This window comes from Pantoea wallisii (genome assembly GCF_002095485.1).
GTDB lineage: Bacteria > Pseudomonadota > Gammaproteobacteria > Enterobacterales > Enterobacteriaceae > Pantoea > Pantoea wallisii.
In genome coordinates this window covers 1-45,075 of the sequence record NZ_MLFS01000042.1, presented here as the reverse complement: position 1 = coordinate 45,075, position 45,075 = coordinate 1, and the positions used below count along the sequence as shown (strand labels likewise).

At 51.2% G+C, this 45,075-nt stretch carries 62 protein-coding genes and 4 pseudogenes; 46 read left to right on the top strand and 20 right to left on the bottom strand.

Going from position 1 to position 45,075, the window contains the following annotated elements; genetic code table 11:
* Positions 1–84: 84 nt before the first annotated feature.
* The 18 genes and pseudogenes from HA48_RS15005 to HA48_RS14925 form a co-directional block, all read right to left on the bottom strand.
* Positions 85–279, bottom strand: coding sequence for a helix-turn-helix transcriptional regulator (locus HA48_RS15005; protein ID WP_039379359.1), 195 nt, complete (start codon positions 277–279; stop codon positions 85–87).
* Positions 280–395: 116 nt separating this feature from the next.
* Positions 396–875 carry a class I SAM-dependent methyltransferase gene (locus HA48_RS15000; protein ID WP_128602042.1) on the bottom strand — a complete coding sequence of 160 codons (480 nt, stop codon included), beginning with the start codon at positions 873–875 and terminating at the stop codon, positions 396–398.
* 66 nt (positions 876–941) lie between these two features.
* On the bottom strand, positions 942–1,220 hold the full coding sequence (locus HA48_RS14995; protein ID WP_128602041.1) for a hypothetical protein: 279 nt from the start codon (positions 1,218–1,220) through the stop codon (positions 942–944).
* A gap of 395 nt (positions 1,221–1,615) precedes the next feature.
* Positions 1,616–1,852 (bottom strand): hypothetical protein, encoded by a 237-nt coding sequence (locus HA48_RS14990; RefSeq protein ID WP_128602040.1) that lies wholly within the window; start codon positions 1,850–1,852, stop codon positions 1,616–1,618.
* A 4-nt stretch (positions 1,853–1,856) separates the two neighbouring features.
* A pseudogene (locus HA48_RS22960) lies at positions 1,857–2,599 on the bottom strand (hypothetical protein).
* Positions 2,596–2,799, bottom strand: a complete 204-nt coding sequence (locus HA48_RS22955; protein ID WP_128602039.1) for a Lar family restriction alleviation protein — start codon at positions 2,797–2,799, stop codon at positions 2,596–2,598. Before HA48_RS22955 ends, HA48_RS22960 begins: the two are co-directional and overlap by 4 nt.
* Positions 2,800–2,830: 31 nt before the next feature.
* The gene (locus HA48_RS14975) at positions 2,831–3,079 is read right to left on the bottom strand and encodes a hypothetical protein (protein WP_128602038.1); all 249 of its coding nucleotides are present in this window, start codon (positions 3,077–3,079) and stop codon (positions 2,831–2,833) included.
* The gene (locus tag HA48_RS14970; protein ID WP_128602037.1) at positions 3,076–3,675 is read right to left on the bottom strand and encodes a hypothetical protein; all 600 of its coding nucleotides are present in this window, start codon (positions 3,673–3,675) and stop codon (positions 3,076–3,078) included. Before HA48_RS14970 ends, HA48_RS14975 begins: the two co-directional genes overlap by 4 nt.
* 85 nt (positions 3,676–3,760) lie before the next feature.
* Positions 3,761–4,162 carry a hypothetical protein gene (locus HA48_RS14965; protein WP_128602036.1) on the bottom strand — a complete coding sequence of 134 codons (402 nt, stop codon included), beginning with the start codon at positions 4,160–4,162 and terminating at the stop codon, positions 3,761–3,763.
* Positions 4,163–4,164: 2 nt separating this feature from the next.
* Positions 4,165–4,977: a recombination protein RecT gene (recT, locus tag HA48_RS14960; protein ID WP_128602035.1), complete on the bottom strand. Its 813-nt coding sequence runs from the start codon at positions 4,975–4,977 to the stop codon at positions 4,165–4,167.
* Positions 4,970–5,787 (bottom strand): annotated as a pseudogene (locus HA48_RS14955) (PD-(D/E)XK nuclease-like domain-containing protein); the annotation flags it as partial. The gene recT and the pseudogene HA48_RS14955, both read right to left, overlap by 8 nt.
* Complete coding sequence (locus tag HA48_RS14950) at positions 5,787–6,089, bottom strand: hypothetical protein (protein WP_128602034.1); 303 nt, start codon at positions 6,087–6,089, stop codon at positions 5,787–5,789. The pseudogene HA48_RS14955 and the gene HA48_RS14950, both read right to left, overlap by 1 nt.
* Positions 6,086–6,223 (bottom strand): hypothetical protein, encoded by a 138-nt coding sequence (locus HA48_RS22075; protein WP_158086971.1) that lies wholly within the window; start codon positions 6,221–6,223, stop codon positions 6,086–6,088. Before HA48_RS22075 ends, HA48_RS14950 begins: the two co-directional genes overlap by 4 nt.
* A complete protein-coding gene (locus HA48_RS14945; RefSeq protein ID WP_128602033.1) occupies positions 6,220–6,399 on the bottom strand; it encodes a hypothetical protein in 180 nt (59 codons plus the stop codon). Before HA48_RS14945 ends, HA48_RS22075 begins: the two co-directional genes overlap by 4 nt.
* Positions 6,400–6,555: 156 nt before the next feature.
* Entirely contained in the window at positions 6,556–7,098 is a 543-nt protein-coding gene (locus HA48_RS14940) for a DUF551 domain-containing protein (protein WP_128602032.1), read from the bottom strand.
* A 513-nt stretch (positions 7,099–7,611) separates the two neighbouring features.
* A complete protein-coding gene (locus tag HA48_RS14935; RefSeq protein WP_128602031.1) occupies positions 7,612–8,436 on the bottom strand; it encodes a DUF1281 family ferredoxin-like fold protein in 825 nt (274 codons plus the stop codon).
* Between the two features lie 7 nt (positions 8,437–8,443).
* A complete protein-coding gene (locus tag HA48_RS14930; RefSeq protein ID WP_128602030.1) occupies positions 8,444–8,743 on the bottom strand; it encodes a transcriptional antitermination N peptide in 300 nt (99 codons plus the stop codon).
* Between the two features lie 445 nt (positions 8,744–9,188).
* Positions 9,189–9,878: an XRE family transcriptional regulator gene (locus tag HA48_RS14925; protein WP_128602029.1), complete on the bottom strand. Its 690-nt coding sequence runs from the start codon at positions 9,876–9,878 to the stop codon at positions 9,189–9,191.
* 99 nt (positions 9,879–9,977) lie between these two features.
* On the opposite strand from HA48_RS14925, the gene HA48_RS14920 reads away from it, so the two are divergent.
* From HA48_RS14920 to HA48_RS22065, 46 genes and pseudogenes are all read left to right on the top strand, one after another.
* Positions 9,978–10,205, top strand: coding sequence for a helix-turn-helix domain-containing protein (locus tag HA48_RS14920; protein WP_128602028.1), 228 nt, complete (start codon positions 9,978–9,980; stop codon positions 10,203–10,205).
* Between the two features lie 114 nt (positions 10,206–10,319).
* Complete coding sequence (locus HA48_RS14915) at positions 10,320–10,655, top strand: hypothetical protein (protein ID WP_128602027.1); 336 nt, start codon at positions 10,320–10,322, stop codon at positions 10,653–10,655.
* A gap of 34 nt (positions 10,656–10,689) precedes the next feature.
* Complete coding sequence (locus tag HA48_RS22210; protein ID WP_167377156.1) at positions 10,690–10,833, top strand: hypothetical protein; 144 nt, start codon at positions 10,690–10,692, stop codon at positions 10,831–10,833.
* Between the two features lie 53 nt (positions 10,834–10,886).
* Positions 10,887–11,795, top strand: a complete 909-nt coding sequence (locus HA48_RS14910) for a replication protein (RefSeq protein WP_244182863.1) — start codon at positions 10,887–10,889, stop codon at positions 11,793–11,795.
* A gap of 1 nt (position 11,796) precedes the next feature.
* Positions 11,797–13,152 carry a replicative DNA helicase gene (locus HA48_RS14905; RefSeq protein ID WP_128602025.1) on the top strand — a complete coding sequence of 452 codons (1,356 nt, stop codon included), beginning with the start codon at positions 11,797–11,799 and terminating at the stop codon, positions 13,150–13,152.
* Positions 13,145–13,408 carry a hypothetical protein gene (locus tag HA48_RS14900; protein ID WP_128602024.1) on the top strand — a complete coding sequence of 88 codons (264 nt, stop codon included), beginning with the start codon at positions 13,145–13,147 and terminating at the stop codon, positions 13,406–13,408. The genes HA48_RS14905 and HA48_RS14900 overlap by 8 nt, the downstream gene beginning before the upstream one ends.
* Positions 13,409–13,461: 53 nt before the next feature.
* Positions 13,462–13,659, top strand: a complete 198-nt coding sequence (locus HA48_RS14895) for a hypothetical protein (protein ID WP_128602023.1) — start codon at positions 13,462–13,464, stop codon at positions 13,657–13,659.
* Entirely contained in the window at positions 13,656–13,844 is a 189-nt protein-coding gene (locus HA48_RS14890; protein ID WP_128602022.1) for a hypothetical protein, read from the top strand. The genes HA48_RS14895 and HA48_RS14890 overlap by 4 nt, the downstream gene beginning before the upstream one ends.
* A complete protein-coding gene (locus HA48_RS14885; protein WP_113655434.1) occupies positions 13,841–14,149 on the top strand; it encodes a hypothetical protein in 309 nt (102 codons plus the stop codon). Before HA48_RS14890 ends, HA48_RS14885 begins: the two co-directional genes overlap by 4 nt.
* Positions 14,146–14,325: a hypothetical protein gene (locus tag HA48_RS14880; RefSeq protein ID WP_128602021.1), complete on the top strand. Its 180-nt coding sequence runs from the start codon at positions 14,146–14,148 to the stop codon at positions 14,323–14,325. The genes HA48_RS14885 and HA48_RS14880 overlap by 4 nt, the downstream gene beginning before the upstream one ends.
* A 2-nt stretch (positions 14,326–14,327) precedes the next feature.
* Positions 14,328–14,765: a recombination protein NinB gene (locus HA48_RS14875; protein ID WP_128602020.1), complete on the top strand. Its 438-nt coding sequence runs from the start codon at positions 14,328–14,330 to the stop codon at positions 14,763–14,765.
* On the top strand, positions 14,762–15,058 hold the full coding sequence (locus tag HA48_RS14870) for an RNA polymerase sigma factor sigma-70 region 4 domain-containing protein (RefSeq protein ID WP_128602019.1): 297 nt from the start codon (positions 14,762–14,764) through the stop codon (positions 15,056–15,058). Before HA48_RS14875 ends, HA48_RS14870 begins: the two co-directional genes overlap by 4 nt.
* A complete protein-coding gene (locus HA48_RS14865; RefSeq protein WP_128602018.1) occupies positions 15,049–15,255 on the top strand; it encodes a hypothetical protein in 207 nt (68 codons plus the stop codon). The genes HA48_RS14870 and HA48_RS14865 overlap by 10 nt, the downstream gene beginning before the upstream one ends.
* Before the next feature lie 96 nt (positions 15,256–15,351).
* A complete protein-coding gene (locus HA48_RS23045; RefSeq protein ID WP_128602017.1) occupies positions 15,352–15,543 on the top strand; it encodes a protein NinF in 192 nt (63 codons plus the stop codon).
* A gap of 219 nt (positions 15,544–15,762) precedes the next feature.
* Entirely contained in the window at positions 15,763–16,353 is a 591-nt protein-coding gene (locus HA48_RS14850) for a recombination protein NinG (protein ID WP_128602015.1), read from the top strand.
* Positions 16,350–17,186 (top strand): phosphoadenosine phosphosulfate reductase domain-containing protein, encoded by an 837-nt coding sequence (locus HA48_RS14845; protein ID WP_128602014.1) that lies wholly within the window; start codon positions 16,350–16,352, stop codon positions 17,184–17,186. Before HA48_RS14850 ends, HA48_RS14845 begins: the two co-directional genes overlap by 4 nt.
* Entirely contained in the window at positions 17,183–17,419 is a 237-nt protein-coding gene (locus HA48_RS14840; protein ID WP_128602013.1) for a hypothetical protein, read from the top strand. Before HA48_RS14845 ends, HA48_RS14840 begins: the two co-directional genes overlap by 4 nt.
* Entirely contained in the window at positions 17,400–17,888 is a 489-nt protein-coding gene (locus HA48_RS14835) for an antiterminator Q family protein (RefSeq protein WP_128602012.1), read from the top strand. Before HA48_RS14840 ends, HA48_RS14835 begins: the two co-directional genes overlap by 20 nt.
* Positions 17,889–18,333: 445 nt before the next feature.
* The gene (locus HA48_RS14830; RefSeq protein WP_128602011.1) at positions 18,334–18,576 is read left to right on the top strand and encodes a phage holin; all 243 of its coding nucleotides are present in this window, start codon (positions 18,334–18,336) and stop codon (positions 18,574–18,576) included.
* Between the two features lie 2 nt (positions 18,577–18,578).
* A complete protein-coding gene (locus HA48_RS14825) occupies positions 18,579–19,088 on the top strand; it encodes a lysozyme (protein ID WP_128602010.1) in 510 nt (169 codons plus the stop codon).
* The gene (locus HA48_RS14820) at positions 19,072–19,536 is read left to right on the top strand and encodes a lysis protein (RefSeq protein ID WP_128602009.1); all 465 of its coding nucleotides are present in this window, start codon (positions 19,072–19,074) and stop codon (positions 19,534–19,536) included. The genes HA48_RS14825 and HA48_RS14820 overlap by 17 nt, the downstream gene beginning before the upstream one ends.
* 578 nt (positions 19,537–20,114) lie before the next feature.
* Entirely contained in the window at positions 20,115–20,660 is a 546-nt protein-coding gene (locus tag HA48_RS14815; protein WP_128602008.1) for a KilA-N domain-containing protein, read from the top strand.
* Positions 20,661–20,757: 97 nt separating this feature from the next.
* A complete protein-coding gene (locus tag HA48_RS14810; protein ID WP_128602007.1) occupies positions 20,758–21,285 on the top strand; it encodes a hypothetical protein in 528 nt (175 codons plus the stop codon).
* A 139-nt stretch (positions 21,286–21,424) separates the two neighbouring features.
* Positions 21,425–21,721 (top strand): hypothetical protein, encoded by a 297-nt coding sequence (locus tag HA48_RS14805; protein WP_128602006.1) that lies wholly within the window; start codon positions 21,425–21,427, stop codon positions 21,719–21,721.
* A gap of 41 nt (positions 21,722–21,762) precedes the next feature.
* A complete protein-coding gene (locus tag HA48_RS14800; protein WP_128602005.1) occupies positions 21,763–21,963 on the top strand; it encodes a hypothetical protein in 201 nt (66 codons plus the stop codon).
* A gap of 3 nt (positions 21,964–21,966) precedes the next feature.
* Positions 21,967–22,482, top strand: coding sequence for a hypothetical protein (locus tag HA48_RS14795; RefSeq protein WP_128602004.1), 516 nt, complete (start codon positions 21,967–21,969; stop codon positions 22,480–22,482).
* Positions 22,482–23,952 (top strand): annotated as a pseudogene (locus HA48_RS22575) (terminase). Before HA48_RS14795 ends, HA48_RS22575 begins: the two are co-directional and overlap by 1 nt.
* 11 nt (positions 23,953–23,963) lie before the next feature.
* Positions 23,964–25,397: a DUF1073 domain-containing protein gene (locus HA48_RS14785; protein ID WP_128602003.1), complete on the top strand. Its 1,434-nt coding sequence runs from the start codon at positions 23,964–23,966 to the stop codon at positions 25,395–25,397.
* A 37-nt stretch (positions 25,398–25,434) separates the two neighbouring features.
* A complete protein-coding gene (locus tag HA48_RS14780) occupies positions 25,435–26,313 on the top strand; it encodes a phage minor head protein (RefSeq protein WP_128602044.1) in 879 nt (292 codons plus the stop codon).
* Between the two features lie 23 nt (positions 26,314–26,336).
* Entirely contained in the window at positions 26,337–27,728 is a 1,392-nt protein-coding gene (locus tag HA48_RS14775; RefSeq protein WP_128602002.1) for a DUF2213 domain-containing protein, read from the top strand.
* Positions 27,729–27,731: 3 nt separating this feature from the next.
* The gene (locus tag HA48_RS14770) at positions 27,732–28,163 is read left to right on the top strand and encodes a hypothetical protein (RefSeq protein ID WP_128602001.1); all 432 of its coding nucleotides are present in this window, start codon (positions 27,732–27,734) and stop codon (positions 28,161–28,163) included.
* Positions 28,164–28,174: 11 nt separating this feature from the next.
* Entirely contained in the window at positions 28,175–29,242 is a 1,068-nt protein-coding gene (locus HA48_RS14765) for a major capsid protein (RefSeq protein ID WP_128602000.1), read from the top strand.
* Positions 29,243–29,252: 10 nt separating this feature from the next.
* The gene (locus HA48_RS14760; RefSeq protein WP_128601999.1) at positions 29,253–29,621 is read left to right on the top strand and encodes a hypothetical protein; all 369 of its coding nucleotides are present in this window, start codon (positions 29,253–29,255) and stop codon (positions 29,619–29,621) included.
* A gap of 2 nt (positions 29,622–29,623) precedes the next feature.
* Positions 29,624–30,001, top strand: coding sequence for a DUF7370 family protein (locus HA48_RS14755; protein ID WP_128601998.1), 378 nt, complete (start codon positions 29,624–29,626; stop codon positions 29,999–30,001).
* 169 nt (positions 30,002–30,170) lie between these two features.
* A pseudogene (locus tag HA48_RS22570) lies at positions 30,171–30,520 on the top strand (hypothetical protein).
* A 2-nt stretch (positions 30,521–30,522) separates the two neighbouring features.
* Positions 30,523–30,891, top strand: a complete 369-nt coding sequence (locus HA48_RS14740; RefSeq protein WP_128601996.1) for an HK97 gp10 family phage protein — start codon at positions 30,523–30,525, stop codon at positions 30,889–30,891.
* Positions 30,888–31,271 (top strand): phage tail termination protein, encoded by a 384-nt coding sequence (locus tag HA48_RS14735; protein WP_128601995.1) that lies wholly within the window; start codon positions 30,888–30,890, stop codon positions 31,269–31,271. The genes HA48_RS14740 and HA48_RS14735 overlap by 4 nt, the downstream gene beginning before the upstream one ends.
* Before the next feature lie 67 nt (positions 31,272–31,338).
* A complete protein-coding gene (locus HA48_RS14730) occupies positions 31,339–32,088 on the top strand; it encodes a phage tail tube protein (RefSeq protein ID WP_128601994.1) in 750 nt (249 codons plus the stop codon).
* Between the two features lie 51 nt (positions 32,089–32,139).
* Entirely contained in the window at positions 32,140–32,814 is a 675-nt protein-coding gene (locus HA48_RS14725; protein WP_128601993.1) for a DUF6246 family protein, read from the top strand.
* A gap of 66 nt (positions 32,815–32,880) precedes the next feature.
* A complete protein-coding gene (locus tag HA48_RS14720; RefSeq protein ID WP_128601992.1) occupies positions 32,881–33,285 on the top strand; it encodes a hypothetical protein in 405 nt (134 codons plus the stop codon).
* 58 nt (positions 33,286–33,343) lie between these two features.
* A complete protein-coding gene (locus tag HA48_RS14715) occupies positions 33,344–36,343 on the top strand; it encodes a phage tail length tape measure family protein (protein WP_128601991.1) in 3,000 nt (999 codons plus the stop codon).
* Positions 36,343–36,840: a hypothetical protein gene (locus tag HA48_RS14710; RefSeq protein ID WP_128601990.1), complete on the top strand. Its 498-nt coding sequence runs from the start codon at positions 36,343–36,345 to the stop codon at positions 36,838–36,840. The genes HA48_RS14715 and HA48_RS14710 overlap by 1 nt, the downstream gene beginning before the upstream one ends.
* Positions 36,840–37,310: a hypothetical protein gene (locus HA48_RS14705; protein ID WP_128601989.1), complete on the top strand. Its 471-nt coding sequence runs from the start codon at positions 36,840–36,842 to the stop codon at positions 37,308–37,310. The genes HA48_RS14710 and HA48_RS14705 overlap by 1 nt, the downstream gene beginning before the upstream one ends.
* A 13-nt stretch (positions 37,311–37,323) precedes the next feature.
* The gene (locus HA48_RS14700) at positions 37,324–37,689 is read left to right on the top strand and encodes an NlpC/P60 family protein (RefSeq protein WP_128602043.1); all 366 of its coding nucleotides are present in this window, start codon (positions 37,324–37,326) and stop codon (positions 37,687–37,689) included.
* The gene (locus HA48_RS14695) at positions 37,676–40,156 is read left to right on the top strand and encodes a host specificity factor TipJ family phage tail protein (RefSeq protein ID WP_128601988.1); all 2,481 of its coding nucleotides are present in this window, start codon (positions 37,676–37,678) and stop codon (positions 40,154–40,156) included. The genes HA48_RS14700 and HA48_RS14695 overlap by 14 nt, the downstream gene beginning before the upstream one ends.
* Before the next feature lie 57 nt (positions 40,157–40,213).
* Positions 40,214–42,157 carry a tail fiber/spike domain-containing protein gene (locus HA48_RS22065; protein WP_158086969.1) on the top strand — a complete coding sequence of 648 codons (1,944 nt, stop codon included), beginning with the start codon at positions 40,214–40,216 and terminating at the stop codon, positions 42,155–42,157.
* Between the two features lie 22 nt (positions 42,158–42,179).
* Here the strand turns inward: HA48_RS22065 and HA48_RS14685 are convergent, their stop codons facing one another.
* Together HA48_RS14685 and HA48_RS14680 are read right to left on the bottom strand one after the other, a co-directional pair.
* The gene (locus tag HA48_RS14685; protein ID WP_128601987.1) at positions 42,180–43,211 is read right to left on the bottom strand and encodes an acyltransferase family protein; all 1,032 of its coding nucleotides are present in this window, start codon (positions 43,209–43,211) and stop codon (positions 42,180–42,182) included.
* Between the two features lie 546 nt (positions 43,212–43,757).
* Complete coding sequence (locus HA48_RS14680; protein ID WP_128601986.1) at positions 43,758–44,909, bottom strand: tyrosine-type recombinase/integrase; 1,152 nt, start codon at positions 44,907–44,909, stop codon at positions 43,758–43,760.
* Positions 44,910–45,075 lie beyond the last annotated feature (166 nt).

The following is a 45,075-nucleotide window of genomic DNA, read 5'->3' as shown; positions in this document are numbered from 1 at the left end:
GTCCCCTGCAGACGTCTAACGCGTCATTCAAGTTGTTGCACCATATAGCTTTTATGAGATTGGGTTAAATTTTTACCCAGCAATTTACCCATTGCAGCCGGAAATCAGCTTGTTTTTGAATTCGAGGTGGTCACGATATTTCCAGCGGGAACGTCCACTGATTTTGATGGGCTGGCAGAGGGTGCCGTCTTTAATGCGGTCGTAGATGTAGGTCTTGCCGAAACCAGTATCGGCCATGATGAACTTCAGGTCAACGAGCGTATCCTCGCGAATTTCCATGATTGCCTCCGGGCGATGGTTTACCTGTGACATGACGCTGTCACTTCACAGGTAGCTGAAGATAATTTTGATTACGATGATTGCTGCGATGGTGATGATGAGGTGGAGAGGGGTGATCATGCGGCTGGCTTCAGGAAGAGAATCCAGTGTGTTTTGTCGCTCTTTCCGGTGCGCTGCCAGATTGTTGGCTTGTGGTCGGTGAGGACGATGACCTTCTTTACGGGAATCTGAGTTTCATTCCATTTAAATACCAAGGTGCCGTGTGGCCGCAATACTCTGAACGCCTCCGCAAACCCAGCGCGGATATCGTCTGGCCACGTCTTTCTATCGAGTGCGCCATACTTCTTTTTCATCCATGCTTCGGCGCCAACTCGCTCTAGGTGAGGCGGGTCAAACACTACTTGGGCGAAAGTGTTATCAGCGAAAGGAAGTGCACGGAAATCTGCGATGATGTCCGGGCTGATTTGCAATGTGCGTCCATCACACAGGGCATGCTGCTCTTCACGGCGATCAGTGAACACCGCTCGGCTATCCTGCTTATCCATCCAGAACATGCGAGAACCGCAGCACATATCCAATATGCTTACTTCAGACATAACAACTCCTCACGCAGAGCGAGATAAAGGTTAATAGGGGTGGGGGATTACTTTGTTGTAATGGGGTTATGCTGGCTGGGTTGCTCTTTCGTATTGCTCTCTACTAACAAAAACATCCTTGCAGTCATCGGTTACCCTCACCCATCTGAGTATTTCCTCTCCATATCCGGAGTGGTCGTTTTCATCAGCGTTAAGCCAGTAATAAGCACACTTATCTGGTTCTTGCACGTAACCATAAACCTTTCCTTTCGATAGTCCGCCCGCATCCTGGGCTATGTAATTCACATGCTCAGGCCATCCACCGTGCTTTGGCAGCTCCTGAACTAACAAATCAATCAGCTTCATGCCGCCCCCTTAAACTGCTTAGCCCGTTCTACCTTCTGATAATCCTCACCACACTCCTTGCTGCAGAAGCTTCCCTTACTGATAGCCTCCTCGCAGTAGTGGCACTTGCCGGTAAACTCAATGGCAGGGCGCTGGCGGTTCTGTAGCGCTACATCCAATGTTCTCTGTATTAACTCTGAGGCTTCGTCTGCTATGTCGCACATAGTGATTCTCCAGATTTTGGTCACAAAAAAACCGCTCTCGCGGCTATCGGTAAACAGGTGAGCACTCAAGCTGCGCCATTGGCCGGCGCTGCAGTATTCGCTCTTTGATGGATTCGCAGGCTGCCTTGTCGGGATAAATGCGTTCGGAAACAGGAAGGGGCAGGCCTGATGCAATGATGAGGGCAAAGCCGATTAGCATGGTTGCTCCGTCTTGCGGTAAAGAGGTATGTCTTTATTGCCAAATTTAACCGGGCTGCATTCGAAATTACTGTGATGGCTTCGCAAGGCAACTCCGGCATCATCAGTGAAGCAAAATGGCGCACTAAACGCCTTGCGCAGCGCCAGCAGCTCCTTTGCCATAGCTGAAGCATCACCACACTGTACGTGGTCATCTTCAGAAATTTTCTCCAGCCTCTCATCGCTAATCATGATTTCACCTCCCCTCCACGCGCTTAAACTCAATGACCCACACCCACGGGTTAGCCTGCCAGCTTTCCTCACCGCTTATGGACTCCCACAACCCACAAAAAGAATCAACGGCAGACATATTGCAGCGGAGACCATTTTTAGTGCCGAGCGGGAAATATTCGTGATACATCTGCGGCATTTCAGGTTCATGCGGGTACGGCTCAATCCCTTCTGCTACTGCATCCTGTTCGCTGATATCCTTCAACCGCTCCACACGAACGCCGGTAATCTCCAGCGTTATGCGGGAAGCCCAGCGCGGCATGTGGATGGATGGGTGCCAGCGGAAAGGCACGTGTACATCGCTTTCAGGGCTATAAATACCGCGCACACCATCCACGACTTCGATGTCCAATCGCCGATCATCATCGCTGCGTACCAGACACGGTCATTTGGGTAGTAATTCGCAAAGTCTTCACTCCACGTCTCACGCACCCACAGGCGATCACCTACTGCACCGAACGGGCTGGTGTAGCCTTCATCCTCGCTGGCCACACCAAACACCTGCTTCTTAGCTGGCTGAAGGTAGCCATCTTTATCGACCACGCCGGGCGTATACCAGCGCGCGGTAAAGTCCGTTTCCAGCTCCATATTCATCGGGGAGAAATCAGCCGAGGGCTGCACCTTCATAATCCGGCGCGTCTGCGTCTTGCTGCCGTTCAGGACGGCGCGCACCATGTCGCCGTTTAAGAGAATTGGGCGCTCTTTCATGGCTTCACCTCTGTACGCATATTCCATGCTCTGGCGGCCATATTCAGCTTGTCACGGCCAACCATCTGCGCTGATTGAGCGTCACAGCTGTGGCAGCGAACGATTGCTGAGCGGTCAGGACAGTCTTCTTCGTACTGGGCGAATACCTCTACGCTCTTAGAGCCGCAGAATGGGCAGGGTTTAAGCTCAATATCAGCCATCACGCACCATCCTTCTTGCTGATCGTGATCGTCATTGCAGCCACAAATCGATCACTGCCTCTAATCGTGCCCAGGCTTTTGAAAAACCATCATGAATTCGTCCATCGAAGTCATTGAGAAGTGTTGTACAGGCCCCAATGCCCAGCTCCGCATCGTTTTCAAAAGCAAATGAGCACACCATCGGCATTTTGTGTTCTTTACAGATATCGATGATTTGCTTCATCAGCGGGCTTATCTGCTCGTCGTAAACACTTTCCAGGTTATATAATTCTTCCATCACACACCATCCTTAGCTGCATCGGCGCGGAGTTGGCCGGCGAAATGAACAGCGGCAGCAGCTATCGCAGCATGCCTACGCTCTCCATCACCAAAAAGCGAGTCGCCATCCAGCGTATCGACAATGCGCTGATGGTTTTCTGCCAGCATCTCCACACCCTCAGCACGCACAGTGTTGAGGATGGCGTCAGCAGCTGGGGTTTCAACGTTAGGCAGTAGGGTGTAATCACACCACTCAGTGAAACCTTCAGCGCAGTTATCACCCTCTTCAACGGCTCGCAATCCCGTCATTGTTGCGCGCTGCATGACGATACCCCATACCACACCCCCAACTTCATCGGACCAGCCATCACAAGCCTGCTCGCGATAGTATGCGATCTCTTCATTGGCAAATTTCCGAGCTTCATCTGCCGTTTTGAACTCTTCATATCCGCAATCCCCGCCATAAGCGAAGAAGCCCTGCGGCCCGGCTTTCAGCGCCGCATTCTCCGCCGCCAGCGCATCCCGATTTTGCTGCAGGGCGGCAATCTGCATGTCACGCCAGCCAAGCTCAGCGGCGATATCTGACTTACTGTGCAGCTGTTCCGCTGTCATAGCCATGACATGGTTTCCATAGAAATTCCCCGCGCGGTCCATTTCCAGCAAATCACGTTCTGCATAATGCTTCTTCATCTCTTTCCCCTTATTAGCCAACCGGGTACAGGCCGGCTTTCATTAACCTTTCGCGGCGCTGCGCGGCTTCTGTGCACTGCCGCCTCTTCTCTTCGCTGCGGTTGACTAACTGCTTTCTGCTTACACAGCAGTCGTTGCGTGTGGTGGGTAAAACGCGGCGCGGCTTCCTTGCGAGCGTGTAGGTACGGTCGATTGCCCGGCCAACCTTCACAGGGTCAGATGCCTCAACTTTCATTGTTTCTCCCGGGCGGCGGAGAAGGTCTTGAATGTTGCTGTTGAACTCCGCGAGGGACATATTAAAAAGGGCGCATAATTCGCGCCCGGTCTTCGGTCCTTTACTGAGTTGCCACGCCAGTCTTTCCTTAAACCCGCTGTTGGGGTGGTTGTTGCGGCGGTAGTGGGCAATCTTGCGCATGATTATTCTCCCGGGGCGTTGTCCAGTACGCTGTATTCGGCGCTGAGAACTGACGCGTTATCCTGGTCAATGTCGCTTTCGGCTTTCTCATCGAGTACAACAGCCTTCTGCATTTCGATACTGACCGGCAGGTATTTGAACAGGCGACGGATGACAGTTTTCTTTGCCATCTCCTCCCAGTGCGTTACCCACGGGCCATTGCCTGATGCTTTGCTCTGCGCCTTAACCTTGTTGACCTGTCCTGTGGTCATCACCTCGAACTGTGTGCCGCCATCCTTGAGGCGTGCTACGGCGTAAACGTGGGTAATCTCAGCATCTTCATTTTCGCCCGGGCGGTGAATCAGGTTCTCTTCCAGTCCGTACTCGAAGCTGAATTCATCACCTGCGCGCACGACACGGGCTGACAGGCTGACTATCTGGCCGGAACGGCGGGCAAGGTCAATCATGCCGCGGTAACCAATAATCAGCTGTACGTTTGACTGGCCTGATTTAGCGCGTCCGTTGCCGAAAGGCAGGAGGTAAGCATGGCCTAGCGCGCCGCCGGGCTCCAGTCCGAGCTGTGAGCACTGTACGACGGCACCGATAAAGCTGCTCTGGTCACACTGCGCCAATGCTGGCGTTTTGCGAATCTCGGTCGTGACAATTCGAATCATGCGGTCGGCCGTCATGTGACGTGGTAGCGCCGCGGCAAGCTGGCTTTTCATTGCTGGCTGGTTCATGAAGCCGACAAGCGTCTGCTCCGGAGTTCTTGCTACCTGATTGCCCTGTTGCGTTTTCTGCAGGTCAGCAGCTGCCAGTGGTGGCTGGTTAGACATTTCGGATTTCCTTAGCCCAAGGTGGAAGCGATAAAGTTGCGATGCCCGGCCATTCATTCCGTGACAGGCATTCTGAATAGGTGATGAGGTTTGACTGATACTCGGCGCGCCCGGCGGCTTTGGTCTCTTCGTCCAGGAAGAAAACCTCTGTCGGATATCTGCCGCAATCAATGGTGGTGCTGGTGACGACAAACACGAAAGTAGGGCGCTCGCCAAATTGGGCGGCATACCCGTCTGTGTAAAACGCGTCCTGAACGTGATAGCGCAGGTCGTAGAATTCCCGCCTGAACTTCTTCATATCCGCGGTGGTTTTCACGTCGACAATCCAGTGCCAGTCAGGGATAAATTTATCCGGCCTGCAGCGGCACAGGTTGCCCGTGCTTTCGTCATTCCAGTAAATCGAGGCCTCAGCATGGCCCTGCGCTGCAATCATCTGCTTAGCGATAGGGTGGGCCATTACCGAGCCTCGCATCAGCTCAACCTTGCGTGCGTCGTCGTGCGTTATGGGTACCGCACCGTCCTTTTCGCACTGTTCAAAGAACTCCTTTTCCTCGGCTTTCCCTGCGTGGTGCGCCGGTTTACTTCCGGGCCTACGCGATACATATCAGCAAATCGCTCCGGCTCCAGAACTGCGCAGTGGAAGTCCGTTCCGAGGTCAAGCGCTTTCGTTTTTTCGTTGTCTACCGGCGCATCCTTACGCCACTGGAAAATTGCAGGGCTGCGGGCAATGTCGTCCAGCTGCGACTTACTGATGCCGGGCCCGGAGTGATACGCCTCGTTGCTGATGTCGTAGTAAATTCCCGGCTCCATCACGCCACCTTATGTATCAGTGCATTTACGCCGCGCTCACGTTTGCCGGTATCTATCATCAGCTCCCGCAGCACCTCACCCAGCTTTATGTGCCAGTCGTCGTCATGGTCCAGCATGGCAACAGCGTTGCGGTCATAGTGCTGGCTCAGGAATGCGATAGCAGCCATTGTCAGCGGGTTAACCTGGTGCCGTGCCTGCCAGTCATCCACATAGCCGGCAACCTCCTGCAGGTCATCATCCGGCAGAGAGTCGGCAATGCTTTGCACCTCTGCGCGGTCTCTCTGCGTCAGTCGAATGTTCATTTGCGCTCCTGCATGCCGAGCATTTTCAGCATCTGGTTGATGAACGGATAATCCTGAGTGCGATCAATCTGGCGCTGACGCTCAAGCTCTTCCTGCTGCTTGCGGTACTGTTCCGCTGGTGTTGGCGCGCTCATGGCTGGCCTTCTTGTGTGATGACCTGAACCAGACGCTCCCAAAGCTGCTGCAAGCGACTCTTTGGCTGCCAGTGCATAACTTCTGCGCCGGTCAATTTGAAAGCGAATTGGCTTGATACAGATGTGTTGATAGAGGAGCTACCCAGATGGGCAGCCCCAGCAGTTGCAAATTGCATGGGTAACTCCTGATTAAATTCGGTGATTGGTGTTGAAAAAAGAAGCCAGCATTGCGCTGGCTAAGGGATGATAATTTGTTAATTACGCCCGCTGTCTCAAAGCTAAAGCGTGGTGCGTAGCACCTCAAAGCCGTCTAAGCAGACAGCTTTACGGTGTTACTCAGCAGGTGGTTCGGGCAGCGGCATCCAGTGAGTTACCTGAAACGCTAAATCATCCCAATCGGTCATCCCTTCGTTATTGTTAGTGTCGCAGTCCTGAAAAACCCTCCTCCCGAAAGCAGTGTGATACCATGAGGTTCCAATTCCATATGAGCCGAAAGTTAAGTATTTCCCGTCCAGCTCAGGCTTCATTTCACTGCACTTAATCCACTCCATACCCTCTCTCCTGTAGTGGTTACTGGCCAAGCGCCTTAAATATTGCGGCTCTCGCTTGGTGATTGCGTGGTCAGGCCCATATTCCTCATCATCTGCCACTCTTATCAGAAGGCCCTGAAGCGCCTCTAAGAGCTCAGGTGCCGCTGCTATCAGGTTGGCGTTTGCCAATGTCTGCTCTCTGTTCGGCAGGAACTCTTCGCTACTTTGTAAATAACAAATATCAGAACACCCATCAGCCATGACGTTGATGCAAAATATGTCTTTATCGGAAACGCAATTATGCTCAAAACTCCACTTACCCGGCGTACCCTTAAATCCTTCCATCACTCCTCCCACTTACCGCACAAAAATAAACCCGCTCGGGGCGGGTTATTTACCATTCGTAATCGTGACTTGGCGGTACAGTTGCTTGCGTGTGTCCGATATTGATAGCCTTATCGGGCGCTCTGCCATCGCTACCAAGCCAGTCAACACAACGCTGTGCTACCTGCCGGTTTCTTTCGGCGTGCTGTAGTCTCATTTCCTGTCGGCGCTTAAATGAGAACAGAGCATCATCCTTGTTGTGCGATATAGCGCGACACCGTCCTGCATACTTCGGAACACGCCGCTCGCGTCCATACAGGCATTCAAACCCATACTGATTTACCGTATGAGCCCTGACCATGAAATAACACTTGGTTTCACGTATCGCTTTGAACGTTTTCAGTGTTATCTCAATTCCATGCTGAGTGATGACTGCGTCATATCGATAGAAAAAGCGCTCCTCCATACTCACCTCTCTTAATCTCTGCTGCGTCCACGATGGGTGGACAAAAAAAGGCTGCGGGTTAGGCAGCCTTATTCTTCGATGTATTCCCAGTTTTCGTTGTAGCCATACTCTTTCGGGTCAACGTCTGGGCGGGTTAGCTTGAAAGCGAATTCTGTCCATTTGCGCTTTTCATCCGGCGATTGGTCTCCCCATCTCGGCGCGATGTCGCTGGAGTGGATGAGGTCGCCCTTGATGTGGTACTGACCACAATTAGAGCCGGTATCTTCATCCGCGTATCGGATCTGAAACTCAAGATGAGGGAAGCTCTTTGCCATTTCTTCGAAAATTGGGTCGGGACTAGCCCATGCAGTATCGAAGCGGATCTGCAATTCGGCGCCTGATTCAGCGTGGCGATTGAGTCGCTTTTTAAACAGTCGCTTGGCGTAAGCTGTGACATGCGTCTTGCGGTGACGATAACCGAGCTTAACGCGTTCTTTTACCTCAGGAATCGGCATCTCAACGTCATATGCATTCCACTTGGTTCCCCACTTCATTCGTGACCAATCGTACCAGGAATAAAATCCGTAACGACTTTTGTTGTCTACCCGAAGGTGTGCTTGCTGAATCACCTTTTTGATGTAACTTGATTTCGAACCTCGCAGTCGAAGCTTTTCAGTAACTTCAGCAATATCCATGACATCGCCAAAGTAGAAGTCAGCCATGGGCTTCCCAGCAATAGCCGAAGCCATCATTTCAACATCACTACTTTCATCGATATGCATGCTCTTTGGCATGCGAGTGATGTTATTGAAGTCGATGCGGCCGTACTTATTGGTGACAGAGCGAATGAATGCGGCGCGCTCTTTGTTGGTGCCGCCAATGACAGTGACCTCATTGGTAATGTGATTTGGCATTATTCCCTCACTTAATGATGTGCGTTGCGTCTTTGCGAATCTTGCGATGCCCCGCCTGATACAAGGCAACATCCGGTAAGCACATCGCTGTGCTCTCATGCTTCTCACGCAGACTCGGTGAGGTAGTGGCGCGCTCAACTCGCGTCATGTGCTTCGGTGCTACTGCTACAGCTTCAGGCTCAATGCCAAACGCTGCGTCGATGATCGAACAAATGGTGTCACGCTCTATAGCCACCGCACGGCGGCGAGCATGGCGACGAGTCTTTGCGTTCTCAGTTACTGATTTGCCGTAAGTGATTACTGTCATGGTGGCCTCCTGAAATGGTTTTGGTGGTGTGGTGATCGCGGCACTGAGTCGCCACTCTCACTTATTTCCTGAGCGCCCTGTTTCTGTATTGGCAAAAAACTATCTGCCCAGCCGGTTTTCAGGTCTTATCACACTGCTAGCGTTGCGCCTCGCTTGAGGACACCGCCACCACACCCCAAACCCATCTCGTTTGGTTGTTCGCGCTTTGTCAGCGCACCTGTTCTGTTAAAGAGCTAACTTCCTGTTCCTACTGCCTCAGCGTCCTGCTGATGGACTTAGAATATGCGCATCACGCATATGCGTCAAGCGCATAAAATAATAAATTGGTAGTTGTCGGGGTAAAATTAGATGATGCGTTTGAATTTAAAGGAAAAATAATTTTGCGGGGTATAATGCGGCAGGCACAAAAAAGCCCGCATATAGCGGGCTGTGAAGTAGGGGAGTCTTACCCGTGGCGTCTGAACTGCTGCGACTGGCTGAGCATGACCCGGCCAGAGACGTGCAGCATCGGCATTTCTTCTTCAGAAATTGACCACTCACGGTAACGAGGGTTGTCTGATATGACGATCAGCTCGCTTTTAACTTTCTGCAGGCGCTTAACAAACATGTCGCCATTGAAGTTGAATACGTAGATGCCATCGCCATCGAAGTTGCTTACAGCAACGTCTACAAAGATAAGGTCGCCAGGCTCGATCGTTCCTTCCATGCTGTCTCCGCGCACGTTGATCAGCTTCACAGATGACTCTGGACGATTGCCAAAGATTACCCGCGCCTGGTCCGGAACATATTCAATCGACCTTATGACTTCGACAACATCTTTGGATGGCGAGCCATCTCCGGCGCTCGCTGAAACATCAAGTACATCAATCCTGTACACATCTTTTCTCCCCTTTTTTATAATGGAACTTACACTGTATGAATCTACAGTATCATCAGGTTCATTAGAAGAGAATAGCTCAGATACAGGAACTGAAAGCGCACCCGCAATTTTTTCTATCAGGTCAGAACTGTAACCCTGCTTGCCGCGCTCAAGGCGTGACAGGTTGCCCACGTCGCTATCAACACGCAGGGCCAGCTCATTGAGTGTCATCTTATTCGCTTTGCGAATATGTCTAATCTTGTCGCCTATTTTCATGGCGGTTATTTAACCCTTTTTTATGCGTGACACGCAAAGCGCCTTGCGCATATTTTCTATTTCGCATATTATGCGTATAGCGCATTACGGAGGTGCATTATGACAACGCCATTACGGAAAATGCGTGTAGAGAAAAAGCTAACAATTTCCGAAGTTGCCATCGCCACAAAGTTAGACGTTGGCAACCTCAGCCGGATTGAGCGGGGGATTCAGGTCCCATCACTCGAAACGGCAGAGAAATTATCTCAGTTCTTCAAAGGCAAGATTACTGAGATGCAAATCCTCTATCCGCAGCGATACATGAAAGCAGCTGATACCGCAGCTTAAGAACTGCCGCTCTTTACCAATCTGATCCGCCGACAACGCGGGAACTAATTTAAGTGGCAATCCCCCACGGATTGCTCACGCAACTACCTATTTAAGCTAAGGAAATAGTAAACAATGGAACAGGCAAATTCACGCAAATCTACCATTGCGTTTATCGGTCGCCACTTACTGGCAACCGCACACCAGGCTTTAACGAATACCCGCCAGACAGTTGTAGCGAAGATGCTCAACGTAGCTGACTCCACCGTGCTTCGTCGGACGGAGAAATACCCGGAACTGATGGAAACTCTCGCCGCTAGCGGTGTAGAGGATTTTGTCATGCAAGGGGAAAAGAAGATGCCGCTTGAGCAGTATCGCTGGCTGATGACGGTAGCGATGGAATTCGCGAAGTTGCAGTTGGAAATGACCAAAGAAAAAGCCCCGAGCTGCGCTAACAGCTTCGAGGCCTGATGCGAAATGACTGGATCAATTCACAGGAGTCATTATGTCAAAGAAACACGTTGTGTACCAGGCAGAAATGCACAAAAACCTTGCCCGAGTCGAGTTCTGCAAAGCGTTCAACCCGAAGGTGGCTGAGAAGCTGAAGCACATTCTGGAAGAGCACAGAGCGAAGGAGAAAGGGCAATGAGTACAGCCAGATTATACGATTTCAGCGCTGCTCATGAGCGCAGGAGTTCGCGGATGGAAAACCAAAAGCAGGGGCACTTCGCACTGTTCAGGAGCCTTCTGTCCAAGGAATGGGCCAGTGATACGGCGAAGTTTGCTCTGTGGGTGAGGATAATTGGCCAGGCACAATACAAGTCACGCACTGTCGAGTTCGATGGTGTTTCATGGGATTTGCAGGCTGGCCAGCTCGTTACGAAAGTTTCAATTCTCGCCCGGAAATTAAAGGACTCCCAAGGTAACGAGAAGTCACCAAAGCAAGTTCGTGACATGCTCGAATTCTTCACCAAAGAGAAGATGATCACCTTCTCCGGGAACCGGCACGGAACGGTAATTACCATCATAAATTACACCGATTATCAGGGTGATTTTGAGGTAACAAACGAAGTAGGTAACGAAGTAACAAACAAACGCAGTGCTGGCGCGGCTTCGGGAGTGGTAGGGGTAACAAAGCAGGTAACAAACGAGGTCGAACAGAGTAAGAAGTTATTAGAACAAGAATATAAAAACATTACCCAAACCCGCGAGGCGGGATTGAGTGGTGAGAAAAAATTAACATCCCGTCAGGCAGGTACAAATCCCCGAGCCAGAGGAACCAATCCGAGGGCTGCCTTGCCAGACTTTGACAGGCCGCTTTTTGTTCAAACATGGAATCGAAAAGCCGAAGCGTTTGGCCTGCCAAGAATCAAAGGCATCACAACCACCACAGAGAACGGCATCAAGCGGCTCTGGAAGTCCTACCTGAAGCACTGCAAAGACACCGGCAATCAGCCAACCAGCGCTGATGCATTTCTCACTGGTTACATCACTCACGGCTATAAGCCTACGCGTTGGGCGTGTGGCGAGAATCCTGATGGAACCAAGTACGGCATCGACACTGCGTTAACCCAAAAGATGATCGACAAAGTCATCAGCGAGGAGGTATGACATGGACAGTTTAGATTTCGAGCAGCAGCTGATTGGTTCGATGCTTCTCAAGGGTGATCACGTTGACTGCAGAGACATCGCCAGCAAGCTTCCTGTTGAGTCGTTTGCCAATCACCACCTGCGCAGCATGTATCAGGCAATCGTGAAGCTGCTGGACAAGGCTGAGCCAATCGACCCGTTCAGCGTGCGCGACTCCATCCCGGAGGAAAGCCGTGATTACGTCCTGCAAATCGCTAAGCAGTGCAACTCTGCAGCGAACATCAAGGCGTGGGCTAAGCGGGTTCGCCAGTGCTGGATGCTGCGAAAAGGTGTGGAAGAGCTGAGCAAAGCGGCACAGCTGCTGGCCAGCGCAAACACGCAGAACATCAACGAGAGCATTGCCACCGCAACCGGCCTTCTGGCCAAGCTGCAGTTTGAAACCAACGATAAACTTCCGCGCCGCATCGGTGACATGATCCCCGATTACTTCAACATTCTGGAAGAGCGCATGAAGGGCACGGATTCCGGTCTGTACCTGCAAACCGGCATTGAGGCACTGGATAACGAGTACGGCGGCTTTGACCGAACCGACTTGATTGTCATCGCTGGACGTCCTGGCATGGGTAAGACGGAGTTGGCCATCAACATCTCAAACTCAATCGGCCGGCAGAAGGGAACGGGACTGCTTATCTCGATGGAAATGTCGGAGACACAGGTTGTCGAGCGTCACATCGCTGACCGTGGCGGTATATCAATCGGCACACTTCGCAACCCGTTAGGCATGAGCCAGGAGGATTACACGAAGCTTACCGGCGCCACCGGCACCTTGCTGGATGAAAAGAACTTTGTTCTTGTTGGTTCGTTCACCATCGACGAAATCATTGCTCAGGCGGAGCGCATGAATATGGACGGCGGCTTAAGCTTCCTGGCCATCGATTACCTCGGGCTGATCCCGATGCCGAAAGCAGAGCGTGCCGACCTGGCCATCGCTGAGGTCACCCGCAAGCTTAAGCAGTTCTGTCTGCGCAACAAGGTTCCGGTGATTCTGCTGGCCCAGCTCAATCGTAACGTTGACGGCCGCGCCGATAAGCGCCCGAACATGGGCGATCTCGCAGGCTCCAGCTCTATCGAGAAAGACGCTGACGTTATCGTGTTCCCTTACCGTGATGAGATTTACAACGAGAACACGGACATGAAAGGCCTGGCAGAAATCATCATCGGAAAGTACCGCTCTGGCCAGCCAAAGACGTTCTACATGGGCTGGAAGAATGGACACTTCGTTAACGTCGATCAGCAGGCCGCTGCGCAGCAGTATTCCGACAACAAAACCAAAGAGCAGCCGGCCAATGACTGGCGCTATGGGGGCAGTAATGGATGAAATGACAAACGAAATCAGGCTTGAGCTTCGCGGCAACGAGGCATTCAGGCATGTGATCGAAAGGTGCCTCGATGAGACAGAGCTAATTATAGGCTTCTGCCGGATCTATGAGGTGGAGCTTCCTCGCCAGCCACGTAACGGCTTAGAAGCGATGATTAATGAGGCTACAGGGTACCGTCAGGACACTTACTTCAAGTTCTTCGCCGCATTCATACCGTTCGTCTACCGCGTGGTATATCTGCCGATTAGAGCGTAGTTCGAGCGCGATTCCCGTTCCGATAAAGGCGGCAAGAGAAAGGGTGGGTTCTGATGGAAAAGTTAACAGCACCTCAGCAAAAGTTTCTAGACGAAATGGCGAAAACTAAAAGCCGCGAGCGCAGCCCCTATCACCGCGTAGCTAACGCACTGCATAAAAAAGGATTAGTAGCATTCGCGTTTCCTGTTGGCTGGTTTGTAACACCCAAAGGTATGCCATATGTGACCCCGGGAAAAGGAAATACCAAATGACCAATCTAACTCCCAGTGAAGCCAGAAGACTAATCGACAAGCTACACCACAACCAAACCAAAGAGCACGGCATATCGATACTGGAAGAAAAGTATCTGGCTGCCCTTGAGATTGCGCTGCCCATACTGGAGCAGCAGGAGAAGGAAGCCGCCACTCAGATTGAGAATGATGGGAGGGAAGGATGAGCGTAAAAGGCGATGCATATTACATCTCAGCAGTGCAGGGAGCAGCTGACGAAATCAGTTTTAAGGGAAGCTTCGACTGCCAGATTAGCTCAATGAATGGCAGGTTCGGCATCACGCTCTTTGATGAGCATTACGATGCAGGTGAAGGTGATATATCCGATGCGGCAAATCTCGCCCTTGCAACACTGCATGAGATTGCCAGTGTGAACGGCAAGCACCTCGCCATGTATCGAATGCAGGCAGATGTGAGCACTATCGACCTTAGCGGCGTCATGTCCATAAGAATGGTCGAGGAGAAGCCATGAACAACGTAATCCCCCTCAGACCTAAGCATCAACCACTCAAAGACACACACTCAGCCATCATCACAGCACTCAAGATGATTCGCGAGGGTGGCCACAGCACTCAATCAATCGATCTGCTTCTCAGCGCAGCAGCAGACAACCTCTATGACTACGTGGAGACAATTGAAGGAAGGTAGCAGTGGATAAACAAACTTTCTTCCTGCGTAACGAGCAGGTGCGACGAAACCTGATAGAGCAAATCAACAAACTCCCCCTGAACGACCACCATCCCCTCACTGTACGCATCACCGACTTCGACCGCTCACTACTCCAGAACAGCATGTTCCACGCGCTATGCGGCGATGTGGCGCGTCAGGCTGTCTGGATGAATGAGCAACGAACAGCGGTGCAGTGGAAAACGCTCTTCGTGTCAGGCCACTCAGTGGCGACAGGATTGGGTGCGGAAGTAGTTCCGGGGCTGGAAGGTGAGTTCTGCAACATCAGGGAATCAACCGCAAAAATGGGCATAAAGCGCATGACCAGTTTAATCGAGTACTCAACAGCGTGGGCAGTCGGCAACGGCGTTAACCTGCGCGAGGTGCGTTACTCAGGCGACTATTTTGGGAGGGCAGCATGAAGAGAAGACCATTTACAGAGCACGAGATAAAAACCATTAAAAGCCTGGCAAAGAAATGCCCCCCGGCGCAAATAGCAAAACGACTCAACCGGCCGGCATCAAGCATCCACTCCTTCATCAAAACTCACAATCTTCCGGCCGCTATCCAGACCTATAAAAAGGTTATGTCCAGTGACGTCAGGAAGGTTGTAGAGATGCGCCAGTCTGGCCTGAAGTACAGGGAGATAGCTGAGCGGACAGGAATTAACGTAGATATGTGCGGATATATATACAGGAGCTACGGATGCGCATGACCTGGTTTTCTCACCCTGAGCCCCTCGACACCAAAACCGCTGATGAACTCCTCTCCCGATACGCCGCCCGGCACGTAGAAGCAAAAAAGACACTGGCATTTGACCCGCGATTCTGGACGGTCAGCGCACTGCTGCCTGAAAGCAAATACGGGCCAATACCCAGCAAGCAGTTTGAACAGCCGATATGGAGCAGATGATGAAAGAGCGCTGCATCCGCTGCCACACCATCCTCACCAGCGAGGATAAGCACTTCCACGGCATCAGATGCCATACATGTGAAGAGGACTATTGGTATGCAGAACACTTCGACTACTTCCCACTCCGATGCGCCTGGCGATACATCTGCTATCAGGTGCGCTGGCTGTGGTGCGCCTCTTCCGCCGGATTGGGTATATGCCTGCGACCAGTGCTGCGCTGGCTGGATGGAAAACGAGAACAATCGAATGCACGGAGGGAGCGCTAAATCATCCCAAAATGCTTCATAGCGCTTTCAATCATCACTCTCTTATCGTCTGGACACTCATACACTCTCGATTCTTCCGAGCGCCTATTAGGTGCTGGCTTCATGTCGAAGCCATTTAAGTGTTTTACGTGAGCTATATGACAGGTTTTGACTACGACACCAAAGGTCGTTTTCACATAATCGTGAATCTGTTTGTAAGTCGCCATGAGTAGTCTCCAGAAATTGAACAGGAGGATAATAAATGGCTAAAGGCAATATGCCAAAGCCGAAGCAATGCCCAATCTGCACCACCGAATACATCCCTCGAAGTTCTCTCCAGAAAGTCTGCCACAACTACAAATGCGCCATGGAATTCAACAGACAGGTTGATGAGCGTAATGCTGCGCGTGAACAGCGCAAGCAGGACAAAGCAGACAGGGCGGAATGGAACAAACGCAAGGCAGATGCGAAGCCGTTAAGCCACTGGATAAACATGACCCAGCGGGCATTCAACGACTACATCAGGGCGCGGGACGGGGATATTTGCATCAGCTGCGGCAGCACAACGGCGGCCAGCTACCACGCCGGGCATTTCAGGACAACAGCGAGGGCAACACAACTAAGGTTCGATGAGGATAACGTCCACAGCCAGTGTGCATCCTGTAACGTGCACCACTCCGGCGCCATCGGTCCATATCGTATCAACCTCATCACCAAAATCGGCCTTCAGCGCGTTCTGGCGCTCGAATCAAACAATACACCTCACCGATATACCCGCGAAGAGTTAGACGCCATCAGGGCGCGCTATAGGGCTTTGCTCAGGGCATTGGTAAAGCAGAGAGAGGCAGCATGATTGACATCGTCAGCTTATCTGGTGGGAGAACATCTGGATACCTTGCTCACATCAAGAAAGAGCAAAACCCGGATACGGAATTCATCTTCATGGATACCGGTGCAGAGCACCCTAAGACATACGAATTTATACGCAACATTGTCGAACACTGGAAAATAAAACTTACCTGCCTCCGCGTTATCCCTAATCCGGAAATGAACAAGCCCAGCACTTACGAAATACTCAGTGTTAACCAGATAGGCCCCGACCTCGAGCCATGGAAGCGGATGCTCAGTAAGTATGGTCACCCATACGTTGGCGGCGCGTTCTGCACCGACAGGATGAAGACGGTGCCGTTCATTAAGTACTGCGATGAGCATTTTGGCAGGGGGAATTACACAACATGGCTAGGCATGAGAATTGATGAACCCAAGAGGATATCGCCTAAACCCAGCATCAGATACCTGGCGGAGATAAGTGATTTCGAAAAGCAGGATGTAATCAATTGGTGGAAAGAGCAGCCGTTCGATCTGGATATTCATGAGCATCTCGGCAACTGCGTTTTCTGCATCAAAAAGAGCCTCCAGAAAGTAGCTCTGGCAACAAAAGACGAGCCAGAAATGGCAGCTCAATTTATGCAAATCCTTCAGGACTTCGACACTAAGCCAGACAAGGTGATGTATCGGAGTAACACCTCACTGGAACAGGTAATCGCTTTATTTTCCGACACCGGAAGAGACGAACTCGCCTCAAGGATGACATCCATGCGCCAGTACGACACGGGTTCCTGCTCTGAAAGTTGCGAGGCATTTGGCGGGCAGATGGGGTTCGACTTTTCAATGGAGGCGGCATGAACCGAATGACGCTTGAAATGGAAAAACTACACGCTATAGCCAATGGAGACGATTTCAAGAAAAGATATTTAAAGATAAAAAATTATCACAAGAATCATTTTCCAGAATACCTCAAAGAGAAGTGGCTGCACCTGCGCATGTACAAGCGCAAAGACGGCTTTGCAGTTGACTACCGATTACTCAAACGCACAGCGAAGATGATAGGAGCGCATTATGCCGGTACGCGAGCTTAACCTCAGCAAAGAACAGCATGACTGGCTGAATGGATGGCTGGAACTATGGGGGGCATGGGTTTATTCAGGAAGGTTTGATAAGCGCCAGAGCAGCATGATAGCGAACTGGATGGCGACTGTTGAGCCGCAATCCTATCCTTACCGGCCAATGTGTAACGATGATGACGGACTCTTGATTTCTCAGGTCGTGGACTCCGTCATGTGCATCGATAAAAAAGCCTTTGGCATCCTGCTCAGTTACTACGCGCACGGCTCATCTAAGCGTGCGATTGCATCTTACTATCACAAGGTCGCAAGTCCCCGCAAAATGTCAGGGAGGGGTGGAGAAAGCATGCGCCGCCCATCCATGATTACTTGTCGCCGGGAAGTAGATGAAATACTCAACGCAAGTTTGTTCCTGTTGCACGATCCTCTGCTAAAAGCATTTAACGATCGCAAACAGGTATCGAAAATTAGAAAAGTCGCATAGTTAGTATTGACAGTAATGAGCCAATGAGCCAATATGCGCATATAGAGTGCCGTTAGTGACTTCTAAGCTTGGCGGCGCCACAAGTTCCATCACTCTGTGATAATCAAAGCGCCCTGCAGCCTACCAGTTGCCAGGGCCTTTTTGTTGGCAGTAGTCAGAATTATTGAGTGATTAAAGGTTAGCGTGCTAATAGTAATCACAGCAGCAAAAGTTAAAACTGCATCGGAATTATCTGAGACTATTGTCTCGCCCCTTCAAGAGCTAAGCCATTAAGAGTGCCGGAGATAAGCGCCGGGTGGGGTACATCAAATTCAAGAGGTCGCCAACAGGCGGCCTTTTTTCGTTTTAGCGCCATCCCAAATCAAATGATTTCCCCAATGCTGTGTAGGGGTGAGCGCTCTTTTCCTACGACTACAGACGGCACCAAGCGAATAGCGAGGTGTATATGAGTATTGATATGAGCAAACTGGCTTCAGGCGCAGCGTATGGCGCGTCAGCCGGGACGATTGCCAACGGTCTGCTGACCCGGCTTAGTCCCGATGAGTGGAGCGCTGTAGGCGTCCTGGCCGGTATCTTGGTCGCCCTGCTAACGCTCGGCATCAACTGGTATTACAAACGCAAGGCCACTCTGGCGCAGATTAAGGCGCTTCAACGCTGGCCTACCACGCCCGACCTCACCGAGGATTAACCATGGCAATGTCTAACTCACTGCGCAACAAGCTGATTGCTGCTGCAGGCGGCGGCTCTATGCTTATTGCTACGGTATTCCTCGGCGGCAAGGATGGTGTGGAAGGGCGCGTGTACGAACCCTATAAAGATGTGGCCGGTGTCTGGACCGTTTGTGACGGGCACACTGGCAAAGATATTGTAAAGGGCAAAACCTACACTGACCGCGAATGCGACCGCCTGATGTGGAATGACCTTCAGCCCGTTAAGAAAGCAGTCGATTCGATGGTGAAGGTGCCACTGGGTGAATACCCGCGCGCCGCACTCTACAGCTTCACCTATAACGTCGGCACATCTGCGTTCTCTAAATCCACTCTGCTGAAGAAACTCAACAGCGGCGACCAGGCTGGCGCATGTGAAGAGCTGCGTCGCTGGGTATATGCCGGTGGCATGAAGTGGAAGGGGCTGATGAATCGCCGCGATATGGAGCGCTCGCTTTGCCTGGCGGAGAGTGCAGATGACCTTAAAGGTTAAGATGCTTATCGCTTTCGTTCTCGCCTGTCTGATTGCGACCGTTTTCGCGGTATCGTTAGCGCTTTACTACCGGGGCAACGCCATTGACTACAAGGCGCAGCGGGATAAAGCGGCAGGTAGCCTCAAGCTGGCGAATGACACTATCACCGATATGCAGGTGCGCCAGCGTGATGTAGCTGCACTCGATGCCAAATACACAAAGGAGCTAGCCAATGCGGATGCTGAAAATGACAGGCTTCGTTCTAAGTTGGCTAATGGTAGCCGGGTGCGGGTCGCAGGTGAATGTAAGGCCGAAACCCCCGTCGCCGGCAGCGTGGGCAATGCAGGAACCGTCGAACTCTCTCCAGGTGCTGGATCGAACGTTCTCGATATCCGAGCCGGAATCATCAGCGACCAAGCCAAAGTGAGATATCTCCAGCAGTACATCAACGAGCAGTGCCTGAAGTGATCAACACAGGGCGCATTCAAGCAGTACGCTCGATGATGAAATGCAATGCCTAAATTAAGTAGGTTGTACGTTACTCCTCAAAAACCTAATCTATGTGTCATCAGAAACATTTATGTAAATTTTGAGATGAAATTTTGTAAGACATGCGTGGATTGCGGCAGGAAAAGAAATTTTTTGTCAGTGCTAATTGATACAGATAAGGATCTTTGCGAAGCGTGTTACCTAGGCCTTAGAGTTCAAGCTTTGGATGCGTTGAATCGCGGCAATCAGTCGATGGAAAATCAACCGTTTAATGGTGATGCAGAGAAGAGGGATTGATCACCCTCTGTAATGCAGCGCTAAAACGCAACCAAGCCGCCTCCTGGCGGTTTTTTTATTCACCCTGACAAACCCCAAGAAGTTTCATACCAGCTAACAGAGCACCATCAGCCTCGCATTCGCGGGGCTTTTTTATGCGCCTCGCACGCGCAACGACCCAGAACCTTTCAGGATGACTCTTGAGGAACCGGCTAGCTGTCGGAGCTCTCTGGGGGCCGAATTCCTGTGCGACAAGGTTCATCACTAAAAGGTAATTCGACATGACTTATCCAACTGTAATCGTAAGTGGCGTATCTGTTCGAGTAGACAGTGAAGGGCGCTACTGCCTGAATGACCTGCATGCTGCAGCTGTTCTGAACGGCGAGGCTACTGAATCGCAAAAGCCTAGCAAGTTCATCCGCAGCGCATCAGTTCAACGTTTCGTTAAAGCATTGGATGCCAGAGGACAAAAACGTCCTTTGGAACATAATCAATCACTTAAAGTGATTCGAGGTGGTGACTCTCAGAGTGTCTGGGGAGTTGAGATGATCGCCGTCCGATATGCCGCATGGATTAAGCCTGAGTTTGAGATTGATGTTTACAACACTTTCATCGAAAGCCGCACCAAGGCACTCGACATCCTCAACCAGTTGAACCGGCTGGACCACCTCATTGGCGGCGAAACCAAAGACATCAGCCAGTGTGCCAGCAAGATGGGTAAGTGGGGGAAAGGTGGTAGAAAGGCGCTGCTGAATGAGGCCCGCAAAAACCTTATTGACCAGCTCGATCCTGACATGGTGGCACTGATGGAAGGCAAGGCAGCATAAGAGATGAGAGAGCCTCTTTCACAACGGCTTTCATTACAGATTGAAACTTCTCACAAGTAATGTATTAAGATACGCCCATGAAATTAAAGGAGGATATATGGGCGAATCGTTAATCAGCTATAAAACCATGGTGGCAACACAATATTCTTCCTATTGGGCATTTGGCTCTATGCTTGCTGCGATAGTAAGCGCCTGTGCAACCTTAATAACTCTCCATTATGCCAGGAAGGCTCTAGATACATGGAAGCAGCAAGAAGCACTCAAGATAAAGATTGATTTTAAGAGTGCGGCCGTAGATCTTCTTTATGCTTTGGATGCTATGCCGGATAACTGGTCTCACATGCACGTCAACCTAGCTCGCGTAGCCATAGACAGAGGAGATATAAACTCGTCTGACAAAAAGCGAGAGGTGCAGATTTTCTACTTAAAGCAAGATATGGTCGAGTCGAACAGGATGGCCGAACGCCGATGGATGATGTGTAAGCCGCTATTAAAAGACTCTGAAATGCCTGAGTTATGGAAAAAGTTTCAGCATGACTTTTGGCTTTACTCGGTAAAGGGCGGCAACAAAGCTGAAATACTGCCCCTGTTGAAAAAAGTGGTCGATGAGATGGTTATCTTCTGAGAGTCATTAAAGAAAAATCAAAGGAGTGCCATGATGATGAATCTCTCCGACAAGGGATAACAGTTAGCCACGCTGTTAAGTGAAGCTGCGCGAACCAAGTCTGAGTGTTAAAGTATCGACTCAAATCATAGGGGGGCATATGGATAACTCGCACGGTTTAGTTAAAGGGTACGTGGATAAAATCAGGCAGACCGCAGTTAAGGCTCAGATGGGGGAGTCATTAGAGTCTTTAAAGCCAAAGTTTCAGGCTGTGATTAATGAAGCCCATCAGCACTTCGCCGTATGGATCAACGGTACACCGGAAGAGAACTGGCAGCATTTTATTGGACAGATAAACTTTACATCTTCACTAGGTGGAGATGAACGATTCAGCCAGGCGTTGACAATCGCCAGAGACATGGCCAAAGAGCTGCCGCCGCCCCAACGGAAAAAATAAAAGACATCGCCGCCTCCGGGCGGTTTTTTATTGGAGTAAATATGCCAGACACCTACCGCATCACAGTAACCACCAAATCCGGTGAGACGCATGAAGGCCTGATGAACCGGTCACAGCCAGAAGTGGTTAACGGTTTCATTGGCATTGCCCGCGGAGATGGTGGCTGGGTATACCTGGCTCCTGATGACGTACTCAAGATGGAGTATGTGCCGGAGCAGACTGAACAAACCGATAAGGAATAAAATATGGCAGCACCAGATTGGGAGGCCATCGAATCGGCTTACCGCGCTGGTTCGTTGTCAGTAAGAGCGATTGGTGAAAAGCATGGCGTTAACCATGCCACCATCCTCAAGAGAGCAAACAAAGAGGGATGGCAGCGAGACCTGACAGAGCAAGTCAGAACTGCCACCAAAGCCAAGGTAACCAAATCGGTAACCACGAGCGGTAACCGGTCACCAGTGGTTACTGATGCGCAGATAGTTGACCAGGCATCCGATGAAGCTGCCGCTGTCGTCATGGCTCACCGTGAAGGCTTGGCCGCATGGCGTGGCATCACCAACAAGCTGCGTGACTTCCTCGAAGATGCAGAAATCACTGAAGACAATCATGCGTCAATGTCCCGTTCGATTACTGCCGGCGTCGATGCACAAATCAAAGTGATCAACGCAGAGCGTAAGGCCTATAACCTCGATAGCGAGGAAGGCAATAAAACCGTTGATGACCTGTCTAACCTGATGGATTCATTGTCTCAGGGGGCTTAATGAAACCTGAGCATTTCAGGCTGCTGGCTGACAAGCTCTGGCGGCTAAATCACCTCTACTGGATTACCGACAAGGAAGGCAAGCCAGTACGCTTCAAGATGACGCCGGAGCAGCTTGAATACTTCGAGGCATGCATACCCGCAACATCATCCTGAAAGCTCGCCAGTTAGGATTCACCACCGAGGTGTGCATTATCCAGCTTGACGCGGCTTTGTTCGAAGCTGCCAAGTGCGCCCTGATTGCTCATACCCTGAATGACGCCAAGCGCCTGTTTCGTGAAAAGGTGAAGTACGCCTATGACCGACTACCGGCAGAGATAAGGGCGGCTAACCCGGCGAGCAACGACTCAGCTGGCGAACTGGTATTCAAAAAGGGCGGATCACTCTACGTCAGCACGTCATTCCGTGGCGGGACACTGCGTTTCCTGCACGTTTCAGAGTTCGGCAAGATATGCGCCAAGTTTCCCGACAAAGCGCGTGAGATTGTAACTGGTGCGTTTGAGGCGGTCTCAAGCGACTGCTTCACGACGATTGAGAGCACTGCTGAAGGTCGAGCTAGTTACTTTTTCGACTACTGCCAGACCGCCGAGAAGGCGATGCTGCAGGGTAAACAGCTATCTAACCTCGACTGGAAGTTTTTCTTCTTCTCCTGGTGGAAGAATCCGCTTTATTCAATCGACCCTGTGGAGCCATTACCACAGCGCCTGAACGATTACTTTGACGATATCGAGTCGAAGCAGGGCATCAGCCTGACTGAGCGCCAGAAGGCGTGGTATTACGCCAAAGAGAAGACGCTCGGCGACGACATGAAGCGCGAGTACCCATCGATACCGGCGGAAGCGTTTGAACAGTCAGTTGAGGGCGCCTATTACGCTAAGCAGTTCCGCTGGCTCTATACCAATAAGCGCGTTGGTGAGTTACCGGACAACTCGCATCAGCTGGTTCACACGTTCTGGGATATCGGTGTAGGCGACTCCACCGCGATATGGTTCGTGCGTGAAGTCGGTGATGAATTTCATGTCATCGACTACTACGAAAACAGCGGCGAAGGCCTGCGGCATTACATGAAGGTGCTGAAAGACCGTGGCTACCAATATGGCGATCACTGGGCGCCGCACGATATCGACAACCGTGAGTTTGCTGGCGACGGTAAGAGCCGTAAGCAGATAGCTGCTGAAGGCTTCGAAATCGACGGGCAGGTTTACTCAATCCGCTTCAAGGTCGCGCCAAAACTTGGCGTTGATACCGGCATCGACTCAGTGCGTGAAATCCTCCTAAGTGCGCCTTCGACTCAGCTAAATGTGAGCAGGGCATCTCTCACCTTGAGGGGTACCGCAAAGAGTGGGATGACAAGCGCGGCTGCTGGAAAGATAAGCCACTGCACGACTTCACATCGCATGGTGCTGATGCGTTCCGTTACTTCGCAGTGGCGAAAACGAACCACAAACAGACCGGTGCAATCTTCTTCTAAGGAGCTCATCAGTGAGTGAACAAAGCAACGAGGTCACATTCCTCGTTAATGCCCTTGCTGATGCTATGGGCCGTCAGCGGATGCTGTACGGTGGTCATCAGGGCAACACCAAGCGAACGAAGCTCTATGAAGAGTTTGGATATCCCAACGATCTGGATTTTGACCGCTACTACCGCGCCTATGAGCGTAACCCGGTGGCTTATGCCGCCGTGCACAAACTGCTGGATTCGTGCTGGGTTGATAAGCCGACAATCATCGATGGCGATGAAAATAAGGAATCGACTACCACGACGCCTTGGGAAGCTGCGGCGACCAAGCTGCTGGCGCGACACTGGCCGAAAATTAAAGATGCTGACCGCCGTAATCTGGTGGGCAAATACTCCGCGCTGCTGATTCAGTTCCGTGACGGTCGCGAGTGGAAAGAGCCCGTAGACAGCGCAGTGATTAAGCGGCTGGGTGACCGGGCAGTTGTTAAGCTCATCCCGGTGTGGGAATCGCAGATTAAGCCTGGCAACTTCGACACTGACACTATGTCGGATACGTACGGACAGCCGGTGAATTACCAGTTCAACGAACAGCCAGTTGGCGACGATGGCACATACGGGCCAGTTCGCAGCGTCACAGTGCATCCGGACCGCGTCATCATCCTGTGTGAAGGCTCTGAGGATGAGAACATGCTTTCAGGCGTACCTTATCTCCGGGCCGGCTACAACAAGCTTCTCGACCTTGAGAAGATTTCCGGCGGCAGCGCTGAAGGGTTCCTGAAGAACGCCAGCCGGCAGCTTGGTATTGCCTTTGATGCACAGACAGACATGGTGACTATTGCCGCTCAAGCGAAAGAGGCTGGATACGCCAATATCGGCGAGGCAATGAACGACAAGATAGCGCGCATGAATCGCGGTACCGATGCGGCGCTTGTCATGCAGGCTGGCACGCCCTCAGTGCTTTCTGTCGCAGCTGCTGACCCGTCGCCATCGTGGACGGTCACTGCCAACGAGTTCTCCTCATCAATTCAATGCCCGTTCACCATTCTGTTCGGTCAGCAGACCGGCCGCCTGGCGTCTGATGAGGACAAGGCGGACTGGGCTAAGCGCTGCAATGGTCGCCGCTGGGGATTCATGACGGCAGTGGTTAAAGCGATTCTGGAGCGATTCTGGAAGCTTGGTGTCATTGATGCGCCTCAGTCTGGTGAAGTCACACTGGCATGGTCTGATCTACTCGCACCGAGTGAGAAAGAGAAGATTGCCAATATGCAGGCGCTGGCAGACGTAGCGCAGAAAACGCAGCAGGCATACGGCACTCCGGCCATTGAGCCTAACGAGATTCGCGCTGCAGGTGAGCTTGAGCCGATTGCTGAAAACGAGTTGCCGCCAGATGTACCACCGGGAGACCCGTTAAGTGATGACGCAGAAGTTAATCCGGACACCGGTAATTCCCCGCAATAAAGCAGACCCGACGCAATCAGCTCGCCCGGTTAATCGGATGTTCCGCGACATCGACGACCGCTACTACCGCATCAAGGTGTCGCTTAAGCAGTTATTTGATGAGCGACTGACCGGCCGTGAGCGAGCCAGCAACCAGCAATCTCACGCTGTGCACGGCAATGTCATCTATCAGGTGAACGCAGGTGCTTACATCTACGACATGACAGCCACACAACTGGCAGACCTGTTGCAGCGTATGCAGATCATCCTTGATGACGCACTGCTGGAGGGTGGAAGCAACAACCTGTGGGCGCTGAGCTACGTCTCTGACGAGTATGAGCGTGGCACACATCAGGCTTTCACAAACCTGTCCGTGCAATCGCCGATATACGAGCAGCAGACCACTCTGGCGCAACTACTCAGCAGCCCGGCATATCAGAATCAGGTGGCGGACGCTTACGTCTCAACGTACAGCGACTGGCTGCTTGAATCAGACCGCGCTCGTGGCGACCTGGCTAACGTGATTTCTGATGCGATCGGTCGGGGAATTAACCCACGCGAAACCGCTCGGATTGTCAGCCAGAGGCTGGATGTGTCTATGGCCCGGGCTAAAAACATGGCGCAGACAGAGCAGGTCGGTGCACTGCGTAAAGCCCAGTGGCAGGAAACAGACTGGGCACGGGAGCGATTGGGTCTGAACACTGCAGTTCTCTGGCTCTCTGCGCTCAAATCCACCACACGCTCATGGCATGCAGCGAGGCACGGTCGAACATACACCACGGAAGAAGTTGAAGCCTTCTATGCCACTAATGGCAACCGCTACAACTGCTACTGCAGTCAGATACCGGTCATCCTGGATGATGACGGCAAAGTCGTTAACACAGGACTTGTCGAAAGGCTAAGTAAAGAGCGTCAGGAGTGGCAGCAGGCCGCTTAACCATTACCAAACGAGGACACAGCATGTCACGCATCTGCGTAAATGTGCTGTCGGTCATCAACTCCGCTTCAAACATCACCTCAGAAACTATTGATGGCGTTGAGCACATCGTCGTGAAGGACGTCTGTCCGGTTATCGACGATATCGTGCTCAATGGCGGACTGTACCCGGCAGACGAGATTACGAAAGGCTTTAAGAGCCTTGAAGGGAAGCCCATGCCTTACGGGCACCCGAAAATCGAAGGGCAGTACGTTAGCGCCAGCAACGTGCGTGCGGTCAACGAATATCACATCGGAGCTTTCGCTCGGAACGTCCGAAAGGATTCAGACCGAGTCCTGATGGACATGTGCATTAACCGCCGCTTTGCCGAAGCAACAGATAAAGGTAAAGAGGTTGTTAACCGCCTGGACGACATGAAAGCTGGCAAGGATGTAGAGCCAATCGGAGTTTCAACCGGGCTCGGGCTGAACAAGGCTGCGGGCTCAGGAACATCCAAAGGGAAAAAATACAGCTGGATTGCGACCAATCAGGACTATGACCACTGCGCCATTCTGTTGCATGAAACCCCGGCGGGTACGCCACAGGAAGGGGTGGGAATCTTCGTTAATGCCCAAGGCGACCAGCTTGAGATTCAGACTGCGAACCTGGCAGACGGATCCAACTGCACCAAAGAGGGCATCGTTAATAAAACGAAGTTCTTCTTCACCAACGCATCCAGTTTCTCATTCGACGATATAAGCCGTGCTATCGGCGACAAGCTGCGCGAAGGCCGAACAGATGATAACTGGCTTTGGCCTGAATCCATCTGGCCTGACACGTTCATCTACCGAGATGACAGCCAGTATTTCAAACAGAAGTACCTGATCAACGATGACGGCACCGCTGAGTTCGTCGGAGATCGCCAAGAAGTCGTGCGCAAACCCACTGAGTACGAAATTAAAACCAACGGAGAAACAGATCCGATGAAACACCTAATCGTAAATGCGCTGAAAGCAGCTGGTAAGCCGACCGAAGGCAAAACCGATGAAGAGCTGATGGACGCATACAACCAGATGGCAGCTGATGACGCTAAAGCGAAAGCCGAAGCCGATGAAAAGGCCAAGAAAGAGAAAGAAGAGGCTGATAAGAAAGCCAAAGAAACTGCGACCAACAGTGAAGAAGCGCCGGCATGGTTTAAGCCTTTTGCCGACAAGCTGACCACCATTGAAAACGGTCTGGCGGTAAATTCCGACAAAGAAAAAGGCGAAAAGCGCACTGCAGTTAAAGCGAAGTTTGGCCTGGACGATTTGGCGGTTAACGCTCTGGACGGCGCAGCACTGGATGGCCTGTATGCACAGTGCCAGTCATCTGTTGGCCTGAACGGCGGTATTCGTCATCAGGTGAACACTCAATCCCTCAGCGAAATGCCGGAGTAAAAAATGGCTAAAGATGGAAAGCATGTAATTCACGCTGGCGGCGTGTTCCCTAATCCGCTGCTTAACCGTGAAGGCGCAGCTGCAGCTGCCACTGCCCCGGGCACTATTGGTTTCTTCGATGCTGCCAAGTTCACCGCATCAGTGGCTGGCGCTGAGTCGGCAATTCTGTATGTGGCAAACATGGATTATCTGCGCTGCATGGGCGTGGATGACGCCATTGCTGCTGGTGAAAACGTTGTTGCCATTCAGCCGCTTCCGGGACTGTTCCTGAATGTCCGCGCTGCGGCCGGCACATACAAAAAAGGCCAACCGGTTGCCGTGGCTAATGGCCGCATCACTGCAGTTGCCGCTGACGCCGCTGTATTCGCTTATGTCGAAGAAGATAAACCAGTCACTGCGGTGGCGGGCGATCTGATTCGTGTTGTGTTCAAGTAAGGAGCACCTGAATGTTTGTATTTTCCCGTTCCATTGGCGAGCGCACCGGAAACCTTGCAGTTAACCAGGCGCAATTCGCTGAGCTGCAGATGGCGCGTAACGAAGGTGCTCAGGCCGCTGCCGATTTCCTCGGTCGCGTTCGTGGCATCCGTGAAGATGCCGGCCGACTGGATGCTGTCAACGCCGTTGATGACATTCGTCGCCTGTATCGCGCATTTGATACCACCGTGCTGGCGCAGTTTGAGCCAACCACTCAGTTCACCCTGCTGAATGACCTGATGCCACTGGCTCGATCTGTGCGCATCGAGCAATCTCGTTACGATTACGCTCGCACCGGTGGTCGTGGCTGGGCTCACACATCCATGAGCGGCCAGATTGGCGCAGCGCTGGATGCGAAGTCCTACACCTTCGACGGCACCATGGTTCCTATCCATGACTCCGGCTTCAAGTTCACCTGGCGTGACCCGATCTTCAACAGCCCGTCAGCGCTTCAGTCGCAGGCTGATGCACAGCGTGGCTCAGTGGAAGATGTGCAGCGTCAGTACGTTGACTACATGTTCAACGGCTTCCGCGATTCAGAGGGCAATTACGTTAAGTTTGACGGCCTGACCTGGAAGGGTTTGAAAGAAGATGAGCGCGTGGCTCAGGTAACGCTGACCTTCAACTTCGCCACAAGCACCGACCCGGCAGCCCTGCGTACCAATGCTATCTCGCTGCGCGATGTGGTTCGAGTTACTAACAGCCAGTACGCGCCACAGACCTGGTATGTGTCGGCTGAAATCATGTCGAACCTTGAGCGCTACTTCGACGTGAACGCGACCCGTACCGTGCTGGAGGAGCTCCTGAAACTGTCAGGCATCGCTGCGATTAAAGAAGATGCTCAGCTGTCCGGTAACGAAATCCTGATTGTTCCGCTGACTGCAGGCGTTATCGCGCCGGTTGTCGGTCAGGCTATCGGCACCGTTGCAGATCCGCGCCAGTTCTATAACAGCGATTACATCTGGCGCACATGGGGTGCGATGGGCCTGATGGTTAAGCAGGACATCAACAACAAATACTCCGTCATCCACGCCTCTTAAGGAGCAGCTAATGGCACTCGTAAAGATTCTGGCTTCAAACCTCTTTGCCGGTGCCAACTTCCAGAAACTGGAGGTTGGTAAGGTTTATGACGCAGACAGTGCGATCGCTGAAAAGTGGGTTGAGCAGGGCAAGGCTGAGACATCCAAAGAGAAGGGCGGCGAAAAGCTGTCATTCGAAGTGGCTACGCCATCCGCGCCGGTCAGCACCGATACTTCGGCGCTGCAGTCAAAACTGGATGACGCGCTGGAGCAGCTGAAAGTCGCTCAGGATGCAGCAGAAGCAAAAGAAAAAGAGCACGCCGATGCACTGGAAGCCGCTAATAAGCGCGCTGACGACGCCGAAGCAGCGCTGGCCGCAGCAACGAAAAAGGATAAGTAACCATGGCAGCCCATATCACGCTGGATGACGTAAAGCCGCTGATGGCTGAGCTGGGCTTCACGGTTCCTGATGCTGTCCTGCAGTTGCTCATCGATCAGGTTAACGTCACGTCTGCCTGTATGGACGGGGCGGGCTACTCCGAAAGCCTGCAGAAGCTGATGCTTATCTATGCAGCCGCGCGACTGGCCGCCCTGTCCGGTGCCAGAAAGATTGCTTCTCAGCATGCTCCGTCTGGCGCTTCACGCTCATTCACCTACGACAGCGCCGGCACTGATTATCTGTATCGTCAATTGCTGGCATGGGATAAGAACGGCTGCCTCGGCGGCCTGCCTATCTCTGGCGTCTCTGTTGGCTTCTTTGAAGTGGTAGGGGGTTGCTGATGAACTGGCAAACTCCGTCATCACCACCTAAGCCGTTCGAGCGCGTTTGGTTGAAAACATCAACAGGGAAGCAGACAACCGGCTACGTGAACAGTAGCGGTGAATGGGTGTTTAACTGCAAGCGTATAGCTGCTGAGAAGCCTGCTGTAATCGGCTGGAGGGCGTAACCATGTCAGAGCTATCTCGCTGGTCTTGCACCGGTAAAGCGACGTTCTGGAAGCGACTGGAAGGCCAGAATGAGTATGGTGACCCTCTGGGGTTTGCTGCACCAGTCGTTATTGATTGCGGCTATGAAGGTGGCCTGAGTAAGCGCTTGGCAGTATCGGTAATGAGCGCGTAGTTAAAAATACGTTCTGGACCGAGTTCGCCGGCGCTGACACTGGCGATTACATCGCGATCGGAGTGTTCACCGATTTAGACCCGCTTGTCGCAGGTGCTGATGAGGTGCTGCAGGCTGTGCGTTATGAGGACACTTTCGACCGGCTTGTCGATGACTGGGCGATTATTACGGGAGTTTAGCCATGGGCGTTAAGGTAAAAGGCATCCAGCAGGCCAAGCGCAATCTCGATGCACTGATTGGCGACATTCAGGGGCGCAAGGCGGTGCGGGCGTTGCAGATCGCGCTGATTATTGGCTCATCTCAGGCAGCGCTTTACACGCCTATCGACACGTCCACGTTGCTCAACAGTCAGTATCGCGAATTATCAGTGAGCGGGGCAAGACTTACAGGCAGAGTGGGTTACACGGCATCTTATGCAGCATATGTGCATGACCCGAACATCCCGCAGAACTTCCGGCGCGCTACAGCTCAGAAGGAGTTCCTGAATAAGGGCTTCGAGGATTCGCGTGATGCTATTTCCGCGGCGATCAAAAAGGAGATGGCACTTTGAATCCCCCAATGCATACGCGGGTGCGTGACTTATTCGTTGATGCCGGCCTTACAGCAGGGTTTCTCACTCAGCTTCTGGTGTGGAATGACACTGGAAAGTTGACTGATAAGTTCATTGTGTTCCGTCCTAATGGCGGCTCCGCAGTGCGGAATGACCTTGGCTCTGAATATTACGTCATGGTTGATGTCATTGGCGCTAAAGGTGGCAACGGCGCGGTGGATGTAGCAGTACAGTCCATTATCGATACCGTTCAGCAAAACCCCATGCCTAATGACTGCATTGGCCACATAGAAAACGTCGGCGGCATACCTGCTCCAGTTCTTACAGCAGAAGGAAGGCTGGTTTACCGGCTGCTTTTCGCTTGCCTCTATGGAGAGTAAGCAACACACACTCAAACAAGGTCGCCTGGTGCGGCCTTTTTTATTATCTGAAATGAGGTAAGCAATTATGCAAGGTTGCCCAACCGAGAACGGCAAGCTGTTTGGCCGTAACGTTGTGCTGGAAGTGGCGTTAGGCTGCCCCGATACGGTGCCTGCGGAAGCGGACTGGAAATCTCTGGCTGCCGGCACGTCAAAGACGCTGGACTTCTCGCCAAACACGACCAACTCAGACGCTGATGATACTGGCGGCTGGGTAGAGAACATCACTACTAACGCAGACGGCACCATCAGCTTTGAAGGTGAGGTGCGTAAACGCGATCGTCTGGACCAGTTTGGCTTCGGTAATTTCGTAAACTACTTCACTACTGAAATTGGCGCCGGCCGTCAGCCATCCATCTGGGTGCGCGTTGAAGTGGGCCCGATTGAGTTTCAGGGCTACATGGTTATCACCGCGCTCAGCACAGATGGTGGCACTAACGATATCGTCACATTCAGCACTGAGTTCAAAGTGTACGACGGCACCACCGTTAAAGTGACCAAGGTTGAAGATGAGGATACGGTAGCCGTAACCGGCGTCACCGTTTCGCCACAGACCACGTCTGTAGTGGTGGGCGCCACTCGGCAACTGACCGCAACAGTCTCCCCGACTGATGCGACAGACAAAACCGGCGTGTGGACCTCTTCAGATCCGACTAAGTTCACTATCAACAGCAGCGGCCTGATTACTGGTGTAGCGGCTGGTACCGGCACTGCAACGTTTACCACTAATGACGGTGCTAAAACGGCGCAAACAGGAGTGACTGTAACTGCCTCATAAGCATTACAAAGGGCGGTTCCGACTGCCCTTGATAATGATTCTGGAGGAAACATGGCCCCGGCAAAAGAAATAGGCGAATGCCTGATTACAGTGGGTGACGAGGATTATTTCTTTCGCCCGTCATTTGCAAACATGATGCGCATTGGCGAGCCACAGGAGATTGTGCAGGCATTTTACGACCTGCATAACGATGAGGTAACGCCGCTCTTACAACGAGCCATAGATGCGTACGGAGCTATCCCTGCGTGGTTGGCTGAACACATAGCCAATTCAAGCTATGGACGCCGCGCGCATCAGGCAGCAATGACGATTTTCACTGCGTGCTGTGAACGTGATGTAACCCCTCTGATTGGCGAGTATGTACCAGGCAGAACCGGCCGGAGAGCAATACTGATGAGACCGGGAGCAATGGACGCTTTTTCAATGATGGCAATTGCGCAATCTCTGATTACGCACGGCATCATAGGCAAGGCGAAAGTTCGTCAGCTGCAGCGTCATGAAACAGGCCAGTCGGTGCAGGAATTTAAGGCGTTCGACTATATCAACGCGGCCAGGAATCACTTCAGCATGAGCCGCGCCGAAGCCGAGCAGCTTACTATGACTGAATTTCAGCAGTTACTCGCTTCCAAATACCCGGACCAGAAAGGTTTCACCCGAGAAGAGTATGACCAGGTGGCAGATGACTATCTTGCTAAAAAGGCGAAGAGACTGGCAAAAGCAGGGTAGTTTTTGCGATTAGTTGCACGAGTCAGATGCTAGGATTGCTCACATCTTTAATTTGGGGCTAGGGATATGAAGAAAGTTTTAATGTCAATTGCGTTAGCAATGTCTGCTTTGGTTATGGCCGGGTGTGCACCTAAACCTCCATCACAAGTCGAAATTACCACAGCTAATTATGGAAGTTTGCCTGCCGATTATAAGCAGCAGATCACAAATTATATGGCATCCTCTCTCAAGGACCCAGAATCTGCACGCTACACTTTTGAGCCTACCTTCAAGGGTTATTCACAGGACGGTTCCATGACAGCCAGTGGTGGTAAAGTCACTTATGGTTATGTTGCGCCGGTGCTGGTCAATGCCAAAAACAGCTACGGTGGATACACTGGAAACCACCAGTATGTTTTCATATTTTCGAATGGCATGATGTATGAAACCACGCTGAATTACTTATATGGGCGTGTAAAGCAAGTACCGTAATGGTATCTACAAAATGAACCTCGCTCCGGCGGGGTTTTTTATTGCCCGGAGAAAGGTAATGGCAGAGAAGGTTGGAGAAATTTACTATGAGGTGGGGGCTGATGTAGCGCAGCTAATCTCAAGTGCTAAGTCAGTCGAGTCAGCACTCTCAGGCATGGCTGGAGACGCAAAAGCTACCGGGAAGGCTATCGACAGCCTTGGCAGAGAGGCAAAATCAACCTCTTCTAATCTCGATCAGATCACTTCTCATGCCAAATCTATGGACAGCTCAATGCAGACACTCAACACGTCTGTAACGGCTGTGGCAGCTGCAATTGCTCAATCGAACACGAATAGCACCGCTGCCAGCATGACGCTGACGCAAATGAATGCGGCAATGCAGACTCTAATTTCTTCTGTTAACTCTATGGCAACAGCCATTCAGTCTGCCGGCAACAGCACAAAGGGAGCTTCAAATGAGTTTTCTCGTGCTGAAACAATTATTGAAGGTCTTGGCAATCAAATCGCCATTCTTGATGAGGCCCAAGAGAACGGAGCTCGCAGCGCTGCTGTCCTGGCGGCTCAGTTGAGAGCCGGGTCATCAGCTACCGAGGAAGAAAAAAAGAAAATCGGTGATTTGACCGGACAACTGTTTGATATGAGGAACAGCACCGATCAGGGCGCTAAAAGCAGTGGTGCATGGCGTTCTCAAATGCAGCAGGCTGGTTATCAGGTACAGGACTTTATTGTTCAGGTGCAGGGCGGACAATCTGCCTTGGTGGCCTTCAGTCAGCAGGGGTCGCAATTAGCTGGTGCTTTCGGACCCAGCGGCGCAATTGTCGGAGCCGTTATTGCGCTTAGTACGGTTCTGGCCGGAACGCTTATCGCGGCGCTTAATGGTGGTAAAAATGCTATGGATGCGCTGAAAGATGCAGCTGCATCCATGGATAAGGTTATAACCGTCTCACAGACGGGTGTAGCTGCTTTATCTAATCAGTATGCAAACTTAGCCAGGACAAACTCTCAGCTCGCTACAGTCATGCGCACTCAGGTGCTGCTTGAATATAACCAGGCAATGGCAAAAGTGGGCAAGAGTATTGGCGATACATCATCGCAATTCTTCTCATTTGGCGATGTGGCGAAAGCTGCGCTTTCTGGAGGCTCAGCCAGTGTCAAGTTACTCACAACCACTCTTGATGCAGCTGGGATAAAGACTGACAACTTCAAAGAAGCATTCGATCAGCTAAGCAAGAGCAGCGTCAACAACCAGGCGACCATGTCGACCTTCATAAACACTGTTGGCGCGCTATCTTCGAAGTTAGGTATTAGCGATCAGGAGGCATTTAAGTTAGCCAAGCAGTTGGCTGACCTCAGTAAAAACCCATCACCGCAGGCGCTGCAGGATCTTGCCGTCAAGCTGCAAAGCATGACGTCTTCTACAAAAGAGGGTCAGCAGGCCATCATTGAGCTGCTTGGACCGATAGTCTCGCTGTCCCGTGAAGCGGCAAACGCAGCCTTTAACGTGGATTTGCTTAAGAAGAACACAGATAACCTAACAGACGGGCAGAAAAACCTGATTAGACAATCAGAGCGGAACCTTGCCCTGTCAAAACTGCAGGGCGAGGCGCGCGCGAGACTGCAGGAACAGTATGCCGCAGAGGATGCCGGTTTTGCTAAGGACGACCCGCATGTCAAAAAAATGCAGGACGACGCAGCTGCTACCTACAGGAACACGGAAGCACAGAAAAAGCTTAAATCTGAGCAACAGAAAGGGGCGACTCAGGCCGAAAGCATTGCACAGAAGCTGGCAAACCTGAAACAGCAAGCAGAGCTGGCAGCAGATTCAACGACCGAAATGAGCCGCGCTCAGGCCGTTCTTCAGGCGCAAATGTCGCTGGGCAAGGGGGCGACTCAGGAACAGATTGGGCTGGCTGGTAAGTATCGAGGAGAAATCTGGGACACTGCCAATGCACTCAAAGCACAAGCAGCCGCTGAAAAGCTACTTCCTGAGGCTCGCGAGAACGCCAGTTATAAACAGGATGTCCAGGATCTCAACACCGCACTGTCCGCAAAAAAAATAAGCCAGCAGCAATATAATTCGACCATGGAGCGGCTTGAGGAAGAGCACCAGGTTAATCTCGCCAAGATACGCGCAAATCAGGTGGTAAGCCCTCAGCAGGAAGCCTTGGGCACCATTGACCCCGTCCAGGCGCTGGCGAACGAAAACGCGCAAAAGCTTGCTCTCATCCAGCAGTTCGAAACGCAAAAGGGTCAGATAACTCAACGCGGTTTGGATTTGATGAACGCCTCTAACACTCAGTATGAGCAGCAGCGCATCGCGGCTCAATGGCAGATTCTAAGCCAGCAGAGTTTGAGCTATGACATGCTTACAAGCGCTGTAGATGCTTTTGCTGGCAATGCTTCTAACGCTCTGACGGGTTTACTTACTGGTACCATGAGCGTTGACGATGCCCTGCGCTCATTGGGTAACACTATTCTCAACAGTGTAATTAACTCTATCGTACAGATGGGGGTTGAATACGCCAAAAACCTCATCATCCAACAAACCTTAGGTACCGCTGCCGTAGCAGCAACTTCTGCTCAGGCTCTGGCTGCAGCTGCGGCATGGGCTACTCCTGCAGCTCTCGCTGCCACTGCTACTAGCGGCGGGGCTGCCGTTGCAGGCAACGCAGCCCTGGCTACTACTGTAGGTAGCGCTCAGGCAATGGCTCTGGCGGGCGCGCGCAAAAACGGCGGCCCGGTGTCGGCTGGCTCTATGTATCAGGTAGGTGAAAGCGGCCTGCCTGAGATATACCAGGCCAGCACCGGCAAGCAGTACATGATACCGGGCGATAACGGCAAGGTGATCAGCAATAAGGACATGCAGTCAGGTGGTGGTGGCGTGGTCATCAACATACAAAATTACACATCAGCTTCAGTTGATGCTCAGGCGGGTAATGATGGCAACGGCGGGCTGACTGTCGATGTCATTGTGGCCGATCTTAACAACGGCGGGCCAATAAGCAGTGGCATCACCAGCAACTTCAATGTTAAACGCACGCCAAGGGGGCAAAGTTAATGCCGATTATTGACTATCCCGACTGGCTGCCGCTGGCGCAAAAGGCCGGTAAAAATATGACGCTTGATACCGGGTTTTTGTCTGACCAGCCAGCCGTCGGCCCGGCTATTTTCCAGCAAATGACGGATGACCTGAAAGTGACATGGTCTCTCACATGGATATTCACGCTGGCGCAGGAGCGGGCCTTCCAACAGTGGCTGCGCAGCCCTAACTACCTTAATCGCGGACTGAACTGGTTTCGCATGAGGGTGGACATAGGGGGAGCTGGTCCTCAGTTGCAGGAGCTCCATTTCACTCAAATGCCGGTACAGACCAGCATAGACGGCGGCATTGTTACCTGGACGGGTACCGTCATCGCGAACAGGCTGAATAATGCCGATGATGATTTTGATGACATCATTGTCGAATTGCCGCCACCATGGGATTCATGGCTGGATATTGTTGTGACCGGCTATCCGGACAATCGCGATCCGGAATCACTGCCGAGGGTTCCCTGATGCCTTCATTTCGTGAATACCGGCAGCAGCGACCAACACGAGCACTGTACGATACGATTACGTTTACACATCCGTCGTTCGGCTACATTCGTCTGGTTGACAAACAGTTTTACGATAAGACGTTAGCTGGCATGGTGTACCGGCCAGCACGCTTCGAAATTGAAGAAAGTCAGCAAAGCGGCACGCCCGTTATTGATGCAACAGTGAAGTTGGGTCGCATCTCCTCTGGCGTTAAAACCGAGATGAAGAAATGGCGTGGTGCGACCCGGCTAACGCCGATCACCGCAATGCGTCAGATATTCGACAGTGCTGATACCGCAGCTCCCATCAAATCCTGGACGCTGTATGTCAAAACGGTAGATATAGACGCCGAATATGCCTCAGTAACGCTTTCCCTGACCAATCCCCTAAACAACAATGTAGGCCAACTCTATGACCCACGCGAATACACAGGCCTGCAGTACCTCTGAATTTATCGCTCGTATGATAGGCGTTCCATGGGCAAATCGGGCTTGCACGCCAGAATCCGTAGATTGCTGGGGGCTGGTGGTGCTGTATTACCGGCAGGTGCTCGGCATAGAGCTTCATCAGACGCCAGACTACGAATCAGGCGCGGAATTCTATACCTGCTATCAGGGCGACGTGATTTTCTGGCAGCGGGTACCGAACCCTTCAGAAGGTGGCATATTTGTTGGTTACACAGGAGGGCAACCGGCGCACGTCGGACTTATCCTTAACAGGAAGGCCCTGCATTCGCGCGGCGAAAACGGCAGCGTCAGGCAGGATTCAATTATGTTAATTCAGCGGGCATTCACTAAAGTGGAGTACTTTACTTATGGCGCTGATTGAGCTGCAGCGATTTCCGGGAACGCCGAAAGAGCGTTACAGGGTGCCTAATGGCACCTTTTTTTACGCTTGGCTGAAAGAGAATGACAGCGCACTCCACAGTGACCTGTTTATCGTACGCAATGGGGTTAAGCTGGGAGATGATGACGACCTTGATTTCCCCCTGACAGAGTTTGACCACGTTCAGATATTCGATCAGCCAAAAGGCGTTGTCGGCGATATCCTGAGCCCGATCTTCAAGGTAGTAGGTCAGGTATTTTCGTTTCTGATGCCCAAGCCGGCTATAGCCAATACAGGCGGCAATTCTGTCGATTCCCCCAACAACTCACTTACCGGACAAACTAACACAGCCCGTGTTTATAAAGCGAAGCCTGATATTTACGGCCAGGTGCGTTCGTTTCCTGACCTGATTCAGGAATCTATTTTCGAATACATACACCAGGCAGCAAATGATGGAGGCCTGAAGTATGTCACTGAATGGATGTGCGTCGGTATAGGCAGCTACGAATATGAATCGGTGAGATATTCAGAATCCAGCTTGGGCTCACTTGCCGGCGCTCAGTATCAGTTTTATCAGCCTGGCGAGTTAATTCCCGAGATATACGAAGGGTATGGTTTCGATGACGTTGATGGTCAGGAAGTGCCGGGCGCAAACGAATCAGGCGATTTCCCGGTGGAGTCAGCGACAGCGACGCGGGTGGTAAGCGGTCAATATAGTGGCGGTCAGATGGCGATCAAAATCATCAAGCAGTCAGATTTTGATTATTTCATGGAGCTGGTTAAGCCGCATGACGTGACATTCACTGTCAACGTCACTTATTCGACCCCGTCAGGTTCTGTAACTAAAGACGTGACATTTTCCGGTAGCCTTATATCTTCAGTTGAGACTAATGACGGCGCAGTCACTAACCCAGTTCGCTGGTATACCTTCACCTTCTCCAGGCTGTCAGGTCCGCCAGATGTGCCGGCAACAGCGACCATTAACACTACCAAGTTTATTCTGAATGATAATCAGGCGTTGGTTGTCGGGCCGTTCTTCTCGCCGGTTCCTTCCAGCCAGCTTTGGGTGCACACTCAATCACAGCTCGGTCCAACGTCAGGAACCACTGAAGTCGATGTGACGATCTGGAAAATTGATGATAACTACAATCAGTTGCCTGGCACGCAGCAGACATTTCATTTCAGCGTCAGAAATGACTACAACGAGACCAGTGAGGTGTTTTACAACACTTACAAGTTGACGCCATCAGCGGGGAATGGTCGCTATGCGGTGTCTTTCCGCCGCACCAATAACTCCAGTGATGCGAACCTGCTTAAGGTTGAAGAAATCCATTCAGTAAACGTCAGGACCAATGTAGTGCATCCTACCGATACGCTGGTGCGGGTAAGAGTGCGCGCTACCGAGAATGCGACAGGGAGCCGCGAGCGCAAATACAATGCGATCGTGACCCGCAAAACCATCAGCTACAACCTGAATGCCCGAGCGGTGGATTACACGTTGCGTGCATCACGGTCCTTTGCAGACGCTGTAGCGCATGAGTGGCTGGTTATTGGTGAGCAGCCAGTCAGCAGCATCGACCTGTATGGCCTCTACGCCATATCTGAGGCTTTGCCTGATGAGCGGCTTGGGTACTTTGATTACACCTTTGATGATGAGAACGATTCTCTTGGCGACCGCATTCAGGCTATCTGCAACGCTGCATCGGTCATCGCTTATTGGGACGATGGCGTGCTGACCTTTACACGCGATCAGAAGGTCGATTACCCAGCAGCCGTATTCAACCGGGCCAACATGAAAACGGATGAATACAAGATCACCTATGAGGCAACTCTGCCAGGCGGTTATGACGGTGTGCAGGTCTCCTACGTTCATCCAACCACCAATAACAAGACATACATCAACTATCGGGTCATTGATGGGGCTATCGTCAAACAGGAAGCGCAAAATCCAAACAAGCTGGAAGTGGTGGGGCTGCGTAATGAATATCAGGCTGATGAGCGTGCGCTTCGTGAAACCCGCAGGCTTCTTTACTCACGACTGAAGATGAACGCCAAGGTGTTTGAGGATGGCATCATTCAGGTAGGAAGTGTCATTCAGATGCCTGACATCTACGACAGCAATCAGCAGCAGGGATATATCACCGGCCGTAGCGGCAACGTCTTTGATACTAGCGAACCCGTGGCATTCTCCGGTGATATGTACGTGCTCGTTACGGACAGTCTGGGAAATCCTACGCGACGCTATGCAGCTACACCACGTAGCGATACGCGCTATGGCTTTGTGGCAGAAATACCGGTCATTCAGCTCAACATCTGGAACGGGGATACAGTCCAACTGCCATCTCGTTATGTCATCGCGACTGTAGAAGAACTGGATGCTCAACTGTGGACAGTAAATAGCATCAAACCTAATGCTGACAGTACGGTGTCTCTGACTGTTGCCGAGTACAGCGATCTGATTTACCTCTAAAAAACCTTTATCCAACCCCAGGCCAGCCTTAGCGCTGGCTTTTTTCATGGAAAAAATATGGCTACGCAACCAACACAGAATCCAGTACCAAGCGAATCACCGCGCGACCTCAAGTTTAACGCCGGGAAGATCGACGAGTTTGTTACCTCACTTGCGATGCAATATATCGACAGATTCGGGCAGGCTCATTACACGATTGAAGGTATTAATGCGCTGGCATTGCAGGCAATTAATCAGCTGGGATGGATTCCTTCTGGAACTTTCCAGAATGGCGCTACGATTACCAATCCAAATCAAACGCTAAAAGACAATTTAAGCGGCGAGTACTATCGATGGGATGGGGCGCTTCCTAAAGAGGTTCCCATTGGTTCTACGCCATCATCAAGCGGTGGCGTTGCGGTTGGAGCCTGGGTTAGCGTAGGGGACGGAGCGCTGCGAACCATGCTTGCATCAAGTTCAGGCGCTACAGGCATAGGCACCAATCACCGCGGCAATCTCGCCTTGGACCTGAACGCCTTAGATCGGCGACCGGATGGTTACGCAGGCGGCATCACCGATGTACTTGCTAATGGAAAAGACGTTGATATTGCATCTGACACAACAATAACCGCACCGCTGCTTCCTGCTGCCCGGCAGCACATTAAAGGCAACGGTGGTGTGTTAAAACAAAATACGAGCACCGCAGCCGGCATGCGTATTGAAAGTTCAGATGCAAACAATACCGTAAACTCAGTGACTGTTTCTAACCTTCGCTCAACAGGCTCTACTTTAAGCTCTGAACCGGGCAATGAAGGGTATGCAGTTTTTTTAAGAAACACTAAGTACACAAAAATACTTGGTGTTCACGCGGACAAATATACAGGTGCCGTTGCAGCTGGAACAAGTAAGAGTATTATAATTCGCGATGTCGTGGCACATGATACTACCTTCCACCCTCTCAACCCCTCCACCCGTGATGGCCGGGGTGGTTATGGCGTTATCACTGACAACATCACAGATTCTTTGATTGACGGCGTAATACTTGACGCAAAAGGTTTGGATAACGGAAGGCACATTCTTTACCTCTCGACGGGTGGTTATTCAAACACAACAGGGAACTCTAACTTTATTGCGAGAGGTTTAATTGGTCGATACGCGGACAAGGATGACAGAAACTTTTGGGGAGTTAACGTCCGTAAAAGTGAGATATTCATTCTGGATGGGATTTGCATAAGTGGAGCCAATGGCGGCCTTGCCTTTAATGTTGAAAATGGAAATATCGCCGACTTCATAGCAACCAATATCATGCTTGATATCATCAAGTATCAGGATGGCCTAGGAGTCTATGGAGTTTCCACGCCTAAAGGAACAACATATCTTGGCGCGAGATTCTTAATATCAAACTTCAATATTAGAATTCGACCTAAAACCAGCTCACTTACCGGCGCGGATTGTGTCGCTATCAGCGTAGATTATCAGAATGGTATGGTGACCAATGGCTTAACAAACGTTCCTGCGGCAGGCCTGCCAATTATTGTTAATGATGGCGCCAGCAATACGACCATAAGTAATATTCATGATAATATTCTCCCGGGTTACACTGGCAGTACAGCGGCAATGATAACCTTTGGTGGTAGTGCAGTTAGTAACATCACTGTTAAGAATATAACTACCACTCGACCTATGTTTGCCAGATTAGCTGTGGTGACAGATCTTACCGTTGATTTCCAGAGGAAAGCCCGCGTGGCCACCAATGGATCTGGCGGAACTACACTGGTAGATGCAAACTCTATAATAGCCTCGGTAACACTGTCATCTGTTGCAGTCACTATTAACTTCCCTACGCATGTAACTCAGAACGCCATAGAGAACGTTGCTGCCGCAGGAACAGCGGGTGCTTACCATGCTCTTGTGACAAACATCGGAGCCAAGACTATCACTGTCACCCTCTATACACCATCCGGAACACTAATCAATCCACAGACAACCTCTGCTGCCTTTAATGTCATCCTTTCATCATAAAAAAGGCCCGCCCGGGCCTTTCTCACCTAATTAATCTTGACTTCAGGATTTGTAATTTACTATACATATGCTTCCTATCCTCGATGAAGTGATAGCAAAATATGCTTAAAGCAAGATTCACAATCAACATCCCAATCCACATGACCCAACTCGGGACCCCATAAAATAGAGGCTTGTTCCTCACAAGGAACATAATCATAGGTATTTGCATTAAATAAAAACTGTAGCTTATTTTGCCGAAGTATATGAATGGAATGCTGAATAGGTTTTCTTTTATTTTTGCTGTGGCTAGGTAAATAACAAGGTAGCCTACAGATAACAGGGTCACATAATTGTTGTTAGCCCATCCGAGATTTTTTTCTGGCGAAATAAAAACCAGACACAATATAGACAGTGCAAGCAACATAACCCTCAACAATGGAGCTCTAAACCCATTAACATACATGCATCCTAATGCGACACCCATAGTGAACTCTGGGAATCTATGGATAGGGCTGGAGTATATGGTTGGGAATGTTGGGTTTCCCGCAATAACCATTGTTATCGGCATAATAAGTGACGCAAAGACATAAGAAGAAACCAGCCATGTAACTGGGTTTTTCTTTATGTATGGGAAAATCATAGGGAACATGAAATAGAAAAACATCTCTACAGATACAGACCATGAACCCACAAAGTTCCATTCAGAAAAAGCTTTAGGAATTATGGATTGCGTTGATGTGAAAAATAATACCAGAAGGCTAAGTATTTTATCTAAGCTCATACCATTCAAAAATGGCAGCGTTAACAACCCCATGAACATATAAGCTGGATATATCCTTGCTATCCTTGCTTTAAAGTAGTCGCTCCTTATCCCTTTTTTTGATGCCAGCGCCAGCACAAAGCCAGACAATACGAAAAAGAAAGACATTCCTATTGCACCATTATGCACAAAAGACGCAAGCCATTGCGGCATTTCAAGCTTATATCTCAGGCTGCAATGAAATATAAAAACATAAAATGCAGCTACGAACCTAAATATAGTCAGCCCGTGAAGTTGTTCTTTTTCGTTCATTTCACACATTCGCCTTATTGTCAATAGGGCTAAATCTTATCACATGTAAGGAAGATGACAAGAAACAGTAAATTATTTTGATGATTTCTTAAGCTCCAGCAGCCGCATTGCGAGTGGGGCAAGGGGGTATTAGATGGCGCCCGCAAGGGTGGCGTGGGCGGACGGATTAGTTGGAGAGGTGGTGTTATACGTTAGCAAGTATAGGATAATGCGAGTTATTTCTTTTCTTTGCTAAAAAACTTTCTCGCAAGCGATGAAGCTAATCGCCAGTCCATTTGCATCCAAATAAATATCATTAGGCACTCAATTATAATCATTGATGCCTGCCCCTTAGAGTAACCTGAAATTAGAGCCGTGGCACTGACTAGCGCGGCGAATCGTACGCATTATGTTATTGATTTATCTAACATTCAAATAATCCAAATGCTTTTATTTATTGCATATTATCATTGGTGAGTGTTTGGATGCGAGAAAAAAGCCCCGGCGACGGGGCAGACATGTACCGCGCCATTCTTAGCTGGCTGCGGGGTGGTGGGGTGGGCTGTCTTATTTCCCATCGATGTAGTCAGCCCACCACTGCATCATTTCCCGGCGCTTATCGAGGTACTGAGCATGGTTATAGATGCCACGGATGTTGTTACGGTCAACGTGCGCCAGCTGTCGCTCGATAGCATCATGCGGCCAGCCATGCTCATTGAGCACCGTACTGAACTGGTGGCGGAATCCGTGGCCGCTCGCCAGCCCTTCATAGCCTATCTGGCGGATAACAAGCAGAACAGCCGCGTCGCTGATCGACTTTGATTTATCGTTGCGCCCGGGGAAAACGAAGGATGACATTGAAGTGATAGGCTTCAGGAACATCAGAAGCTCTTTCACCTGGCGGGACATCGGCACGACGTGAATTTTGCGATTCTTCATTACATCAGCCGCAATGGTGATCATGTCGTTTTCAAAATCGATGTCTGCCCATTGCATGCTGCGCATTTCCTTTGTACGCATGGCGGTGTACTGCAGAACCTGAGTGGCCACACGGGAAATAACACTGCCTGAGTACGTGGCCAGCGCCGCGTTGAACGCCGGTATCTGCTCGGCCGGCAGAAAAGGATAGTTCTGCTTTCTGTATCCCTTCATTGCATCAGCCAGGTCGGGCGCCGGGTTATATTTAGCTCGGCCGGTTACCACGGCATACCTGAATACCTCACCGCAGCGTCGGCGGGCCTTGTTGGCTCGCTCCATGGCTCCACGCTCTTCGAACCTTCGCAGCACCTTGAGCAACGTCATCGGCTCAATCTCATCCATCTGCAGCTTTCCCAGATAGGGGAGGATGTCAGCCTCAAACATGCGCTTAAGCTCTGTCGCATAGTTTTCCGACCAGACCTGACGCTTGTGTTTGTACCATTCCTCAAAAATTGTGGCGAACGAGTCCGTTTCCTTCTCTTTGTGCTTCTTCTTTATTGCCGGATTTACTCCGATCGCCAGATCGCGCTTTAGCTCAAACGCCATGTTGCGGGCATCAGCCGGGCCAATCTCCGGATACTTGCCGATGGTGTGCACCTTCTCTTTTCCGTCGAACTGATAGCGGACCTGCCATACCTTTTTCCCGGATGCAGGAACATAAAGGAAGAGCCCGTTACCGTCAGCAACGCGATAAGGCTTTTCTTTGGGTTTAGCAGCGTCAATCTGCTTGATGGTGAGCATTGGGTAAAATCCGGATGGGTAAAATTGATTTACCCAGAATTTACCCAGGCAATTAACTGGCTGTCAACGAACTATGGCGAACGACAGCGAACGCATGATTAAGCGGATGCCTGAATATAAGGGAGTTTTGCGAACGGGTAAGGAGGGTGGCGAACTGCTATATGGC

What these genes read in the sequence shown, in the direction of transcription:
- HA48_RS14870 (WP_128602019.1), top strand. Translation starts at nt 14,762, where the DNA reads ATGAAGAGAAGACCATTTACAGAGCACGAGATAAAAACCATTAAAAGC.
- HA48_RS14945 (WP_128602033.1), bottom strand. Translation starts at nt 6,399, where the DNA reads ATGCAATTTGCAACTGCTGGGGCTGCCCATCTGGGTAGCTCCTCTATC.
- HA48_RS14900 (WP_128602024.1), top strand. Translation starts at nt 13,145, where the DNA reads ATGGATGAAATGACAAACGAAATCAGGCTTGAGCTTCGCGGCAACGAG.
- HA48_RS14810 (WP_128602007.1), top strand. Translation starts at nt 20,758, where the DNA reads ATGGGCGAATCGTTAATCAGCTATAAAACCATGGTGGCAACACAATAT.
- HA48_RS14765 (WP_128602000.1), top strand. Translation starts at nt 28,175, where the DNA reads ATGTTTGTATTTTCCCGTTCCATTGGCGAGCGCACCGGAAACCTTGCA.
- HA48_RS14705 (WP_128601989.1), top strand. Translation starts at nt 36,840, where the DNA reads ATGCCTTCATTTCGTGAATACCGGCAGCAGCGACCAACACGAGCACTG.
- HA48_RS14685 (WP_128601987.1), bottom strand. Translation starts at nt 43,211, where the DNA reads ATGAACGAAAAAGAACAACTTCACGGGCTGACTATATTTAGGTTCGTA.
- HA48_RS14760 (WP_128601999.1), top strand. Translation starts at nt 29,253, where the DNA reads ATGGCACTCGTAAAGATTCTGGCTTCAAACCTCTTTGCCGGTGCCAAC.
- HA48_RS14815 (WP_128602008.1), top strand. Translation starts at nt 20,115, where the DNA reads ATGACTTATCCAACTGTAATCGTAAGTGGCGTATCTGTTCGAGTAGAC.
- HA48_RS14680 (WP_128601986.1), bottom strand. Translation starts at nt 44,909, where the DNA reads ATGCTCACCATCAAGCAGATTGACGCTGCTAAACCCAAAGAAAAGCCT.
- HA48_RS14890 (WP_128602022.1), top strand. Translation starts at nt 13,656, where the DNA reads ATGACCAATCTAACTCCCAGTGAAGCCAGAAGACTAATCGACAAGCTA.
- HA48_RS14695 (WP_128601988.1), top strand. Translation starts at nt 37,676, where the DNA reads ATGGCGCTGATTGAGCTGCAGCGATTTCCGGGAACGCCGAAAGAGCGT.
- HA48_RS14715 (WP_128601991.1), top strand. Translation starts at nt 33,344, where the DNA reads ATGGCAGAGAAGGTTGGAGAAATTTACTATGAGGTGGGGGCTGATGTA.
- HA48_RS14840 (WP_128602013.1), top strand. Translation starts at nt 17,183, where the DNA reads ATGAACCGAATGACGCTTGAAATGGAAAAACTACACGCTATAGCCAAT.
- HA48_RS14740 (WP_128601996.1), top strand. Translation starts at nt 30,523, where the DNA reads ATGGGCGTTAAGGTAAAAGGCATCCAGCAGGCCAAGCGCAATCTCGAT.
- HA48_RS22065 (WP_158086969.1), top strand. Translation starts at nt 40,214, where the DNA reads ATGGCTACGCAACCAACACAGAATCCAGTACCAAGCGAATCACCGCGC.
- HA48_RS22955 (WP_128602039.1), bottom strand. Translation starts at nt 2,799, where the DNA reads ATGGCTGATATTGAGCTTAAACCCTGCCCATTCTGCGGCTCTAAGAGC.
- HA48_RS14865 (WP_128602018.1), top strand. Translation starts at nt 15,049, where the DNA reads ATGCGCATGACCTGGTTTTCTCACCCTGAGCCCCTCGACACCAAAACC.
- HA48_RS14935 (WP_128602031.1), bottom strand. Translation starts at nt 8,436, where the DNA reads ATGCCAAATCACATTACCAATGAGGTCACTGTCATTGGCGGCACCAAC.
- HA48_RS14795 (WP_128602004.1), top strand. Translation starts at nt 21,967, where the DNA reads ATGGCAGCACCAGATTGGGAGGCCATCGAATCGGCTTACCGCGCTGGT.
- HA48_RS14755 (WP_128601998.1), top strand. Translation starts at nt 29,624, where the DNA reads ATGGCAGCCCATATCACGCTGGATGACGTAAAGCCGCTGATGGCTGAG.
- HA48_RS14850 (WP_128602015.1), top strand. Translation starts at nt 15,763, where the DNA reads ATGGCTAAAGGCAATATGCCAAAGCCGAAGCAATGCCCAATCTGCACC.
- HA48_RS14905 (WP_128602025.1), top strand. Translation starts at nt 11,797, where the DNA reads ATGGACAGTTTAGATTTCGAGCAGCAGCTGATTGGTTCGATGCTTCTC.
- HA48_RS15005 (WP_039379359.1), bottom strand. Translation starts at nt 279, where the DNA reads ATGGAAATTCGCGAGGATACGCTCGTTGACCTGAAGTTCATCATGGCC.
- HA48_RS14910 (WP_244182863.1), top strand. Translation starts at nt 10,887, where the DNA reads ATGGAAAACCAAAAGCAGGGGCACTTCGCACTGTTCAGGAGCCTTCTG.
- HA48_RS14770 (WP_128602001.1), top strand. Translation starts at nt 27,732, where the DNA reads ATGGCTAAAGATGGAAAGCATGTAATTCACGCTGGCGGCGTGTTCCCT.
- HA48_RS14775 (WP_128602002.1), top strand. Translation starts at nt 26,337, where the DNA reads ATGTCACGCATCTGCGTAAATGTGCTGTCGGTCATCAACTCCGCTTCA.
- HA48_RS14970 (WP_128602037.1), bottom strand. Translation starts at nt 3,675, where the DNA reads ATGGCTATGACAGCGGAACAGCTGCACAGTAAGTCAGATATCGCCGCT.
- HA48_RS14800 (WP_128602005.1), top strand. Translation starts at nt 21,763, where the DNA reads ATGCCAGACACCTACCGCATCACAGTAACCACCAAATCCGGTGAGACG.
- HA48_RS14990 (WP_128602040.1), bottom strand. Translation starts at nt 1,852, where the DNA reads ATGATTAGCGATGAGAGGCTGGAGAAAATTTCTGAAGATGACCACGTA.
- HA48_RS14780 (WP_128602044.1), top strand. Translation starts at nt 25,435, where the DNA reads ATGTTCCGCGACATCGACGACCGCTACTACCGCATCAAGGTGTCGCTT.
- HA48_RS23045 (WP_128602017.1), top strand. Translation starts at nt 15,352, where the DNA reads ATGCAGAACACTTCGACTACTTCCCACTCCGATGCGCCTGGCGATACA.
- HA48_RS14725 (WP_128601993.1), top strand. Translation starts at nt 32,140, where the DNA reads ATGGCCCCGGCAAAAGAAATAGGCGAATGCCTGATTACAGTGGGTGAC.
- HA48_RS14940 (WP_128602032.1), bottom strand. Translation starts at nt 7,098, where the DNA reads ATGGAAGGATTTAAGGGTACGCCGGGTAAGTGGAGTTTTGAGCATAAT.
- HA48_RS14825 (WP_128602010.1), top strand. Translation starts at nt 18,579, where the DNA reads ATGGCAATGTCTAACTCACTGCGCAACAAGCTGATTGCTGCTGCAGGC.
- HA48_RS22075 (WP_158086971.1), bottom strand. Translation starts at nt 6,223, where the DNA reads ATGAGCGCGCCAACACCAGCGGAACAGTACCGCAAGCAGCAGGAAGAG.
- HA48_RS14835 (WP_128602012.1), top strand. Translation starts at nt 17,400, where the DNA reads ATGCCGGTACGCGAGCTTAACCTCAGCAAAGAACAGCATGACTGGCTG.
- HA48_RS14845 (WP_128602014.1), top strand. Translation starts at nt 16,350, where the DNA reads ATGATTGACATCGTCAGCTTATCTGGTGGGAGAACATCTGGATACCTT.
- HA48_RS14805 (WP_128602006.1), top strand. Translation starts at nt 21,425, where the DNA reads ATGGATAACTCGCACGGTTTAGTTAAAGGGTACGTGGATAAAATCAGG.
- HA48_RS14930 (WP_128602030.1), bottom strand. Translation starts at nt 8,743, where the DNA reads ATGACAGTAATCACTTACGGCAAATCAGTAACTGAGAACGCAAAGACT.
- HA48_RS14730 (WP_128601994.1), top strand. Translation starts at nt 31,339, where the DNA reads ATGCAAGGTTGCCCAACCGAGAACGGCAAGCTGTTTGGCCGTAACGTT.
- HA48_RS14820 (WP_128602009.1), top strand. Translation starts at nt 19,072, where the DNA reads ATGACCTTAAAGGTTAAGATGCTTATCGCTTTCGTTCTCGCCTGTCTG.
- HA48_RS14895 (WP_128602023.1), top strand. Translation starts at nt 13,462, where the DNA reads ATGGAAAAGTTAACAGCACCTCAGCAAAAGTTTCTAGACGAAATGGCG.
- HA48_RS14720 (WP_128601992.1), top strand. Translation starts at nt 32,881, where the DNA reads ATGAAGAAAGTTTTAATGTCAATTGCGTTAGCAATGTCTGCTTTGGTT.
- HA48_RS14950 (WP_128602034.1), bottom strand. Translation starts at nt 6,089, where the DNA reads ATGAACATTCGACTGACGCAGAGAGACCGCGCAGAGGTGCAAAGCATT.
- HA48_RS14925 (WP_128602029.1), bottom strand. Translation starts at nt 9,878, where the DNA reads ATGAAAATAGGCGACAAGATTAGACATATTCGCAAAGCGAATAAGATG.
- HA48_RS14965 (WP_128602036.1), bottom strand. Translation starts at nt 4,162, where the DNA reads ATGCGCAAGATTGCCCACTACCGCCGCAACAACCACCCCAACAGCGGG.
- recT (WP_128602035.1), bottom strand. Translation starts at nt 4,977, where the DNA reads ATGTCTAACCAGCCACCACTGGCAGCTGCTGACCTGCAGAAAACGCAA.
- HA48_RS14700 (WP_128602043.1), top strand. Translation starts at nt 37,324, where the DNA reads ATGATAGGCGTTCCATGGGCAAATCGGGCTTGCACGCCAGAATCCGTA.
- HA48_RS22210 (WP_167377156.1), top strand. Translation starts at nt 10,690, where the DNA reads ATGTCAAAGAAACACGTTGTGTACCAGGCAGAAATGCACAAAAACCTT.
- HA48_RS14830 (WP_128602011.1), top strand. Translation starts at nt 18,334, where the DNA reads ATGAGTATTGATATGAGCAAACTGGCTTCAGGCGCAGCGTATGGCGCG.
- HA48_RS15000 (WP_128602042.1), bottom strand. Translation starts at nt 875, where the DNA reads ATGTCTGAAGTAAGCATATTGGATATGTGCTGCGGTTCTCGCATGTTC.
- HA48_RS14885 (WP_113655434.1), top strand. Translation starts at nt 13,841, where the DNA reads ATGAGCGTAAAAGGCGATGCATATTACATCTCAGCAGTGCAGGGAGCA.
- HA48_RS14920 (WP_128602028.1), top strand. Translation starts at nt 9,978, where the DNA reads ATGACAACGCCATTACGGAAAATGCGTGTAGAGAAAAAGCTAACAATT.
- HA48_RS14880 (WP_128602021.1), top strand. Translation starts at nt 14,146, where the DNA reads ATGAACAACGTAATCCCCCTCAGACCTAAGCATCAACCACTCAAAGAC.
- HA48_RS14995 (WP_128602041.1), bottom strand. Translation starts at nt 1,220, where the DNA reads ATGAAGCTGATTGATTTGTTAGTTCAGGAGCTGCCAAAGCACGGTGGA.
- HA48_RS14915 (WP_128602027.1), top strand. Translation starts at nt 10,320, where the DNA reads ATGGAACAGGCAAATTCACGCAAATCTACCATTGCGTTTATCGGTCGC.
- HA48_RS14710 (WP_128601990.1), top strand. Translation starts at nt 36,343, where the DNA reads ATGCCGATTATTGACTATCCCGACTGGCTGCCGCTGGCGCAAAAGGCC.